Consider the following 56,377-nt stretch of genomic DNA (forward strand, 5'->3'; position numbering starts at 1 on the left):
TCTCAAAGCTAAAGCCAAAGATACCCATCACCCGCACTTGGCCTTCCCTTTGCAACCCCGGCCAGCGCCGGGCAGGCCAAGCGCTGATCGCCTATAGGGGGGTGAATATTGGACGCCGATAAGGGGTCAACATTGCGAGCCGATTGACAGCAAGCACTGCAACTACTTGAGAATGCCGTGACAACACTGCGAGAGAAATGTGTTTCTGGCATCACCGCAAATTCGGATTACTGCCGTCGTCACCTTCAGGCATCCACTGCTTTCGCTACGGCCCTAGCCCCGTTGTTGGGGTACGAACGCGCGGCGGAACTGGCCAAAAAGTCGCTTTCGACAGGCGCGACAATTCAGAGCCTTGTCCTAGCCTCCGGGGATGTAACTGAAGAACAATTGCGCTCCCTGTCCGGCCTTTAAAGGCCAGCGTGACACCCTGGAGAAGCTGTAGAAACGCAAAAACCCACCGCGGTCGTCTCGATCGCCTAAGACGTGGTTGTAGAACAGTTTCCAACCGACTTGGCTGCACGGCGCGGAATGACGCGTGAGGACAACGCGGAGCGTATCGGCACTCCATCGAGAACGAAGGGAGCTTCCGGAAGGGTCAGCTCGCTTCGTCGATCCCTGACTAATTCGGGCATGCAACAACTTGGCGTTGCAGATGTGCTGGAAAGGGCCTGGGGGCAGCGCGGCCGTTGGAGAGGACGTGTCTTTCAACGCTGTCTCCAAGGCCTTTCCGTGTCACGGCCGTCCGGCAATTGCTTGCTGACCCGGTGATCGTGATTGTGCCTAATTGATAGCGCTTTGCCCCAGTAAAGGCAACGGGCGTAACATGCTCATGCCGAAGAAGGTTTGGGCGCCGCCGCCGAACCCATTGTTGCCCTCCGTGCCCGAAATATGGCCTCGACGATCAGGGACAGAGGAAAGCCGATTAAGAAAGGAATGAAGAAGTAAATTGGTCACTCTTTTGCTGTAGTCGACGCGGAACGTTCTGCTTTTCCGGCAGCACCGACGATGAGTTCTTCCTGCCGGGACCGAAACATCGCCCCCACTTTGGCGGCCTGCTCGGCCTCCTGCTCGTCCTCGCGCCACGGCCACACCAATGGAAGGAGCCCGTCAATCGGCCCTTCCGTACCAATGCTGTCAACGACGACGTACCAACGATCGCTTTTGGTTTCGTATTTGTGCCTCCTGCCGATGGCGGCAGCCGCAACGCTGCTGTCCGGAGATAGGTCCAGGGTGACTGCGTAGGTTAGTCCGCCGCTTTCGGTAGGGATGGAAAACGCCTTGAGAGCTTTCCCCGTTCGGGCAATTTCTTCGCGAAGCATCGAGATATTCCTGCTCACCTCTTCGAGTGCCGCGCCTGAAAACTCATAAAGGTCGATCACAACGGCCGCAATCTCAGGGGGAGCCTTCCTCAGCTCGGCAAGCAGTTCCGATATCAATGGTATCTTGATCGTCTCCAGCACGCCCTTCGGCCGCATCGGAGCGAGACCGAGATCGGCAGAGATCATATAGTCGTCAACGACCGTCGCGAAGTCGCGGTCGATCACCATGAAGTCAGCGTCAGGCGGCAGAGCCAGCTTGGCCTTAATGTGGTAGCCCAGATAGTTATACTCGCTGTCGGAGATTATACGATCGAAGACGTCACCGCGCGCTTTCAGATAGAAGAGCATTTCGATTGGCGATGGCAACATTCGCGACGCGCAGTCGAAGACGCCCATGTCCCAGATAACCGGGGCCGGATCGCCTGCCTTTCTATCAAGCATGGACCGCGCCAGCATAGTGGCCGCGGGGAACATATCGCTGAGCAGTACGATCGGGAATATTCGCGGGAACGTGGATAGCTTTATGAGCTTTCCGGATGCATCCACACATTTGGCGCCAGCCCTTATCAGCTCGCCACTCGCCAACGCCTGTTCGAAAGGGTCCTTGATCGCGCCTTTGAAATCCGCTCTCAGCGCCTCCGGGTCGCCAGCCCGCGCCTTCAGGGTAATCCGCTTCGACTTCGCCTGCAGGATCAGAACGAACTCGCCATACCTCACGAGCACGTCGACTTCTTCGCCCTTGCTCCCGACAGCCTCGGGAAAACGGGCATTCATAAACACGTTCCCCTCGCCGAAGATCTTGCGCATGACGTGGGCTGCAGTCTCTTCAAGGAATAGTCCTCGGTGCGCCGCGGCTGTGTTCCGATACGCGTTATCCGCAAACATCCAATAAAACGGGCTCTCGTAAATGGACTCCATCAATCGATACTGGTTGGGCACGTAGAGGCAGTCCCCAAGGTCGATCAGGGGAGCAATGGAAACGCCATTGATTGCGAATGGCGAGTCAAATGCACCGTTTGCACCCGCGACAGGGATTGCGAACTTCGAAAGGAAGGCATCGACCTTGGAGCCAAATTTTTTCCGCAAACAGGCTTTGGATACTAGCAAGCTGTTCGTAAGCTCACCGTTGTGCACTGTTTTGCCCGCCGCACGTTCACGACCGATGAAGTCCATGTTGGCCGTTATCTGTCGAACAATGAAGTTCGCAATCTCGATCATCGGGCGCATGGAAATACCCGTCTTCTGCAACAACCATGTGCCATCGGCTTTGTAACGCTGCCGGGCGAATTTCATGAACTGATGGATGTAGAAGCTGGCTGGGCCGTAGTAGATCGCCTCCCGGGCGAACATCCCAAGGGCCTCAGGCTTTTCGAGAAACGTCCGCGACTCCTGGTCAAACACCGAGGCGGCGTCGGCATTGATCCTGTCGTGCAATTCGCGTAGCAGGCGGTCTGCCTCCGCCGCAAACGCTGAGCCGACGGTGATAGTTGCGTAGGTGCAATCATCCGGAGCCTGAACAAGCAGGCCCAGCAACAGCAGCAACTCGTTGGTGTTCAGCTTCTCTCCCGACCACCTCTCCGAGGGGTCATCAATCACCCGCCCTTTTTTCAAATCAACGTTGAGCACCCAGTCCCGATAGATGAGGCCGGAGATCTCGTGCAACGCGCCTTCGGACTGCGCAAGACGCTGCAAATCCCCAAAAATTGCCTCCATCGATCTAAGCGTTCCATTGGTCATGATCTTCCCCCGCGTTCGCTCAGTTCCAACCGATATCCGCACGGTAGGGCGGTGATCAAGGACCGCCACGCTGCTGCCGTTGATAGATCTCCATTTGTGCGCTAGCAGACGGGCAGGACCGCTTCTTCTGACAAACCTCTCAGTCAGCTGACTGCGAGTTGCTGCCAGCAGACCCGGTAAGGCGCGCCCTCCCCGCTGCCGATTGATGGTCGGTCGACCACCTCCTTAAGCTTTTGCAGGAGGAGCCGGTGTGAACAGGTCCACAGCGCTGCCTGGTCAGGAAGCTGGCCATTTGCGCACTTCTGGCTGACCGAGAATCTGATAGCTTCCGGCCAGCTTACGGAAGGGTGATCTTTTGGTGGATGAAGACGACATTTCCTTGGACAGCGACCAGCTCGGAGAAAAGGGCGAGTTGCTCTTTCAGACAATGTGCGTCGATGCTCAACTGATTTGCAATAAGGCGACACGAGACAGAAGCGGCTGGGATTTTATTGTCGAGTTTCCAATCGACCACGCGAACCAAGGCCAGCTAGACGAGCGAAGCAATCCGATATCCTGCCGTTTCCAGCAAAAGGCGATGTGGGATCATAACGATCGGGTCAAGTTGAGGCTGTCTTCCATCGAAAGACTTGCCAAGGACACCGGGCCTTCGTTCATCTACGTCCTGAAGCTCGCGAAGGATACACGTCTACCAACTTCCGCCTGGTTGATCGAGATGCGCGGAGACGCCCTCGCCAAGGTTCTTGCAAAGCTGCGAGAAGAGCAATCGGCACAACGCTTTCAGGTCAATCAAGCGACGATGTGTCTTTACCCGTCGAAGATTGGACGCGAGGTCGATAGAGATTCTGCAAGCTTTAGAAAGGCCGTCGCCGATGCTGTCGGGTCGGATATAGCCGCATATGAGGCGGCAAAGCGCACTGAACTGAAAACCCTCGGCTACGAGCCGGGCGCCAAAAAGGTCAGCATGACCCTGAAGCTTGAGCCTGGTGCTGAGCTCGCTGACGTGATGCTGGGATTGATCCCCGCCAAGGCAACGAACCTCCGCGCCCGCCATACGAGATTTGGCATCACGCTTGACGCAGAAGAATTTCCGGCTGAGGCAGAGGCTGAGATTAGGATCTCGCCTTTGCCGTTCGATACTTGTGAGGTGAGCGTCCGGCGCAACCGTTTGGCGGAACCTGCGATCTTCAGTGGGCAAATATATTCGCCGCCCGCTCGATCGGTCAAAGATTTCGCTGTCCGGATCGTCACCGAGAGCCTTGAGATAAATTTCAGAGGTCAGGAATTCAAGTTTCGGGCTACGCCCGTTTTCCCGGAAACAACGCTCAAAACGGCAGCCGAATGGCGCAACTATTTCATCATGGCCGACGCACTATCGACCAGCGGGGCCACGATAGAGGTGCGACCGAGCGACGGAAAAATGGGTGTGATCAGCCATCGGATCGAGAATAGCGTCAGCTCTGAAACGGTCGAGTGGGCTCGTGGAGGACTTGCAATATCAGACATCCTTCTGACGCTGATGAGACGTGCAGGAGCTGTGAGCGGGCCATCGTTCACTATGAACGAAATGGTCGAGCAGCAGGATTTGATCAGCTTCGTATTTGAAGTTCTCAACGGGAATGACCTGCCAGAGCCATTCAAGATCGGAGCCGAAAAGAGCGTAGTAGATCACTATGGCGCGATCACCGATGCGGTACATATCAACTATGTGGCGCTCGGGTCTTCGATGCTCGTCATGATTATCGATCTCACGCTCGAGTACGATCACTCCACCTCTCAGTATGTCTCGACACATGTTGAACTTCGGCAACTGATAGTTCTTGCAAATGCCAGCTACCTCGATTTCGTCCGGAAGGAAGCCGGTGACGGTGGAAGTATGATACTGAGCCGCATGTACGAAACATCCGGCAGCTTGGATGACGGACGGGACGAATGACCAAGCTCCTGGAAGACTTCCCTAACCCTGCACCAAACCCGCGTCTCGCCATACTCCGACGAGAGGTCGATCAAACAGTCCTGAAACCGTTGCGGTCGCACGGTTGGAATGCGATCGTCGACCAAGAAGTCGATCGCGGCAGCTACATCGAGATCTCCGCATCAAAAAGCTCGGTAGCGACCAAAATAGCGGTTCTTTACAGCAGCAGCGAGATCGACAACCCGCAATACCTGATGCTTGCTCAACGGGTCGATCATATCTTCTTTAACGGCCAACCCTACAAGTTGGATATCTTCGCGAGGGGGGTGGAAATCCCGGTTGAACCGCTCGATACGTTCTTCCCCTTCCTTGTTCAGCTGAACAAACGCGTAGAACCTGACAGGTCGCCGTCCAAAATGCCCCATAAACCGAGCGGGATCCGACGGCTCACCTCGGAAAACCCGCTTGAGTCAGTCACCGCTCGCTTGCGCCAGTTCACCAGCGTTCGACTTGCACGGAAACTTGTGGAACGTCGCGCCGCCGTCCAAGGAGTGCCTCTCCCCGCAGACATCGCGGCAACCAAGGGCACTGGGATCGCCTATTCGATGCGAAGCGCGCTTGAATACTTGTCTGCAGACCGCGGTGGCCATCTAAATAGGCGGATTCTTGGCCTCTACTACGGCGTGATGGCCTTCGCTCAAGCCGAAATGCTAGCCGCTCCAAACGGACCCAGGGATCTGGATGAGGTGGAGGGTATGACCAAGCAAGGTCATGGGTTGTTCACGCTTCCCGGTCAACTTGGCGGTTTCGCAGACTTGCACGTCGGCGTTCTGGCAACTGGCTTTTTACCCCAGTGGCTGTCGTTTCTTTCGTATGATACCAGCGGATTTCCGACTAGAAAGCCTAAGGCAGCGGCGGATCTCGAGACGCTTCCGGCATCAATGGTATGCACTCTTCGCGATCTGTTTGCGTCAATGCCTGAAATTGATGACCTGTTCGCAGAGGTGTTCGGCGGCCCCCACAGGTGGATCGAAGTTGCCTTCGACAGTTCCACCAACTTCGGCTCGCGGGCGCCGAACGTCAAGGCGGGCAGCACATACGGCCTTTTCATAGACCAATCAGGCGAAATCCCTCTGGCCGAAATCGCAAATGCAGGTTGGCCCGTGACAGAGCTCCAATTGATCACTGATGTCGAAGACGGGCGCTCTGTGTATCGTGGGCGCGTTGACCACAATGGCCATGATGTGTGGTGGAATGTCCTACCGACCCACTCGTCACCGTTCGGAAACCACACCGCCATGCTGCTTCCTACCCTAGGGGGGATGCACCACTACCGGACGATCGCCGCTGCAACTCTTTACGCGCTCTCGATCATGGTCCGCTATATGCCGAGTGCATGGCGGCGCATCGAAGGCGGGGACGAGGATCATTTTCTGGCGCTCGTCACGGAGGCGCTCTCGGTATGGGAGCGGATCTTGCCAGAGCAGTTTCTGGCTTGCATCGCTGACGAGGCCGTGCACACGGCACAGCCGGGAAGTTGGCTGTCCTAAGCACCGATGGGTGACCTCGCAGATGCGATGACTATATGTTCACTGCCGCTGCCGGAGCGGGTTTCGCGGCCGAATGTCTAGGTCGACGGAAATGCAAATGCCAAGATCTTTTCTATGACCGGCCCAAACTGAAGAAGCGTACCTACAAATATCAGTCTCAACCCAGTAAGCGGACGCCATTGCGCGACAGCAGCCCCGAAAGCAGTTGCAGCCAAACCTGCACATGACGCTGCTTCGCCAGTCGTGATAGGGCCAGTGAACCATCCAAGGCCCTTAAACTGCGCTGCCTCAAAAAATGAGGGCGGATTCTGCCACAGCGCAACAAGCGTGAATGCGAGGAAAAAGCTTATATATGCCGCTGGGAACAGAAACTTCAGCCGCATGAAGAAACGCTTCTTTTTCACAGGTGTGATGAGAAACCCTTGTGATCCGGCGAATAGTGTCTTCTCCTCATGCCTGAGGGCGGTCTCGACCGCATCCAGATCCCTTCGCGTCCCCAAATGGATCAACAGAAAGATCAAGCAAACCAGTGCAGCGAACCAGCACATGGCAGACTTGGCGCCGTCCGTAAGATCAAAGTCTTTGGACAAAACTAGGACAAAAGCGTTCGCGAATAGTCCGGTAGCGACCAGAAAGAAGTTGAACATCGAGTTGATGTGCTGAATGTAGAAGCCGTAACAGTCCGTAAGGTAAGAAACTCTCAGATTAAGATTAGATTGGTCGTCAGAACTCAAGGCACACCCCACTGAAAAACAAATGACGGTGTACTATCCAGGGTTTAATGATTGGTTTCGTAACCTCGATATGCTGCGACGTAGGCAGCGCCACAGACCTTCCCGCTCGAACGCCTCAGCCTCGTCCACGCTTGGCGCCATGCTTTCGACGTTCCATGGGATGTGCTCGATTAGCGCTTCCAAAGATGGGCCGCCAAGTGGCTCCGGGTGTTCTCGGTTCACAGGGCTCGACCTCCCATACAATCGCTTCGGCGAGCTGTGGGGCGAGCCGTCCGGACACCACCGCCGCCGAACTCTACAAGGACATGCTTGCCGCCGACCTGAAGCGGATCGCACGCGACGAGAAACTGGAAGAAGCCGAGCGAATGGACATCCTGTTCGGCAAGCTTAGCGGCAACGTGAGAGTCGACGATCCTTCGCAATCCAAGCAGGCTGCGCCGAAGCGGCGTGGCATCATTTCATGGCTGTTGGGACGATGAGATCGGACGGTGCGATCCCCGGAGAGGACGTGTCTTTCAACGCTGTCTCCGGAGCCTGTCCGTTTCACGGCCGTTCAGCACGTTTGCTAACCCGGTGATCGTGATTGTGCATGATTGATAGCGCGTCGCCCCTGCAAAGGCATCGGGCGTACAAGATCATGCCGAAGCAGGTTCGGGCGCCGACGATCCAATCAGGAGCGACACGCATCCCTTCTGATCCAGAAATCTGTTGGCGAAGTATCTGGTCCGCCGGAATTCGAGCGAGCCTGGGTAAATCACCGCAACGTTAGGCAAGGCAAGCAATTCGCCTTGCTTTAACGACTCTTCGTCGCAGACCAACGTGACTTCCGCGCCAGCCTCAACGAATCCTTACTGGACCTTGGACGCTGAATCGCTCATGTCGATGATCATGACTGTCATTCAAGCCAGAAGTTTGTCGAGTTCACTCATCTGGTCTCCGGTTAAATCCTGCAAACGCAATGTTGATAACGCGCGACAGTTTCCGCGCAGTTACGCAACCACCGAAAGATTCGAAACTACACCCGGCACCCGACGAAGAGCTATTTGCGCCGACTGACGGTAGGTCACGCCGCGCTCGCCGTTCCAGTACGCTCCAGTTTCACGGAACCGTGAGCGACAATGTCACCTGCGAGCCCAAGGATTCGCTCCCGATCCTTCATCAACATATTCCTCACGCGTTCCCATTGGTTCTCAAGGATTTGCGCTACCTCGGCTTCCATTTTCTCCGGAAGCGGTTTGTCCCCTAGATCCTTGACGGTGCCCATGAACACTGGGGATTTGCCGAGCCCGTAGCTCCCTACCATTCGTCGCGCAACAGCAGTCGCTCGCTCGATGTCGCTGCCAATGATCCCGCCTGCGCCGATAGATCGATCCCCGAACACAACAAACTCCGCAGCCATCCCCGCCAAGGATACGGCTATTCGATTCAGCAGGGTTGTCTCCGTCGGGAAGTGATCGGGCTCGAGATTGTAGACCGTGCTCCCGCCGATGGATCCTTCGCCGCTCGGGTCGAAACTATCCCTTATCTCGATCATTGCGGCTGTCGAGTGACCCAACGCGAGCGAGACCAATCCATGTCCAACCTCGTGCGCCGCCAACCGCAGCAGCTGCTCGGCGGTATAGGGTACCTTCTCGGGAAGCTGTGCCTCAAGATCGCGCAACTCAAGTTCTCTGTTGTCGTTCCGTGCCGCCCTTTGAGCTCTCTGAACTAAGCGCTCCAGATCCGCTCCCGGCTTTCCCTCAAGCTCGAGGGCAATATCTGTCAAGGATTCGGGCGGCAGGACGCCACCCGCGTGATGGCTCAGGATTTCCGCCCTCGTCTGAGTGTCAGGCAGCGAAAGCACGAAGTGCTCGTCAATCCTTCCGGCCCGTAGGATCGCGGAGTCAATCCAATCTGGAAAGTTCGTGGCACCTACCACAACGACCCCTTCCCCGAGAGTTGACAACAGGGTCAGGAAGTCCGTGACGACGACCTGCCAATAGGTATCGCTGGGGTCTCCTGACGGTTTGGCGAGGCGCTTGCCGATGGCGTCGATCTCGTCGAGGAATAATACCGCCCCCTTTCCATCGTTCACGTCCTCGAACGTCCTACGCATCGCTGCAAGCATGTCGTCTAGGGCACCCGCCGACTGCCAAGCTCCCACCGTAGTAGAGACCAACCTCATTCCCAGCGCGGTGGCAAGCGCAGACGCGAACAGTGTCTTTCCCGTGCCAGGTGGGCCAGAAAGCAACACGCCGGCCCGTACCAGCTTCCACGCAAGCTTCTTGTCACGCCACCGGGATACGTTGTCGACAAGATCCCTCGCCCAGGGTTTCACTTCATCGTAGCCTGGCAGTTCGAAAAGGCTGGGGCCTGTCGCATCCAAACTGTTGAAGCCGTCGATGACCGCAATGCAATCTTCGGTGAAATCTGGTTTTAGGATCGCGGCAAGCATTGCATTTTGAGGGCGCTTGGCAAGCTCGGAAGCGACTTCGATGGAAAATGGCTCCTTGCCGAACAATCGCCTTGCGGCATTGATGTGCTGGGCCGTCGGCGGGTCCACAAAGACCACCGCCGTGGCGGCGAACCGTACGTCTTTCGGCACTTCGTCAATGTTGCCTGCGATCAGGATATCGACCCCCTTGAGGTCAAAGATTGATGCTGGCCTATGAGGTGTACCCTTAACGCGAGGTGGGCTGGCGAGACGAACCCTGACATCCTTATCCACCCAGTCACCCGTCCAACTATTTCGTTTTACGCCAAGTACCGCCAATGCAGCGGCCTCATACTCATCAACCCGATACCCTGGGGGAACGACGAAAACCAAGAATCCATTCACGCGATACCGCAGTCTGCCGACATCTCTGGCGGCGCGCGCAAGGCCGCATCCAGCAAGCAGGACGGCCACATCTTTCAAAAGCGCCTCGGTTCTGGTTCTCGGATCCGCGAACTTCATTTTAGTTTCTCCCGGTCTGCTCGCGATTTTCCAAGCGATACCAACGATTCATCGTCCTTGCGATGCCGCGTTCTGAATCCAAGAAGAACAGCTGACTGGTGACTATCTCCCTGCCCTCCCGCAGACGCGGATGGCCGCTGACGACCCCAGAGAGGGCATAGGCGTGTCCTATGACTGCCTTGTAGCCTTCGAGCAGCGGCGTGTTTGCCATATCGATCATGTCGAAGTCACCTGCATTAGCCCGATGTATGTCTTCAAGCAGGCGCTCGGTCGCCTGGCTGTCTATCCATTGGAACGTGTTCACGCGCTTCCCCTTGTCGGATACGATTCGATTTAACCCTGCTTCGAATTTCTGATTGTCAGCAATTCGAATCTTATCAAGCGCATTTATTTGCGGCGAATCAGCAATTGTCAACTATCGTTTGATTGCCGAAGGATTTGGTGACACTCAATCCTTATGAGACCGCCTTCCCGCCTCCTCACAGCTGCTCGCCTCATCGTCGGTCAGACTCAGATCGAGGTGAGCAACGATTCCGGCGTGAGCTCCAGAACGATCTACATGGCGGAAAACGGAACTGCAGGTATCGCGAGCGTGGAGAAACTCGTCCGGCATTACGCCAGCAAGGGTGTGACCTTTACGCCGCCTTCCGGGTCGAACGGGTGGGTAATCCACACGAAGCATCTTACCCATCAGTACGATGACGAGCATCTGAATTCGGGGCGTTGAGAACGCGACATCTTTGCAGGGGATCGCACTACTGGACTCTTGTCCTAGTGGGACGCAGATTCAAACAAGATATTACTGTGACAGCCCCAAATGCTACCGTATTTGCCTCAAAAACACGCAACGATGGCCGGAGACAGCCACGGTACTATAATAGTTGGATTTCAGTACGGTGCGTGACGGGTAAACTCGATTCTAAAATTGATTTTTACCCGAATTAGATCTGCTTCTTTACCCAAATAGAATTGTCTTTTTCCGGTGCCGATACGTGCAGAGCCCGTCATAGGCCAGCACCGCGACATGGGGTCCATTTGGCATGATCTTTACGTTCATCGTCATCCTGGCCAATTTCGCCAAGCCATAGCATCGGCGATAACAGGCGGCAACCCGAACAGAAGGAACCGCCCATGCCAAGCCACGTCAGCGAAACCCCTGCCGCCTCCCCGGAAGCCACCGCCGCCTACTACGCTCGCAAGCTCGCCTTCGAGACCGATTGCTGGGACGTCCATGCATCGCTCGCCGCCGGCAATACCGATTTCGTGCTGCTCGACGTCCGCTCGCCCGCAATGTTTGCGGCCTCGCACATCCCCGGCGCCATCAACCTGCCGCATGGCAAGATGACGGCGCATCGCATGTCGGAATGGGCGGAGGAGACGCTCTTCGTCGTCTATTGCGCCGGTCCGCATTGCAACGGCACCGACAAGGCAGCGCTCCGCCTCGCGCGTCTCGGCAAGCATGTCAAGGTGATGATCGGCGGCATGACCGGCTGGGCCGACGAAGGCTTCGGCTTCGAGAACGAAGCGGCTGCGGCGTGATGATGGAAGGCTCCCGCGCGATTGCGGGAGCCGGTTTCTCAAAATTCGATGACGAGCTTGCCAAACGGGCCGCGGTCGAGATGCGCCAGCGCCTCCGGCAGTTCCTCGAAAGCGTAGCGATGATCGATGACCGGCTTGATGCCTGAAACATCGACGGCGCGGATGAGATCCTCGAGCGCCCGGCGATGGCCGACGCTGATGCCCTGCACCGTCGGTGATTTCAGAAGCAGCGGCCCGACGGGACCGGACACCTCGAAACCGTCGAGTACGCCGATGACATGGATATGCCCTCCGACGGCAACCGCCTTAAGCGCCTCGCCAAAATTGGCGCCACCGGCAATTTCCAGAATGTGATCCGCACCGTAGTCGGCTGTCAGGCCATAAAGCGTCTCTACCCAGTTCTCCCGTCCGAAGCCGTGATCGGCGCCGATGGAGCGGGCACGATGGAGCTTCTCCGCGCTGCCTGATGTGATGAAGACCTCGGCGCCATGGGCCTTGGCGATCTGCAGGCCGAACAGCGCAACGCCGCCGGTTCCCTGGATCAGCACCTTCTGTCCGGCGTTGAGATGGCCGCGCTCGATCAGCGCGAACCAAGCCGTCAGGCCGGCGCAGGGCAAGGTGCTGGCCTCGGCCGCATCGAGGCTGTCCGGCGCCCTGGCGAACCAGTCTTCGGAAAAGGTCAGATAGTCGGAAAGCACGCCGGGATAGAAGCCGCCGAGCGTGCGGTAGGGCGGGTTGCGCGCATTCCCGGCATTCGTGCCGTCGATCCAGCCGGGAGAGAAGGTCGAGATCACCCGGTCTCCCGGCTTGAAGCGCGTCACACCGGGGCCGACGGCTTCGACGACACCCGCCATATCGGAGGCCGGTACGAAGGGAAATTGCAGCGGCAGCCCCATGCCGGTTTCGAGCACCAGCTTGTCACGATAGTTCAGCGAAACGGCCTCGGTCCGCACCAGAACATCGCGCCCCGAGGGATCGTCCATCCGTCCTTCCGATATCGTCAGGTTCTGCGGACCGATGCCGTCGATCGTCCACTGCCTTATCTTGGTCATCGCACGTGCTCCTTTGCATATTCAGCGAAGAGAGCGATGTTATCGTTGAAAAGATGGCGGCAGTTGCGATATAAATTCCCAAGATAGGTTCCCTTGAGGATACAATTCATGGAAAAGCTTGGCGGCATCTCCGTCTTCGTCGAAGTCGTCGAAGCAGGCGGATTTTCAGCCGCCGCCAGCGGCCTGAACCTGACGCGATCCGCCGTCGGCAAGACGATCGCCAGGCTCGAAGAGCGCCTCGGCGTCCGCCTCTTCCACCGCACCACCCGCTCGCAGAGCCTGACGGAAGAAGGCCGCTTCTTTTACGAGCGCTGCCTGAAGGCTCTGGAAGAGATCAAGATCGGCGAAGCGCTTCTGGAAGCCGGCAAGCAGACCGTGCGCGGCAAACTGCGGGTGTCCATGCCAGTTATCTTCGGTCGGCAATGCATTGCGCCGATCCTGATTTCACTGCTCGACGACCATCCCGAACTGGAACTCGACCTGTCCTTCAACGACCGGATCATCGATCTTCTTGAAGACGGCTACGATCTGGCGATCCGCAACGGGCCGCTCAAGGACGATCAGGACATGATGGCGCGGCTCGTCGCCCACCAGCGGCTGACCGTCTGCGCCTCGCCCGATTACCTCGCCAAACACGGCACGCCGCAGTCGCTGGAAGATATCCCCAAACACGTCGGCATCATCTATGGCCGGCAGGACAAGCACCGCACCTGGGTTTTCCCGACCGACGACGAGCCCTGGCGGCAGGTTCTGCCGAAATCGCGGATGCGGCTCGACGATCTCGCCACCATCTGCGACGTGGCGATCGAAGGCGCCGGCCTCGTTTGGCTGCCCTGCTGGATGGTGCGCGAGCACGTTGCCGCCGGGCGCCTGGTGCGGGTGCTGAAAGACGTGCGTCCCGTCATTTTCCAATCGCACGCGATATGGCCGCGCTCGCCCGTCATGCTGCCGAAAGTCCGCCTCGCCATCGATGCGCTGGTTGCGAGATTGCCCGGCCTGATGGAGTGACGTTTTGAAATTTACCAAGCCGCTGAAGTGGCTGAATTTTTTATTGTATTCACTGGAAATCATGAAATGCTGCCGTATATCGCCATGATGATGCGCCGTACGGGGCGGTGCATCGGCCACCATCAACCGGAATTGCAATAACCATGTCACTTCGAACTGCGCTGCGCGCCGGCACCAGCGATTGCCACGCTGATGTCGATCAAATCTTCGGCAGGTTCGATCTCGGACGTGAAGCAGATTACAGGGCCTTCCTCTCCGCCCACACCCGCGCCGTTCCGGCCGTTGAGATAGCGCTGGAAAAAGCCGGTATCGAGCGGCTGATCCCCGACTGGGCGGAGCGGCGCCGCCGTGATCTGTTGCTCGACGACCTCGCGGCGATGAATGTTCCGCTGCCGCCCGCCCTCGATGTGCCTCCGATGCAAGACGATGCAGCGCTTCTTGGCGCCGTTTATGTGCTTGAAGGCTCGAAGCTCGGCGGCGCGATGCTGGCCAAGGCCGTCGGCGAAGGGCTGCCATCCGCCTATCTCAGCCCCTTCGGCCCCAAGGGTGGCATGAAGGCTTTTATGGACATGCTCGATGTCTCCGGCGCCGACGAGGCGAGAGCCGTCGAGGCTGCCCGCGCCGTCTTCGTCCTGTTCCGCAAGGCTGCTGAGATGGAACTGGAGATGGCCGCCTCGTGAGCGAAACCTTCGACCGCGTCGACCTGACGAACTGCGACCGCGAACCGATCCACCGCCTCGGCGCCATCCAGCCGTTCGGCTTCCTGCTCGTTTCCTCCGCCGACTGGCTGGTTGCCCGCGCCTCGGAAAATCTCGAACAGTTCATCGGCATCAGCTACAAGGACGTGCTCGGCCGACCGCTCTCCGAAGTGATCATGCCGCAGACGCTGCATACGCTGCGCAACCGTCTCGCCGTCATCAGGGGCCCCGATATCGTCGAACGGCTGTTCGGCGTGCAGTTTTCCGAGAACGGTCCTGCCTTCGACGTGGCGCTCCACATCAGCGACGGTCAGGTCATCATCGAGGCCGAGCCCTCGCAGGACGGTGCCCAGGGCGGCGCGACCATGTCGATCCGCAGCATGATGGCCCGTCTCGACCAGGCGCAGACGCTGGAAGCCTTCTACCGCGAAGGCGCCCGCCAGGCCCGCGCGCTGACCGGTTTCGACCGCGTCATGGTCTATCGTTTCGACGAAAAGGGATCTGGCGAAGTCGTCGCCGAAGCGGCCCGCCCCGGCATCGGCTCCTTCCTCGGCCTGCACTATCCGGCCTCCGACATCCCGGTTCAGGCCCGCGCGCTCTATGTCCGCAACCTCTTCCGCGTCATTGCCGATATCGATGCGACGCCTGTCGCCATCCATCCAGAGCTCGACGAGCACAGCCGCCCGCTGGATCTGTCGATGTCGATCCTGCGCTCGGTCTCGCCAATCCACATCGAATACCTGAAGAACATGGGCGTCGGCGCCTCGCTGTCGATCTCGATCATCGTCGACGGCAAGCTCTGGGGCCTGTTTGCCTGCCATCACTATTCCGCCCGCCTGCCCTCCTTCGAGCGGCGTTCGACCTCCGAGCTTTTTGGCCAGATGTTCGCCTCGCGCCTCGAAAGCCGCGAGCGGCGGCTGGCGCTGGAATTCGAAACCAAGGCCCGCCAGATCGCCGACAGACTGCTGACCTCGGTCGCCGACAATGCCAGCCTGCTCGACGACCCGACCTGGCTGATCGACGCGCTCTCGGACGCCATTCCCGCCGATGGCATCGGCGTCTGGATCAACGGCCGCTCGGCGCTGACCGGGCTTTCGCCGACGCAGGAGCAGTTTTCCGGCCTGGTCAAGATCCTCAACCGCACATCCTCCGGCCGGGTTTTCACCACCGACCATCTGCAGGAACTCTGGCCGGACAGCGATATCGACGGCACCGTCGCCGGCCTGATGGCGATCCCGATTTCGCGCTCGCCGCGTGACTATGTGATCCTGTTCCGCCAGGAGATCGTCCGCACCGTCCGCTGGGCTGGCGACCCGCACAAACCGGTCGAATACGGCCCGAACGGCCCGCGCCTGACACCGCGCAAGAGCTTCGAAAGCTGGTCGGAACTGGTCCGGGGGCGCTCGCACCCCTTCACCTCGGCCGAAAAGCGCGTGGCCGATACGATCCGCGTCACGCTGATCGAGGTCATCCTGCGCCTTGCCGACGAGGCGAGCGCCGTGCGCCAGCAGGCCAACGAACGCCAGGAAATCCTGATCGCCGAGCTGAACCACCGTGTCCGCAATATCCTCAGCCTGATCAGTGGCCTGATCCGCCAGTCGCGCACCAGCGATGGCGATATCGGCGAATATGTCGGCCAGCTGGAAGGCCGCGTTCAGGCGCTGTCACGCGCTCACGACCAGATCACCCGGGATCATTGGGCCCCGGCTTCGCTGCGCTCGCTGCTGCAGGCAGAAGCCGCTGCCTATCTCGGCAAGAACGCCGCCCGCGTTGTCATGCGCGGCGAAGAAGTGCTGCTCGGCCCGCAGGCCTTCTCGACGGCGGCCCTTGTCTTCCACGAACTCGTTACCAACAGTGCCAAATACGGCAGCCTCTGCGACAGCGGAACGGTCACCGTCGCCTGGACCGAGGACGACACGGGCAATCTGCTGGTCGAATGGCGCGAGAGCGACGGTCCGCCGGTAAAGGCGCCGAAACGGCAGGGCTTCGGAACCACCATCATCCGCCACTCGATACCGTACGATCTCGGCGGCAAGGCCGAGGTGCGCTATGAGCCCAAGGGGCTGCAGGCGGATTTCACCATCCCGGCGAAATATGTCACCTTTGCCGACGGACCGGTCTCGATCGTCCCGGAAGTGCGCCAGCAACCGGCCGCCAAGACCGCGACGATCATTTCGGAAAAGCCGCTGCAGGGCTGCAGCATCCTGCTGGTCGAGGACAACCTGATCATCGCCATGGACGGCGAGGATATCTTCCTGCAGCTTGGCGCCAAGGATGTGACGCTGGCGCCGAGCGTCTATCAGGCTCTCGAATATGTGGCGGAGAAGCATTTCGATCTTGCCGTGCTCGACGTCAATCTCGGCGACGAGACCAGCTTCCCGGTCGCCGAGAAACTGGTGCAGGCAGGCACGCCGCTTGTCTTTGCAACGGGTTACGGCGAGGCGGTCGCCAAGAACTTCAGCGGGGCCAATATTCTGCAGAAGCCTTATACGATCGAAAGCGTGGCGGCGGCGCTCGACAAGATGATGCCGTTGAAGAAGGTCTGACACTCAGACCGGCTGCACCATCAGCCCGCCGACGAAGAGCTGTTCGAGAAACCGCGCGGCATCCTCGAAGCGCCCGGCGCCGGAATGCTCCTGGCCGAGCACTGCCCGCACCTGCACATCGAAGTCGGCATAATGCTGGGTCGTCGACCAGATCGAGAAGATCAGGTGATAGGGATCGCATTTGGCGATCTTGCCGGCCTTGGCCCAGACGCGGATGACCTCCGCCTTCTCGTCGACCAGGCTCTTCAGCGGCCCTTTCAGCTCGTCCTCGATATGCGGCGCGCCCTGCAGAACCTCGTTGGCGAAGAGGCGGCTTTCGCGCGGAAAATCACGCGCCATTTCCAGCTTGCGCCGGATGTAGCTGCGGATTTCGGATTCCGGATTGCCTTCGGCATTGAAGGCCCTGAGCGGCTCCAGCCAGGTGAAGAGTACCCGGTCGATCAGCGCCCGGTGCATCGCTTCCTTGGTGCGGAAATAATAGAGCAGATTGGGCTTCGACATGCCTGCGGCGGCAGCGATCTGGTCGATGGTCGAGCCGCGGAAGCCGCTGACCGAAAACACATCCAGCGCCGCTTCGAGGATCTGCTCTTCCTTCTCCTCCTGGATTCGCGTCCGGCGCTGGGTCCTCGCTGCTCTCGGAATGGCCATATGGCTCTCGTTTCCCTCACAAATTCAACTGCTTCACTCAAGTTTTCAGAAGCAGTTTCCGGCTCGCAAATTTGTCAGTATTTTTGCTGTTTTACGTCTTGAGCCCGGCGCCGGAAGCTGTAATGTTTACCAATCGGTCAAATTATCCGTCAGATGCAAAATAAAGGCAACGTCGGATTTTCCAGCGCAAAGAAAACAAACAATCGCGCCGGGAATTGACCAAGGGAACAGACCGGACATGCTCAGCGCATGACTGATGAAAACAGGCGAGGACTTCAGATATGGTGGCAGCACCAGGCGAAAACATGCGCGTCAACGGCGACCGTCTGTGGGACAGTCTCATGGACATGGCAAAGATCGGCCCCGGTATCGCCGGCGGCAACAATCGCCAGACGCTGACGGACTCGGACGCAGAAGGCCGCAGCCTCTTCAAGACCTGGTGCGATGCCGCCGGCATGACCATGGGCGTCGACAAGATGGGCACGATGTTCGCAACCCGCCCCGGCACCGATCCTGACGCCTTGCCGGTTTACGTCGGCTCTCACCTGGACACCCAGCCGACCGGCGGCAAATATGACGGCGTTCTCGGCGTGCTCGCCGCGCTCGAGGTCGTTCGCACGATGAACGACCTCGGCATCAAGACCAAGCACCCCATCGTCGTCACCAACTGGGCGAACGAGGAAGGCGCGCGTTTCGCGCCCGCCATGCTCGCTTCCGGCGTCTTCGCCGGTGTCCACAGCATCGATTACGCCTATGGCCGCAAGGACCCCGAGGGCAAGACCTATGGCGACGAGCTGAAACGCATCGGCTGGCTGGGCGACGAGGAAGTCGGCGCCCGCAAGATGCACGCCTATTTCGAATATCACATCGAGCAGGGCCCGATCCTCGAAGCCGAAAACAAGCAGATCGGCGTCGTAACGCACTGTCAGGGCCTGTGGTGGCTGGAATTCACCCTCACCGGCCGCGAGGCCCATACCGGCTCGACGCCGATGAACATGCGCGTCAATGCCGGTCTCGCCATGTCGCGGATCATCGAGATGGTCCAGGGCGTCGCCATGGGCGAACAGCCCGGCGCCGTCGGCGGTGTCGGCCAGGTGTTCTTCTCGCCGAATTCCCGTAACGTGCTGCCCGGCAAGGTGGTCTTCACCGTCGACATCCGGACGCCCGATCAGCCCAAGCTCGACCGCATGCGCGCAAAGATCGAGGGCGAAGCCGCCAAGATCTGTGAAGCGCTCGGCGTCGGCTGTTCGATCGAAGCCGTCGGCCATTTCGACCCCGTTACCTTCGATCCCGTCCTCGTCGGTCGCGTCCGCGATGCCGCTGAAAAGCTGGGTTACTCCCACATGAACGTGATCTCCGGCGCCGGCCACGACGCCTGCTGGGCCGCCAAGGTGGCGCCCTCCACCATGGTCATGTGCCCCTGCGTCGGCGGCCTCAGCCACAACGAGGCGGAAGAGATTTCCAAGGAATGGGCGACGGCGGGTGCGGATGTGCTGTTCCATGCGGTGGTCGAGACGGCGGAGATTGTGGTGTGAAACAATTGCGCCTATATTCCGAAGGAGAATTGCCGCCAACGGAGGCCGGTGAATGTCAACCGACAACCTCATACTTGAGCACTTGCGTGCCATCCGGGGCACCGTCGAACGGCTCGCCGACGACATGCAGGTCGTCAAGCAGCGTCTCGGCATACTCGAACATCAATATGCGACCATTTCGACACGGCTCGACCGCATCGATGAACGCGTCTTGCGGATCGAAAAGCGGCTTGATCTCGTCGAGGCATAGCCCCCTCGAGCATTTACCGAACATCACCCGACTGCTTCGCACGCAACCTCTCCACTAGGGGATGCGATCGGTCACCTGACTCAATAAAAACAGGGAACAGCCATGACCACAGTCATCAAGAATGGAACCATCGTCACCGCCGACCTGACCTACAAGGCCGACGTGAAGATCGAAGGTGGCAAGATCGTCGAGATCGGGTCGAACCTTTCGGGCAACGAGGTGCTGGACGCCACGGGCTGTTATGTCATGCCCGGCGGCATCGATCCGCATGTCCATCTCGAAATGCCCTTCATGGGCACCTATTCCTCCGACGATTTCGAGAGCGGCACGCGCGCTGCTCTTGCCGGCGGCACGACGATGGTCGTCGATTTCTGCCTGCCCGATCCCGGCCAGTCGCTGCTCGACGCGCTGAAACGCTGGGACAACAAGTCGACCCGCGCCAATTGCGACTATTCCTTCCACATGTCGGTGACCTGGTGGGGCGAGCAGGTCTTCAACGACATGAAGACCATCGTGCAGGAAAAGGGCATCAACACCTTCAAGCATTTCATGGCCTATAAGGGCGCGCTGATGGTCAACGACGACGAGATGTTTGCGTCGTTTTCGCGCTGCGCCGAGCTTGGCGCTCTCCCCCTCGTCCATGCCGAGAACGGCGATGTCGTCGCCGCCATGCAGCAGAAGCTGATGGACGAAGGCAATAATGGTCCTGAGGGACACGCCTATTCGCGCCCGGCCTCGGTCGAAGGCGAAGCGACGAACCGCGCCATCATCATCGCCGATATGGCGGGCGTCCCGCTCTATGTGGTCCACACCTCCTGCGAACAGGCCCATGAAGCGATCCGCCGCGCCCGCCAGAACGGCATGCGCGTCTATGGCGAGCCGCTGATCCAGCACCTGACACTCGACGAGACTGAATATTTCAACCGCGACTGGGATCACTCCGCCCGCCGCGTCATGTCCCCGCCGTTCCGCAACAAGCAGCATCAGGACAGTCTCTGGGCCGGCCTTTCCGCCGGTTCGCTGCAGGTCGTGGCGACCGACCACTGCGCCTTTACCACAGACCAGAAGCGCACCGGCCTCGGCGACTTCCGCAAGATCCCGAACGGCACCGGCGGCCTTGAAGACCGCATGCCGATGCTCTGGACCTATGGCGTCGCGACCGGCCGTATCACCATGAACGAGTTCGTCGCGGTCACCTCGACCAATATCGCCAAGATCCTCAACGTCTACCCGAAGAAGGGTGCAATCCTCGTCGGCGCCGATGCCGATATCGTCGTCTGGGATCCGAAGCGCTCCAAGACCATCTCGGCCAAGAGCCAGCAGTCGGCGATCGATTACAACGTCTTCGAAGGCAAGGAAGTCACCGGCCTGCCGCGCTACACGCTGACCCGCGGTGTCGTCGCCATCGAGGAATCGACCATCAAGACCCGCGAGGGCCACGGCGAGTTCGTCAGGCGCGAACCCTTCCAGGCCGTCAACAAGGCGCTCTCGACCTGGAAGGAGCTCACCGCTCCCCGCAAGGTCGAACGCACCGGCATCCCGGCGAGCGGGGTGTGATCCAAATGCGCGGCCAAGTCATTCTGACGATTGTTTCATTGGCCGCGCTCTCCACCGCGGCTTTCGCCGATACGCTGCCGATCACGGGCAGCTACGGCAACAAGGATGGCTGCGCCTATGCCAAATCGGGCGAAAGCACCGGCTCCGACAACTTCTTCCTGCTGACCTCCGAGGCGATCACCACCGCCGCCTCCTATTGCGAGATCAAGAAGGTGCTGAAGACCGAGGGCAAGAATTTTACGGCCACGGTCTCCTGCCAGGCCGAGGGTGAGGAAGGCGAGAGCGAGGACACGGCGAAGATCACCTCCGGCCCCAAGGGCTATACGATCGGCTTCACCTCGGACGCCGCTATCAAGTGGGGGCCGCTGCCGCTATGCAAGTAGCCTCAATCCAGCACGATACTGTCGAGCGCGGGCAAGAGCACGACGCTCTCCTGCTCGTTGGGATCTGTCCGCGCGATGATCGCCGTGCAGGGCGTGCTGCTCAAATTGGCGGGCAGATGCGGAACGCCCGCCGGGATATAGAAAAGCTCGCCGGCATGGACGATGACGTGGTTCTTGAGATTGTCGCCATACCAAGTATGCGCCTCGCCGGAGAGCATGTAGATCGCCGTCTCGTGCGCCTCATGCAGATGCGCCTTGGCCCGCACGCCGGGCGGGATCGTCAGGAGATGCATGCAGATGCCCTTGGCGCCGACCGTTTCCGCGGCAATGCCTTCGAAATAGCTGAGCCCCTGCTTGCCGTCATAGGCGTGGCTGGGGCGAACAATGTGGCAGGTGGGCTTTGACTTAGCGTCCATTCTCATCCTCCATGGACTTTGCCGCGGCGTGTGAAACCGGGCGGCAGCATAACATGCAAACCGCGCAGGCGCGGGGAAAACAGGACTGGTAACATCTCGATGCAAGCAGCCTCCGTCGTATCCGCCAAGGATCTCTGTCTCACCTTCCAGACGAATGACGGGCCGGTGCATGCGCTGAGCAATGTCAATCTCGACGTCAACAAGGGCGACTTCGTCTCCTTCATCGGCCCATCCGGCTGCGGCAAGACGACGTTCCTGCGCGTCATCGCCGATCTGGAGAAAACGACCTCAGGCGAGATTAGCGTCAACGGCATGACGCCGGAAGAAGCCCGCAAGGCCCGCGCCTACGGCTATGTCTTCCAGGCGGCCGCGCTCTACCCCTGGCGGACGATCGAGAAGAACATCGCCCTTCCCCTTGAAATCATGGGCTATTCGAAAGCCGACCAGAAGAAGCGCATCTCTGAGGCTCTCGAGCTCGTCGAGCTTGCCGGCTTCGACAAGAAATTCCCCTGGCAGCTGTCAGGCGGCATGCAGCAGCGCGCCTCGATCGCCCGCGCACTCGCCTTCGACGCCGACCTGCTGCTGATGGACGAGCCCTTCGGCGCGCTGGACGAAATCGTCCGTGACCATCTGAACGCCGCTCTGCTGAAGCTCTGGTCGCGCACCAACAAGACGATCTGCTTCGTCACCCACTCCATTCCGGAAGCGGTCTACCTCTCCACCAAGATCGTCGTCATGTCCCCCCGCCCCGGCCGCGTCACCGATATCATCGACTCGACGCTGCCGAAGGAACGGCCGCTCGGCATCCGCGAGACGCCGGAATTCCTGGAGATTGCGCATCGGGTGCGTGAGGGTTTGAGAGCGGGGCATAGTTATGAATGATCTGATGTTTGAGGCCGTGGTCGCCCCCCTCTGCCCTGCCGGGCATCTCCCCCACAGGTGGGGAGATTGGCTGGGCGCACCCGCTCATTCCAACATTGATGTCTGGCAGGAAGCCCGCCGCGAGTCGATCTCCCCCCTTGAGGGGGAGATGTCCGGCAGGACAGAGGGGGGTAACCCCACCCTCCCAATCAAGAGGATGTCCGCATGAAACCCGACACCCTCAAGGACAAGATCGTCCCGGTCCTCACCATCCTCGCCGCCTTCGTCGTCATCTGGTACATCGCCGCCGTGTTCATGAACGCGCCGTTCCAGCGCGACATGGACCAGCGCAACAACGTGACGCCGACGGCATCCGAATTCATCTCCGCAACGCTCTCCCAGCCGAAGCCGATCCTGCCGGCCCCGCATCAGGTGGCGCAGAACGTCTTCGAGAACACCTTCCTCAGAAAGCTCTCCAGCAACCGCAGCCTCGTCTATCACGCCGGCGTGACGCTCTCCTCGACGGCGCTCGGTTTTGCGCTCGGCACCATGCTCGGCATCCTGATCGCGGTCGGCATCGTCCATATCAGGGCGCTGGACCGCAGCCTAATGCCGTGGATCATTGCCTCGCAGACCGTGCCGATCCTGGCGATCGCGCCGATGGTCATCGTCGTGCTCGGATCGATCAACATCACCGGACTGATCCCGAAAGCGCTGATCTCGACTTATCTCTCCTTCTTCCCTGTCGCCGTCGGCATGGTGAAGGGGCTGCGTTCGCCCGAAGTCATGTATCTCGATCTGATGCGCACCTATAATGCCAGTGCTGCGCAGACCTTCTGGAAGCTGCGGGTGCCGGCCTCGGTTCCCTTCCTCTTCACCTCGATGAAGGTGGCGATTGCCGCAAGCCTCGTCGGTGCCATCGTCGGCGAACTGCCGACCGGTGCCGTCGCCGGTATCGGCTCGAAGCTGCTCGCCGGCTCCTATTACAGCCAGACCATCGACATTTGGGCGGCACTGGTGGCCGGTTCCGTGCTGGCGGCACTGCTCGTGGCGATCGTCGGATTGGCCGCCAAGATCGTCGATCGCGCCATGGGCGGGAGGCCGGCATGAAATATCTGACGCTTTCCTGGCAAAGCGCTCTGGCGCTGCTCTTCTGTCTCGGTGCGCTGGCCTCGCTGCCGCTGCTGGCGGACGGCGCCCCCGCCCCGTTCAGCAGCCAGACCACGACGCTTGTCGTGATCATAATCGCTGCCGCGGCGCTGATTTCGTTGACGGCGCTGCCACCGCTCTATTCGGCGACCGTGCTGCTGCTGGCCTCCTTCGATGCCGCCTGGCTGCTGCTGTCCGGCATCACCGGCAACGAGGGCATGGCGACCCGGGCTTTCCTGCTGCTGATCGCTGCCGCCTGGCTGCTCGCCTGGCGCTGCGTCACGCTGCTGTCGGACCTGCAGCCGCTGTCGAATACCGGCAAATCCTTCCTGCGGCTGTTGATCCCGGCAATCTTCGGCGCCTGGATCCTGATCCTCTGGGAGGCGGCAACGCGCGGCGGCGGCATCCCCTTCGTCATCCTGCCGCCGCCGAGCACCATCGGTGTGCGGATCGCCAATTCTCTGCCGATCCTCGGCGAGGACGTGCGCCAGACGATCTTCAAGGCCGTGCTGTTCGGGTATGTGGTCGGCTGCGCCTCCGGCTTTATCGTCGCGATCCTCGCCGACCGCGTCGCCTTCCTGCGCCGCGGGCTGCTGCCGATCGGCAACATGGTCTCGGCCCTGCCGATCATCGGCGTGGCGCCGATCATGGTCATGTGGTTCGGCTTCGACTGGCCGTCGAAGGCCGCCGTCGTCATCATCATGACCTTCTTCCCGATGCTGGTGAACACGGTGGCGGGCCTTTCCGCATCCGGCGCCATGGAGCGGGACCTGATGCGCACCTACGCATCCGACTACTGGCAGACGCTGCTGAAGCTCCGGCTTCCGGCGGCCATGCCGTTCATTTTCAACGCCCTGAAGATCAACTCGACGCTGGCGCTGATCGGTGCCATCGTTGCGGAATTCTTCGGAACCCCTATCGTCGGCATGGGCTTCCGCATCTCCACAGAGATCGGCCGCATGAATGTCGACATGGTCTGGGCCGAGATCGCCGTCGCGGCGGTGGCTGGCTCGGTTTTCTACGGCGTCGTCGCCCTTGCCGAACGGGCGGTGACTTTCTGGCATCCGTCTATCCGTGGTGGCTAGGCGTCGCTTTGTTCCCGCAAATGGGATTGGGGCATAACTTCAGAGGGAAAAAAGAAAATGAAGAAGTTGATGGTTGCAATGATGGCGAGCGCCATGTCGCTCGCCGCCGCTAACGCGATGGCGGCCGACAAGGTGACGCTGCAGCTGAAGTGGGTCGCGCAGAGCCAGTTCGCCGGCTATTACGTCGCCAAGGACAAGGGCTATTACGAAGAAGAAGGCCTTGACGTCGATATCAAGCCGGGCGGTCCTGACATCGCCCCGGAACAGGTGATCGCCGGCGGTGGCGCCGATGTCATCGTCGACTGGATGGGCGGCGCGCTGGTGGCCCGCGAAAAGGGCGTTCCGCTCGTCAACATCGCCCAGCCCTACCAGAAGTCGGGCATGGAAATGATCTGCCGCAAGGATGGTCCGATCAAGACCGAAGCCGATTTCAAGGGCCATACGCTCGGCGTCTGGTTCTTCGGCAATGAGTATCCGTTCTTCGCCTGGATGAACAAGCTCGGCCTGAAGACCGAAGGCGGCGCCGATGGCGTGACCGTGCTGAAGCAGAGCTTCGACGTCCAGCCGCTGCTGCAGAAGCAGGCCGACTGCATTTCCGTCATGACCTACAATGAATACTGGCAGGCAATCGATGCCGGCCTTAAGCCCGAAGATCTTATCGTCTTCAACTACAGCGCCATGGGCAACGATCTCCTGGAAGACGGCCTCTACGCCAACGAAGACAAGCTCAAGGATCCGGCTTTCAAGGAAAAGATGGTCAAGTTCGTCAAGGCCTCGATGAAGGGCTGGAAATACGCCACTGAAAATCCGGATGAAGCAGCGGAGATCGTCGTCGATGCCGGCGGCCAGGACGAAAACCACCAGAAGCGGATGATGGGCGAAGTCGCCAAGCTGATCGGCGACGGCAGCGGCAAGCTCGACACGACGCTCTACGACCGTACCGCCAAGGCTCTTCTCGACCAGAAGATCATCACCAAGGAGCCATCCGGCGCCTGGACGCACGACATTACCGACGCCGCTTCCAAGTAAGCGACCGGGCAAACACGGCGAACGCGCGGAGAGATCCGCGCGTTTTCTGCTTTTTTAACGCCGATTGAAATTATTTGGCGTGCGCGTGTCGCACCTGCCATTTCTCGATCGTCTTCAGATTATACGCTGCGATCAATCATCGGAATGCAAACATAACCTGACGGTGATTGATCTAAACGTAAACGGTAATTAATGTGCCGCTCATGGGGAATTGTTTTCTAGCGGTCTTGTACGTCGCGCAAACCGATACCACGTACAAAACCAGATTTGCCGGACCGGGGACTTCTCTGTATGAGAGACGGCAAATGCGGGAATACCTCTGAGTAGTTAAACAGAGACGGGAATGGCCTGTTCGCAAGCTGCAGCATCGCTGCGCCGATTTTGGCCGGACATTTTGACATAATTGGATGACGACGCATGGCACGCACGCTTGAAATACTACGCGCCTCCACCCTTTTGATCGCCATCATGGCGGTATCGCCGGTCTTTGCCCAGGAGGCCGAAACGGCCACCACAAAGCCGAAGCAGAACCTTCCGGCGATCGTCGTCACCACGGCGAAGACCCGCGCGCTCGTCGATCGCGTCGTCGCCACAGGCACGGTCAAGGCCGTCGAGGAAGTCTATATCCAGCCGCAGGTCGAGGGCCTGTCGATCAGCTCGCTGAATGTCGATGTCGGCGACAAGGTTGCTGCCAACAGCACGATCGCCAGGCTGAACCCCGATTCCCTTCTGCTGCAGAAGAGCCAGATGCAGGCGACCAAGGCCAAGGGCGAGGCATCGCTTGCTCAGCTTCGCGCCCAGCTGGTCGAAGCCCAGGCCAATGCCTCCCAGGCACGCCAGCAGCAGGACCGCGCCCAGGAAATGGTCAAGAAGGGCACCGTCTCGACCGCAACGGTCGAACAGGCCGATGCGGCTGCCGCCTCCGCCAATGCCCGCGTCAGCTCCGCAGAGCAGGCAATCGAGGTCGCCCAGGCCGATCTGAAGGTCACCGACAGTCAGATCGCCGATGCCGACCTGAAGCTCGCTCGCACCGACGTGAAGACCCCGGTTGCAGGAACGGTGGCTGCCAAGAACGCCAATGTCGGCGCCATCGCATCCGGCAACGGCGATCCGATGTTCACCATCATTCGTGACAACGATATCGAGCTCGTCGCCGAAGTCGGCGAAAACGACATCATGAAGATCCAGCACGGCCAGAAGGCGACGATTTCGCTTGCCGGCAGCCGCGAGAAGCTCGCAGGCTCTGTGCGCCTGGTCTCCCCGACCGTCGATCCGACCACCCGCCTCGGCCTGGTGCATATCCTGATCGACGACGACAACAAGGCGCGCTCTGGCATGTATGGCAGCGCCGAAATCATCGTCAACACGGCTGAGAACGTGGCGCTGCCGCTGTCTGCCGTGCTGACGACGAACGAGGGCTCGTCTGCCCGCAAGGTCGAGAATGGCGTGGTGAAATTCGCCGCCGTCGAGACCGGCATCCAGGACGGTGCCTTTGTCGAAATCACGAAGGGCCTGAAGGACGGCGAGGAAGTCGTTGCCAAGGCCGGTGCCTATGTTCGCGACGGTGATCACATCACCCCTGTCCGCGAACAGCCTGCTGCTTCCAACTGAGAGACGGCCCGATGAACTTTTCAGCCTGGTCCATCCGAAACCCCGTAGCGCCGCTGCTGCTCTTCGGCCTGCTGCTTTTTGTCGGCATCCAGTCGTTCAACAAGCTGCCGATCACCCGTTTCCCGAATATCGACGTGCCGCTGGTCTCGATCGTCGTGACCCAGAGCGGCGCTTCGCCCGCCGAACTCGAAATGCAGGTGACCAAGGAGATCGAAGACGCGGTCGCCTCGATCACCGGCATCGATGAAATCCAGTCGACGGTGACGGACGGCCAGTCGCAGACCGTTGTCATGTTCCGCATGGAAGTGCCGACCGAACAGGCCGTGCAGGATACCAAGGACGCGATCGACCGCATCCGTAGCGATCTTCCCGCCAATGTCGAAGAGCCGATCGTCTCCAAGGTCGATGTCGAGGGACAGGCGATCCAGACCTTCGCCGTCTCCTCGCCCGACATGACGCTCGAGGAACTCTCCTGGTTCGTCGACGACACGATCAAGCGCTCGCTGCAGGGCCAGAGTGGCATCGGCCGCGTCGACCGTTACGGCGGCGCCGAGCGCGAAGTGCGCATCGAGCTCAACCCCGACAAGCTGAACGCCTATGGCATTACCGCGGCCAGCGTGAACCAGCAGCTGCGCGGCACCAACGTCGACCTCGGCTCCGGCCGCGGCCAGGTGGCGGGCAGCGAGCAGGCGATCCGCGTCCTCGGCGACGCCCGCAATGTCGCGGAGCTTGCCAACACCACGATCGCGCTGCCGAACGGCCGCTTCGTCAAGCTGACCGATCTCGGTGCCATCAAGGACACCTATCAGGAGCCGAAATCCTTCTCGCGCTTCGACGATACGCCTGTCGTCACCTTCGGCGTCTTCCGCTCCAAGGGCGCCAGCGAAGTCAGCGTCGCCGAAACGGTGGCGCAAAGCCTCGACAAGGTGCGGGCGGAAAATCCGAATGTCGGCATCGAGCTGATCAACGATTCCGTCTATTTCACCTATGGCAACTACGAAGCCGCCATCCACACGCTGCTCGAAGGCGCGCTGCTGGCCGTCATCGTCGTCTTCCTGTTCCTGCGGAACTGGCGCGCAACGCTGATCTCGGCGATCGCGCTGCCGCTGTCGGCGATCCCGACTTTCTGGATCATGGACCTGATGGGCTTCTCGCTGAACCTCGTCAGCTTCCTGGCCTTGACGCTGGCGACGGGTATTCTCGTCGACGATGCGATCGTCGAAATCGAAAACATCGCCCGCCATATCAAGATGGGCAAGACGCCGTATAGGGCGGCCATCGAGGCGGCCGACGAAATCGGCCTCGCCGTCATCGCCACGACGTTTACGATCATCGCGGTCTTCGTGCCGGTGTCGTTCATGCCCGGCATTCCCGGCCAGTACTTCATCCAGTTCGGCCTGACCGTCGCCTTCTCGGTATTCTTCTCCCTTGTCGTCGCGCGTCTCATCACGCCGATGATGGCCGCCTATCTGATGCGCGCCGAAGATGGCCAGGAAGATCATCACGATAACGATGGCGCCTTCTTCCGCGGCTATACCCGGCTGATCCGCGCCACCACCGGCCACTGGTGGAGCCGGTATGCGACGCTGATCGCCGCCATTGGCTTCCTCATCGGATCGGTCTTCCTGCTGTCGCAGGTACCGGGCAGCTTCCTGCCGCCGGAAGACGCCTCGCGCATCGTGCTCTCCGTCGAGCTGCCGCCGAATGCGACACTCGATGATACCGACAAGACCAGCAACGCGATCTATGAGCGCGTCAAGGATATCGACGGCGTCGAAAGCGTCTTCGTTCTCGGTGGCGCTTCGCCGAAGGGCGACCTCGAGCTGCGCCGCGCGACGATCACCCTGTCGCTCCATAAGCTCGACCAGTCGCTGGTCAAGAAGCTCGTCAACGACGTGCTCGGCTCCATCCCGGTCATCGGCCCGCATCTGCCGAAGGTCGAGGTTCATGGCCGCGTGCGACCGCAGTGGGATATCGAAAAGGAAGTCTTCGCCAAGGTGAAGGACATTCCTGACGTCCGCATCCTGAAGCTCAACGACCGCGGCGAACGGGACCTGTCGTTCAACTTCCTCTCCAAGAACGATCAGGACCTCAACGAGGCCGTCGGTCTTCTGGAATCGAAGCTGCGCGCCGATCCGCTGCTCGCCAATGTCAGCGCCGATGGCGCTCTGCCCCGTCCCGAACTGCAGGTCCGCCCGCGCAAGGATCAGGCCGCCCGCCTCGGCATCACGCCGCAGCAGATCTCCGAGACCATCCGCGTCGCCACCATCGGTGATGTCGATGCCGCACTCGCCAAGATCTCGCTCGACGACCGGCAGATCCCGATCCGCGTCCAGGCATCACTCGACATGCGCCGCGATCTCCAGGCCATCCGCGCCCTGAAGATCCAGACCGCCAGCGGCGGCAGCGTTCCGCTCTCGACGGTCGCCGACATCGACTATTCGGAAGGTGTCAGCTCGATCAAGCGCAACAACCGCTACCGCGTCGTGGCGATCGGCTCCGACCTGCCGCAGGGCGTGGCGCTGGATACGGCCTCGGCCCGCTTCCTTGAGATCGTCAAGGATACCAAGATCCCGTCCACGGTGCAGCTGGTCGAAAGCGGCGACACCAAGGTGCAGAAGGAAATGCAGCAGAGCTTCGTCAACGCCATGTTGATGGGCCTGATGCTGGTGCTTGCGGTGCTGATCCTGCTCTTCAAGAACGTGATCCAGCCCTTCACCATCCTGTTCTCGCTGCCGCTGGCAATCGGCGGCGTGGCGGTCGGTCTACTGGTCACCAACAATCCGCTGTCGATGCCGGTTCTGATCGGCATCCTGATGCTGATGGGCATCGTCACCAAGAACGCCATCTTGCTCGTCGATTTCGCCATCGAGATGCGCCGTCACGGCCTGTCACGCGTCGAAGCCATGGTGGAGGCCGGCCGCAAGCGCGCCCGCCCGATCATCATGACCTCGATCGCCATGTCGGCCGGCATGCTGCCGTCAGCCATGGGCGTCGGCGAAGGCGGCTCGTTCCGCGCGCCGATGGCCATCGCCGTCATCGGCGGCATCATCGTCTCGACAGTGCTGTCGCTCGTCGTCGTTCCCTCCTTCTTCCTGATCATGGACGATCTCTCCCGCCTGCTCGGCTGGATGTTCGGCCGCCTCGTGGGCAAGAAGGATGTGGAAGAGCCCACCTTGTCCCGCGAGGAACTGACCGAAGCCGTCGGTTCGCTGAAGGACCGGGTGAACGCGATCGAAAACCCGGAAGCCAAGCAGAAGAACGCCAACAGCAACGGCAAGAACGTCTTGCGGCTCCCGCCCTTCGCGGCGGAGTAACGGGGACGTCTCTTACAAAAAGGCCGGGCTCAATGCTCGGCCTTCTTGTTTGTGGGATGGCGCACAGACCACCACGTTTCCCTCATCCCTGTGCTTGTCACAGGGATCCAGCCGGCCCAAGTCCTTGGGCCGAAAAGACTCTTCCCGCCACGCAGACGCGCGGCGACTGGATTCCTGTGACAAGCACAGGAATGAGGGCGTTATGGTTGCCGCCCCTCACACCTCTTCCTCCACCCTCAACTGCGCCACCTGCTGCTCCCCACCGTTGAAATAAGACGCGATGAGATGCCCCACCGAAACAGCCGCGACGCAAAGCACCACCGAGGCGGCGATATTCACCCCTGCCCGCGTCATGGCGCCCACACGGATCAGATCGAGTGTCTGCAGGCTGAAGGACGAGAAGGTGGTGTAGCCGCCGCAGAGGCCGATCATCACGAAGAGCCGCATGTTCTCCGACACCGGAAAACGGCCATGCACCAGCGTTAGCGTGCCGAACAGGCCGATGATGAAGGAGCCGGTGATGTTGATGATGATCGTGCCCCAAGGCAGGTTGCCGCTAATCGGCACCGCCAGGACCGAGATCAGATAGCGCGCCAGGGTGCCGAGAGCGCCGCCGGCCATGATGATCAAGCAGGTATAGAGTGACATGCACGCCTCATTGTATCGGCGGGCAGTAGACACACTCCCACCGTCGATTGAAATCGCGGTAGGAGTCATCAGCCATCACGGCGGTTATCGGGGGCACTCCATCCCCATCGCGAATACGCTAATCGCGGCAGGCCGGAGATGCAACAGGCTCAGGCCGCGTCATTTTGCATCGCTTTGGCCGCGTCTGGCCACAGCGTCGATATCACCTGCCGGAACGCATCAGGCCGAAAAGCCGCCATCGGCGACAATCTCGGCGCCGGTGACGAAGGCGGCGCCAGGGCTTGCGAGATAGGCGACGACGCTGGCGATCTCGTGATCCTTGCCGTAGCGGCCAACGGCAATGCCGGGACCGACGATCTGCGAAATCGGTCCGCCATTCGGGTTCATGTCGGTATCGGTCGGGCCGGGATGGACGGTGTTGACGGTGATCCCCTTCGGACCGAGATCGCGAACCAGACTGCGATTGAACCCGGCGACGGCGCCCTTGGTCAGCGTATAGAGCGAAGCGGTCGGAAAAGCCGCGTAACGCACCATCGACGAGCCGATGTGAATGATGCGGCCGCCGGGCTTCATCCGGCGCACGGCCTCCTGTGTCGCCACGAACATGCCGGTGACGTTGACGGCAATCATTCGCTCGTAATCCGAAAATGTCGTCTCCTCGATGGCGCCGCCGAGCGCGATGCCGGCATTGTTGACGAGAATGTCGATCGCGCCGAAGGCTTCTCCGGTCTTTGCCACCGCGGCCCGCACGGCAGCGGGATCGCCGGCATCGGCCTGGATTGCGATGGCTCGTCCGCCACCAGCCTCGATATCCTTGACGACAAGCGCGGCGCGGTCGGGCGAGGCATGGTAGGTGATGGCAACCGCGGCCCCGTCCGCCGCGAGCCGCCTGGCGATGGCAGCGCCGATCGAGCGCGAACCGCCGGTGACGAGTGCTGCCTTGCCTGACAGGGGTTTCGATAGATCGGTCATTTCCTTAACTCCAGTTTCGTTTCGATGGAGCGGAATATGGCCAGTCTATTCCATTGCGATTAGCGGGTAACGGATTTAATAACTTTCAAACAATCGTTGAAAGTGAAGTGATGGAATCTCTGATCAATCTGGAATCATTCGTCAGGACGGCGGAGCTCGGCAGCTTTTCCGCCGCGGCGCGACGGCTGGCGATGACGCCCGCTGCCGTCAGCCGCAACGTCGCCGTGCTCGAGGCAAATCTCGGCATCCGGCTCTTCCAGCGCAGCACCCGCAGCCTGACGCTGACCGAAGAGGGCGAGCGCTTTCTGCGGGCGATCGGCGACAATCTCGCCGGACTGCAAAACGCCATCGCCTCGGCGGCATCAGACGAAGCGGCGCCTTCGGGCACGTTGAGAGTGAGCATGAGCCCGACGCTCGGCATCGGTTATATCCTGCCGTTACTGCCGGATTTCCTCGCGCGCTATCCGCTGATCCGGCCGGAATGGATGTTCGAGAACAGGCAGGTCGACTTGATCGCCGAGGGCTATGATGCGGCGATCGGCGGCGGCTTCGAGCTGGCGCCGGGCGTGATCGCCCGCACCCTTGCCCCTGCCCACATCATCGCCGTCGCCTCCCCCGCCTACATGCGTGGGAGATCACCACCCGAGGAACCATCGGATATGGCCAGTCTCGACGGCATCGTCATGCGTGCCAACCGCACCGGCAAGATCCGCCTGTGGCAGATGCGCAATGTCGCCGGCGACGAGCAGACGGCGGTGCCCAGAGAGCGGGTCGTGGTCGATGATCCGGCAGCCATGCGCGAGGCGGCCCTGATGGGCATCGGCGTGGCGATGATCGCCAAGCCGGACGCGCTGCCGCATCTGGAACGTGGCGACCTCATCCGTGTTGTGCCGCAATGGTATGTCGATGCCGGGCCGGTCTCGATATACCATTCGGGCAGGAAACTTCTGCCGCTGAAGACCCGCGTCTTCATCGATTTCGTTCTCGAAGCCTCGCGGCGGGAAAACTGGGCAGAGCGCTTCACCGGAAGCCTCGGCGAGCACGGCCCCTGACGCTTCCGCGTCAGAGCCCGCCATGCTCCTTGAGGAAACTGACGATCGAGCCGATACCATCGCCGCGCTTCATGTCGGAGAAGACGTAGGGACGGGTTGCCCGCATGCGTGTCGCGTCCCGGTCCATCACATCCAGATCGGCACCGACATAGGGTGCCAGATCCTTCTTGTTGATGACGAGAAGGTCCGACTTGGTGATCCCCGGCCCGCCCTTGCGGGGGATTTCCTCGCCCTGGCAAACGGAGATCACATAGATGGTGATATCGGCGAGGTCAGGAGAAAAGGTCGCCGCCAGATTGTCGCCGCCGGACTCGATGAAGACGACGTCGAGATCGGGGATACGCTGGTTCAGCCCGGCAATCGCCTGCAGATTGATTGTCGCATCCTCGCGGATGGCCGTGTGCGGGCAGCCGCCGGTCTCGACGCCGACGATGCGGTCCGACGGCAGCGCCTGCATGCGCATCAGCGCTTCGGCATCCTCGGTCGTGTAGATGTCGTTGGTGACGACGGCGACGGAATAGTCGTCGCGCATCGCCTTGCAGAGCTTCTCCGTCAGCGCCGTCTTGCCGGAGCCGACAGGCCCGCCGATGCCGACGCGGAGAGGTCCGTTTCTCGATTTCATAGATGTCACTCCAATTCACCCGATGATAGCGCCCGGCCATCACGCCTGCCACCGGCAAATGACGCAGATGCCTGCCTTACGAGCGGAAAAGTCTGCTGCTCTGGGTCTCGTGCCGCAGCGTCGAGATATCGGCCTGAACGGCCGCTGCACCGAGATCGTCGGTCGTCGCAGCCGAGGCGTTTCTGGCGATCTCGGCAATAACAGGTTCGAGCTTGGCCAGTATGCCGACACCATCCTTCTGACCGCCGACACCGAGGCGGATACCGGCCGAGACGGCCTGCGAGACATAGGCATGCAGGAAAGCGGCCAGCGCCTTGTCGAGCGCAACATCATGGGCGCCCGCGATGGCGCCGACGGCAACGGGATAGGCCACCTGCTGCGGCAGCCGCTCAAAAACAGGGTCCGGCCAAGCTCGCGCTGCGGTGAGGAAGGCATCGCCTAGCAGCATCGTTTCCTGATGCCGTTCCCGAGAGCCGGCGAGCGCTTCGGCAAGTGCGGCGAGATCGCCGATCGCAGTCGCATCGCCCTGCCCGCGCCACGCCGCGGCAAAGATCACCGCGTCGTTCCAGACATTGCCATGCGTCAGCAACGTCGAAATCCACGTCTCGAGTCCTGCGGCATCGGTGACGAGGCCGTCATGAACCGCGCGTTCCAACCCGCCGGAATAGGCGAATGAGCCGACCGGGAAGGCCGGCGACAGCCACGCCATCAGGCGCAGCAGCGCCTGGAGATCATCCGCTTGCGTCATCGCCGCTCAGTCGTGAGAGTGATGGTGTCCGTCACCATGCTTGTGGTCGTGATCATGATGGTCATGATCGTGGCCATGCTTATGGTCATGGTCGTGACCATGATGATCGCCGTGATCGTGGCCATGGTGATCGTGCCCATGGCTGTGATAGGCGCCGCGGGCAGGCTGGAAGGGCTCGGTGACTTCGAGAACCAGCGCGCCAAGACCCTGCAGCATGGTGCGGATCACGTGGTCGCGGAGGATCAGGATGCGGTCTTCCTCGATCTGCGCGGCCAGATGCCGGTTACCGAGATGCCAGGCAAGCTCGATCAGGTGGACGCCGTTCTTGCCGCGGATTTCGAACAGCTTCTCATCCGCCGCCAGGATTTCGATCAGCTCGCCGTCGTCGCGCACCAGAAGGTCGCCATTGGCGAACAGCACCGGATCCTTGAGGTCGAGCATAACCATGCCGCCGCTTTCCAGATGCAGCAGCTTGCGGCGGAGATGGCGCAGATCATGCGGCAGCTTCACCTGCTCGATCGGGTGAGAGGACGGTGTACCGGCGGGAAGATAGGATGTAACGCGTTGCATGGGACTTATCCATTTTGCAGAGACCGTGACCTTGCAAAATAGCGTGCGGCGGCGCAAGCGCCAATCCCGCCCAGGGAGTGGCTAAATGCCGTAGGCGCGCTGCGCGCCGTCATAGCCGGTATCGTCGTCGCCCTGAACGGCAAGACCGTTCTCCACCAGGCGGCTGTGCCAGGCGTGGTGCAGACCTTCGCTCTCGTGGACGACACGGTTTCGCCCGAGCGCCTTGGCGAGATAGAGCGCCTTGTCCGCCGAGGCATAGACCGCCTCCTTGTTCCGTCCCGGTTCGAGATCGGCGATCCCGGCCGAGATGGTGATCGGCACGGTGCAGCCGTCGGCGGTGATCGGCTGGCAGGCGATCTGTGTCTTCACCTGCTCGACGCGCTCGAGCCGCGCCGCCAGCGGAAAGCCGGTGACGATGACGCCGAACTCCTCTCCGCCGAGGCGGGCGACCACCGAGCTGTCGTTGAAGGCCGTCGCCAGGATTGCCGAGATGGCGATGATCACGGCGTCGCCACAGGCATGGCCGAAGCGGTCGTTGATGGCCTTGAAGCGATCGACGTCGAAGATGACCAGCGACGCATCGGCTTCAACCGTTGCCAGCGCCTCGGTAAAGGCGCGGCGGTTCAGCAGGCCTGAGAGCATGTCGGTGCGGCTGAGCTTTTCGAATTCCGCCCGCGAGATCGTCAGGTGGTGCAGCGCAAAGCCGGCGATCAACGACAGGAGACCACAGGCCGCCCCGCCGAACAGCCATGAAAACACGATCCCGAGGCTCAGCGAATGGGCAAGCGACAGCGGCAGCAAATCGAAGAAGGAAAGCGGCGGCAGCACGATCAGCATGATGACGGCGGAGAGGATGATGGCGGAAAAGCTCATCTTCAGCGCGAAGCTGAAAATGGTGCCGCGGTGCTGAAAATTGCCGAGCCCCATCTGGAGCATCATCCAGTTTTTCATGCGAATCGACCTCCAGCCCCGGCACCCCATGGCATTTGATTAGAATGCATTTGCTGCCGGGTTCTTAAGCCGATCGTTAAGATTTGAGTGAGTTCGGCCGAATTAATGAAGTTGCATTTTCATGGGCAGGCTGCATCCGCCCTCAACCTGAATCAGAACTGCTGAACGCCTGATTAAACCTCTGATATCACGCGCATTTCAGTCCACACCGATGCGCTGATGAAAGCCACGTTTCGAGCACGAAGATTTCCCGGAATTTCTGCAACCGGGCAGAGAATGCCGTTAACGAAACGCTTTCGGCAGCCCTCCGTGCCTCAGAACAGGAAGTAGCGCTGTGCCATCGGGAGAACGGTCGCCGGTTCGCAGGTCAGCAACTCGCCATCGGCCCTGACTTCATAGGTCTCGGGATCGACCTCGATATGCGGCGTCAGGCTGTTGTGGATCATCGACGCCTTGGAAATTCCGCCGCGCGTGTTCTTCACGGCGACGAGACTCTTGGCAACACCGAGCCGTCCCTTGAGGCCTGCATCCAGCGACGCCTGCGACACGAAGGTGACCGACGAGGTGGTGCGTAGCTTGCCATAGGCGGCAAACATCGGCCGGTAATGCATCGGCTGCGGGGTCGGGATCGAGGCGTTCGGATCCCCCATCGGCGCCGCCGCGATCGAGCCGCCGAGCAGCACCATCTCCGGCTTGACGCCGAAGAAGGCGGGGTTCCACAAAACCAGGTCGGCGCGCTTGCCGACCTCCACCGAGCCGATCTCGTGGCTGAGGCCCTGAGCGATCGCCGGATTGATCGTGTATTTTGCGATATAGCGGCGCACACGGAAATTGTCGTTCTCGCCCTTTTCTTCCGGCAGGCGGCCACGCTGACGCTTCATCTTGTCGGCCGTCTGCCAGGTGCGGATCGCCACTTCGCCGACCCGGCCCATGGCCTGGCTGTCGGAGGAGATGATCGAGAAGGCACCGATATCATGGAGGATATCTTCCGCGGCGATCGTCTCCTTGCGGATACGGCTTTCGGCGAAGGCGATATCTTCGGGGATCGACGGCGACAGATGATGGCAGACCATCAGCATATCGAGATGCTCGGAGATCGTGTTGACCGTGTAGGGCCGCGTCGGGTTGGTGGATGACGGGATGACGTTCGACTGGCCGCAGATCTTGATGATATCGGGCGCATGGCCGCCACCGGCACCCTCGGTATGGAAGGCATGGATGGTGCGGCCCTTGAGCGCCCCGATCGTGTCTTCCACGAAGCCGCTCTCGTTCAGCGTATCTGTGTGGATCATCACCTGGATGTCATATTCGTCGGCCACCGAAAGGCAGCAGTCGATCGCCGCCGGCGTCGTACCCCAATCCTCATGCAGCTTCAGCGACGAGGCCCCTGCCAGCACCATTTCTTCGAGTGCAGCAGGAAGAGACGCGTTGCCCTTCCCCGCCAGCGCCAGGTTCATCGGAAATCCGTCGAAGCTCTCGATCATCCGCTCGATATGCCAGGCGCCGGTGCAGGTCGTTGCAAGCGTGCCATGCGCCGGGCCGGAGCCGCCGCCCAGCATGCATGTGATGCCGGACATCAGCGCTTCCTCGATCTGCTGCGGGCAGATATAATGGATATGCGCATCCATGCCCCCGGCCGTGACGATCTTGCCCTCGCCGGCAATAGCCTCCGTCGATGGGCCGACGATGATGTTGACGCCCGGCTGCGTATCCGGATTACCGGCCTTGCCGATCGCCACGATGCGCCCGTCCTTCAGCCCGATATCGGCTTTCACGATCCCCGTGTGATCGATGATCACCGCATTGGTAATCACGGTATCGACCGCGCCCTGCGCCCGCGTCGCCTGGCTCTGCCCCATGCCGTCGCGGATCACCTTGCCGCCGCCGAACTTCACTTCCTCGCCATAGGTCGTGAAGTCCTTTTCGATCTCGATGAACAGCTCGGTATCAGCCAGCCGGACCTTATCGCCGACGGTCGGTCCGAACATGCTGGCATAGGCGGCGCGGGAGATCTTGTGGGGCATATGTCAGGCTCCTTGGGAGGAAGAATGAGGTGGTTCGGCGGCGTATCGTTTCAGCCGCCCGGCAGCGATATATCCATCGACAAGCTGCCGCTCGGCAGCAAATGGGTGGCCGTCCCAGCCTGCATGACCGAACCCCGCAAGCCCGATACCGGCGCCGGGGAACCGGCGGAAGGCTTGAGCTATCGCGATCAAGCCGGTGCTCGGCACGACATAAGGCTCGGGGCTGAAGGCGGCGAGCGCTTCGTCCACCGCCTCATGAATCACTTTCTCAACGACCACATGCCGTTTGCCAGCTTCCTTGCAGAAGGCCTTGAACTGACTCGTGTAATCGTCGCAGAAGTCGTCGAGCTCGGGACGAGAGATAGCGAGCGGCGCCCGCATCTCCGCAAACTTTTCCGGGTCGCGCACGCACCAAATCTCGGACGCTTCGATCACGCCGGCTAGTGTCCGCCAGCCGGTGTCGCCGGTCATCGCCTTGCCCGGACGGCCGGTATTGCAGACGGCGACGGCATCGGTACGGCCGGGGCTTGCAGCATAGGAGCGGCACTCGTTGAAGCGGACGACGAAATCGGCCGCAGCGATCGCCGCGCGCCCTTCGTCTCCCACCTCTCCGTTGCCGACGATCATGATCTTCTGTCCCACGTCAGTTGCCGCCTAATGCGTCGGCAAGCGCCTTCAGTTCCTTGGTCCTGGTGTCGCTGAGATTGGCGAGGCACCCAGCCACCAGCATCGGCTCCATCGTTCCGCCGCGGGCCTGAAAGCCTTCGGCCTCGCATTGCGCGTCGCGATAGGAGATCCAGGCGCGCTGCGCTGTGAGCAGCGCCTTCTCGGCGCCGCGATCGTTCTCGTCCAGATCCTCGTCGGTCGCAGCCGCCGCAGTGCGCGTTTCCTTCCACTGGGCATTCAGCGCCTTGTCCGCCTCGCCATAGCGATCCTGTTCGCAGCTCGTCATCTCCGCCTGCGTCTCAGGGTTCTTGCAGTCGGTCTCCTCCTGCGCGAATGCGCCCGAAGCCATTATTACGCCGCCCGCCAATGCAAGCAGGCCAATCACCAAACGCATCATTTCCTCCCGTCTTCTGTTATTTTTCGTGCTTCAAAGCTTGCCCATGACGAGCTGGCGGAAGCCATAGACTTCGCGTTTGCCCGCGAGCGGGATCAGCGTCACCTCGCGCGTCTGGCCCGGCTCGAAACGGACAGCGGTGCCGGCGGGAATGTCCAGCCGCATGCCGTGCGCCTTCTCGCGTTCGAAGGAAAGACCGGCATTGGTTTCGGCAAAATGATAATGGCTGCCAACCTGCACCGGGCGATCGCCGGTGTTCGACACCACAATCGTCAGGGTCGGTGCGCCGGCATTGAGTTCGATGTCGCCGCTTGCGGCAATGATTTCGCCTGGGATCATGTCTTTCTCCTCACGCAGCCTTCTGGGGCGCGCAGCCTTCGGCCTTCAATACACGTTTGGTCGACGCCGGATTGTTGTCGAGCTTCCCGGCCGGGCGGACCGGGCGGCGCGTAAATTCGCCGCCGCAGTTCGGGCATTTGCCGCCGAGCACGTCTTCGGCGCAAGCAGCGCAGAAGGTGCATTCGAAGCTGCAGATCATCGCCTCACGGCTTTCGGGCGGCAGGTTCTTGTCGCAGCATTCGCAGTTCGGACGCAGTTCCAGCATCGCGGCCTCCTTAGCGGATCGGTTCGTGGACGGTGACGAGCTTGGTACCGTCAGGAAATGTCGCCTCGACCTGCACGTCATGGATCATCTCGGCGATGCCTTCCATCACCTGGTCGCGGCCGACGACATGGGCGCCGGCCTCCATCAGCTCGGCGACGGATCGCCCGTCACGCGCGCCTTCGACCACGAAATCGGTGATCAACGCGATCGCTTCCGGATGGTTGAGCTTGACGCCGCGCTCCAATCGACGGCGCGCCACCATTGCCGCCATGGAGATCAACAGCTTGTCTTTTTCTCTCGGAGTGAGGTTCATCGTTCATCCATTCCAGCTGAATTACAGGTTCCAGACTTTCGGCACCGGCGCGCCGTTGCGCAAGGCGGATATGACCGGAATCAGGATTTTTCTAAGCGCAAAACCATCCGTTGCCGCGACCCGCACGACAAGCTTTCCATTCCACGAACTGACGCCCGCCATATGCCCTTCGAGCAGCGGCCGCACCTTGGCGAGATAGCTGTCGGCCAGCGGACCGGCATAGAGCATCGTCGCAAACGCCACCTGCCCGCCGAGAACCGGCTGCAGCGCTGTCAGCGCGCCGACCGCGCCATCGAGCCGGAGTTCTTCGGCATGAATAAGCTTTCCGGCGCGGCGGATGCGCCAGCGGTCGCGAAAGAGACCCGTGACCATCGCTTCGCCCATCGCCTTGCGGCCAAGCAGGATGGCCTCGACGGCCAGAAACTCGGCGGTCTCGTCGAGATCGACGTCGAGGCGGCGAAACAGCGAGGCGCGGTCGAAGAGAATGGTTTCCTGCGGCAGCCAGTCGACCCGCGATCCGGCACCGGCGCTGATCGTGGTCGTGACTTCGGCAGTGCCCGCCGATGCCTTGTAGATCTTCTCGCAGGCCTGCGTGGTGACGTCGATGCGCGTGCCGGGACCGGCAACGACGCTCCAGTTCATCCGGTCGCCGCCCGTCAAGCCGCCGGCGGTGTTGATGATGACGGCTTCCATCGAGGCATCGAAGGTGTCAGGCAGGCGGATCTTGGCGGCACCTTCCTGATAGAGCTCGCGAAGCCGCGTGCGCCCATCCAGCGCCTTGGCGGCCAGATGCCCGCATCCCTCGGCTCTTTGCGGTCTGGTACTTGCCGCAGCGATTGTCATTCCATCCCCTTGAACATCCGCCGTTCATCCGGCTGTTCTCATTCAATGCGCTAAACAAGTGAAAGCAAGCAATTCCCGTGCCGCCCGCGATCGCCTTCGCCGCAAAGCCGGACGGCTCGACCAGAAAAGCAGACTGCCGAAGAAAGCGGCAATTGCCGCTCAGACGGTCAGGTGGCGGCGGGCCTCAGGCGTATCCAGCGTTTCCGCCAGCCCTTCATGCACGATCTCGCCGCGGTCCATGATGTAGACGTAATCGGCAAGCTCGCGGCAGAAATCGAGATATTGCTCGACCAGCAGGATCGCCATGCCGGTGGAATCCCGGAGGTAGCGGATCGCCCGGCCGATATCCTTGATGATCGACGGCTGGATGCCTTCGGTCGGCTCGTCGAGCACCAGGATCTTCGGCCGCGTCACCATGGCCCGGCCGATCGCCAGCTGCTGCTGCTGCCCGCCGGAAAGATCGCCGCCGCGACGGGACAACATCGACTTCAACACCGGGAAGAGGCTGAAGATATCATCGGGGATGTTGCGGTCGCGGCGGCCAAGCGGAGCAAAGCCGGTCTCGAGGTTTTCCTTCACCGTCAACAGCGGGAAGATTTCCCGCCCCTGCGGCACGTAACCGATGCCCTGTTTGGCTCGGGCAAAGGGCGGCAGGCCGTTGAGCGCGGTATCGTTGAAGGTGACGCTTCCGGCCGAGAGTGGATGCTGGCCGGTGACGGCGCGCAGCAGCGAGCTCTTGCCCACGCCGTTGCGGCCGAGCACGCAGGTGATCTTGCCCATCTCGGCCTTGATCGAGATGCCGCGCAGGGCTTGTGCCGCGCCGTAGTGGAGGTTTGCGTTTTCGACTGTCAGCATGATGCCACTTCCATAGATTTGTAAGGCTTTACTCGCTCGATGCGTGCTGTGAAGCTGCCCATCGAACAACCCCTTCGGTCATCCTCGGGCTTGACCCGAGGATCCATCATTCGGCGATTGTCATGAGCGGCTACGTCTACATCATGGCCAGCAGGAAGAACGGCACACTCTATATCGGCGTGACGTCCGATCTCGAACGGCGCGTCTACGAACATAGGAAAGGCCTGACCAAAGGCTTTACCAGCCAATATGGATGCACTCGTCTGGTCTGGTACGAAGAACACCTCTCCATCAGCACGGCGATCCAACGGGAGAAGTCGCTGAAGCGATGGTATCGCGCCTGGAAAATCACCCTCATAGAGCAGCTCAATCCCGGCTGGCGCGACCTCTATGAAGAATTCGGGTGAGACGGTGGATCCTCGGGTCAAGCCCGAGGATGACGGAGGAAAGGTTTTGCCAAGGCAATCCGACGGAAACACCGCGCGCATGCGATGGTCGCTTTCGTCTGCGACGCCCACATCCCTCTCGTCATCCTCGGGCTTGACCCGAGGATCCAGGCGCCGTTGCTGCAGAGCAGAGGGGGATATCACGCCCACGACGTTCACGACGACCATCCTCACCGCCCCAGATAATTCTCGATCACCTTCGGATCGGAACTGACAAAATCGATCGACCCCTCGGCCAGCACCGAGCCCTCGGCCAGACACGTCACCTTGACCCCGAGATCGCGAATAAAGCCCATGTCATGCTCCACAACGACAACCGAACGGGTCTTGGCGATTTCCTTCAGCAGGATCGCCGTCTCAGCCGTCTCGGCATCGGTCATCCCGGCCACCGGCTCGTCGACAAGCAGCAGCTTGGGCTCCTGCGCCAGCAGCATGCCGATCTCCAGCCACTGTTTCTGGCCATGCGAAAGATTGGCGGCGAACTCGTCGCGGCGATGCGTCAGGCGCACCGTTTCGAGGATCTCCTCGATGCGTGCCTTGTTCTCGCCAGAGAGACGGTAGAACAGCGTCGGGAACACCCCGCGCTTGCGGTTGAGCGCCAGCTCCAGATTGTCCCAGACCGTATGGCTTTCGAACACCGTCGGCTTCTGGAACTTGCGGCCGATGCCGAGCTGGGCGATGTCGGCTTCGTCGAGTTTCGTCAGGTCCGTCTGGCCGTTGAAGAACACCTCCCCTTCGTCGGGCCGGGTCTTGCCGGTGATGATGTCCATCATCGTCGTCTTGCCGGCGCCGTTCGGGCCGATGATGGCGCGAAGCTCACCGGGCTCGATGACGATCGACAGCGAGTTCAGCGCCTTAAAGCCGTCGAACGAAACCGAGACGCCGTTCAGGTAAAGCACGCTGTTAGGTTTGATATCGGGGATCATGCGCGCCTACTCCGCTGCCTGGATTTTTGCATCGACGCCGTCCTCGAGCGACGGAGGCGTGGCTTCCGTCCGCGGCTTGCGCTTGCCGATATACTGCGCGGCCGTGCCGACAATGCCCTTCGGCAGGAACAGCGTGACGGCAACGAAGAGGCCGCCGAGCGCAAACAGCCAGAACTCGGGGAAGAGACCGGTGAAGATGGTCTTGCCGCCATTGACGAGGATGGCGCCGATAATCGGGCCGATCAGCGTCGCCCGGCCGCCGACCGCCGTCCAGATGACAACTTCGATCGAGTTGGCAGGGGCAAATTCGCCCGGATTGATGATGCCCACCTGCGGCACGTAGAGAGCGCCGGCGATGCCCGCCATCATCGCCGAGACGACGAAGGTGAACAGCTTGAAATGCTCGACGCGGTAGCCGAGGAAGCGCGTGCGGCTTTCGGCATCACGCACGCCGACCAGCACCTTGCCGAACTTCGAGCGGACGATCGCCGAGGCAATCATCAGCGACAGCGCCAGGAAGATCGCCGTGGCAGCAAAGAGCGAGGCGCGGGTGCCGTCGGCCTGGACGTTGTAGCCGATGATTTCCTTGAAGTCGGTCATGCCGTTATTGCCGCCGAAGCCCATGTCGTTGCGGAAGAAGGCCAAGAGCAGCGCGTAAGTCATCGCCTGGGTGATGATCGAGAGGTAGACGCCGTTGACGCGCGAGCGGAAGGCGAACCAGCCGAAGATGAAGGCCAGCAGCCCGGGCACGGCGACGACCATGATCGCCGCGAACCAGAAGTGATCGAAGCCGTACCAGAACCAGGGCAGTTCCTTCCAGTTCAGGAACACCATGAAGTCGGGCAGGATCGGATCGCCATAGACGCCGCGCGAGCCGATCTGGCGCATCAGATACATGCCCATCGCATAGCCGCCGAGCGCGAAGAAGGCGCCGTGGCCGAGCGAGAGGATGCCGCAGAAGCCCCAGACGAGATCGAGCGCCAGCGCCAGCAGCGCATAGGTCAGATACTTGCCGAACAGCGCCATGATATAGGTCGGGACATGCAGCGGATTGTCCGGGCCGGTGAGCAGGTTGAGCACCGGAACGAGGATCGCGACCAGAAGCAGAATGGCGATGGCTATCGAGATCTTGCGATCGAGAGACCGAAAAAGGAAAGCCGTAATCATGCTTCCACCGCCCTTCCTTTGAGTGCGAAGAGCCCGCGGGGACGCTTCTGGATGAAGAGAATGATGAGGACGAGCACCAGGATCTTGCCGAGCACCGCGCCGGCGAAGGGTTCCAGGAATTTGTTGACTACGCCGAGCGACAAGGCGCCGACCAGCGTGCCCCAGAGATTGCCGACGCCGCCGAAGACCACGACCATGAAACTGTCGATGATGTAGCTCTGTCCGAGGTTCGGCGAGACGTTGTCGATCTGGCTGAGCGCCACGCCGGCAATCCCGGCAATGCCGGACCCGAGCCCGAAGGTGAAGGCATCGACCCAGCCGGTACGGATGCCCATCGACGACGCCATGCGGCGGTTCTGGGTGACGGCGCGCATCTGTAGCCCGAAAGCCGAGCGCTTCAGGAGCATCAGCAGCGTCACGAACACCGCCATCGAGAAGACGATGATCCACATGCGGTTCCAGGTGATCGACAAACCGCCGAATTCGAAGGCGCCGGACATCCAGCTCGGATTGCGCACCTCACGGTTTGTCGGACCGAAGATCGAGCGCACCGCCTGCTGCAGGATGAGCGACACGCCCCAGGTGGCGAGCAGTGTTTCCAGCGGGCGGCCATAGAGATAGCGGATGACGACCCGCTCGATGACGAGGCCGACGAAGCCGGTGGAAAGGAAGGCTGCAGGCACGGAGAAGGCCAGCGAATAGGTCGCCATGCCCGGGAAATTCGAGGTAATGTACTCCTGCACCACATAGGTCGTGTAGGCGCCGATCATCACCATCTCACCATGCGCCATGTTGATGACGCCCATGACGCCGAAGGTGATGGCAAGGCCGATGGCGGCGAGCAGCAGCACCGAGCCGAGCGACAGGCCGTACCAGACGTTCTGGACCACATCCCAGACAGCCAGGCTGCGCTTGATGCCGTCGATATCCGACTGGATCGCCGGTTTCAGGTCGTCAGGCGCGGTTTCCATCGCCGCCGTCAGGATCGTCATGGCGTTGCGGTCGCCGCGGGCGGCGATCGTGTCGATGGCGGCCTTCTTGTCCTCGGCGCTGACGTCGCTCTTCAGCATCATCACCGCGCGGGCGGCTTCCATCGTGTTCTTGACCTCGCCGTCCTTCTCAGTAGCAAGCGCTGAATTCAAGAGATCGAGATTGGAGGGGTCGGCGTCCTTGAGCAGCCCCTGAGCGGCGGCGAGCCGCGCGGAACGATCCGGGCTCAGCAGCGTCAGCGTGCTCATGCTGGTGGCGATGATACCGCGCAGCGAATTGTTGATCTTGACCTTGGACATGTAGTCCGGATCGATATCGGCGACGGCTTCGCCGCTGATCGGATCGGAGAATGTCGGCTCGTCATCCGTGCCGCCCTGCAGCAGGACCGGGCCGCCCTCTTCCGAATTCACATAAAGTTGGCCATCGCTGAGCTGCTGCAGGATCTGGCCGACATGCGAATCCTTGGAAGCGACGAACGCCTTGATGGCCGCCTCGCGGGCATCGAAATCACCGGCGCCGAGCGCATTGACGAGGGCGTGGATATCTTCCTGCGCCTTCGGTGCCGAGGAGAAGACCGGCAGGGCGAGGAGGAGTGTGAAAAGAACGATCTTGATGGCGCGATACATCGGCTTTCTCGCCTGGATTATCGTTGGCCTCTGGGGCACCAACCGTTTGGGACGGAGCTTCCGCCCGGAACATGGGGGTCCGGACGGAAGGCATCAGGCAGGTATCGGATCGGCTAACTCAAGACCCCTTGCCGCCGCACTTGCCGGTCGCAACGTTGAAGTTGCCGCAGTTCATCGGCTTGCGCCAATCGGAGATCAGGTCCTTGGAGTCAGGCAGGTAATCGGACCATTCGTCGCCGACGACCGCAGGTGTCTGCTTGACGATTTCGAACTGGCCGTCGCCCTGGATTTCGCCGATGAGAACAGGCTTGGTGATGTGGTGGTTCGGCATCACGGTGGCATAGCCACCCGAGAGGTTCGGAACGGAGACGCCGATGATGGTGTCGAGAACCTTGTCGGTGTCGGTGGTGCCGGCAGCCTCGACAGCCTTAACCCAGGCGTTGAAGCCGATATAGGCCGCTTCCATCGGGTCGTTGGTCACGCGCTTGTCGTTCTTGGTGTAGGCGTGCCATTCCTTGATGAACTTCTTGTTGGCCGGGCTTTCGACCGACTCGAAGTAGTTCCAAGCAGCCAGGTGGCCGACGAGCGGCTTGGTGTCGAGACCGGCAAGCTCTTCTTCGCCGACCGAGAAGGCGACGACAGGAATGTCGGTTGCCTTGATGCCCTGGTTGCCGAGTTCCTTGTAGAACGGAACGTTGGCGTCACCGTTGATCGTCGAGACGACCGCGGTCTTCTTGCCGGCGGAACCGAATTCCTTGATCTTGGAAACTTCGGTCTGCCAGTCGGAGAAGCCGAACGGCGTGTAGTTGATGATGATGTCTTCCTTCGGAATGCCCTTGGATTCGAGATAGGCTTCCAGGATCTTGTTGGTCGTGCGCGGATAGACGTAGTCGGTACCTTCGAGAACGAAGCGCTTCACGCCTTCCTTCTCCATCAGGTAATCGACGGCCGGGATCGCCTGCTGGTTCGGAGCAGCACCGGTGTAGAAGATGTTGCGCGAGGATTCTTCGCCCTCGTACTGGACCGGGTAGAAGAGGATCGAGTTCAGCTCTTCGAAAACCGGCAGAACCGACTTGCGCGACGAGGACGTCCAGCAGCCGAATACGGCCGCGACCTTGTCCTTTTCGATCAGCTCGCGTGCCTTTTCGGCAAACAGCGGCCAGTCGGACGCCGGGTCGACGACGACGGCTTCGAGCTTCTTGCCGAGAAGGCCGCCCTTCTTGTTCTGCTCGTCGATGAGCATCAGCATGGCGTCCTTGAGCGTCGTCTCGGAGATGGCCATGGTGCCGGAGAGCGAGTGCAGAACGCCGACCTTGATCGTGTCGTCGGCAGCGACTGCCCCATGGAATGCGGCCGTGGCCGACATGACGGCGCCGAGCACGGCACCTGAAACATATGATCGCAGATTCATCTTGTGATCCCCTCTTCTTGTTCGACAACAGGCCGAAACCGGCGGTTAACTGTTGCTTAAGGTACTATCCGGTGCTGCACTGCGAAAACACATACGTAATATGACGTAGGCACCGGGGCTAAATCTGCACGCTTATGCTGCGCCGCACCCTTAAGCGTCGCGCCCATCCATGTTACGGAAGAATGACAAACGGAACGAAGGGACCGGCACACACGCATGGCAGCGCGGCAACGCATCATTCCGGTCAGGCGCGAATATAACCGCTGGGTCGCCAACCAGACGCTGGAAGACTACGCGCTGCGCTTCACCGCAAAGAGCGCCCGGCAGTTCTCTTCGCAACGCATCTCGCAGACGGCGATCGGCGCCATCTCCTTCCTGGCGCTGGAGGCGATCGGTGGCGCCATCACGCTGTCCTACGGCACCACCAACGCCTTCTACGCCATCATCGTCGCCTCGATCGCCATGCTCGCCATCGGCCTGCCGATCAGCCGCTATGCCATCCGCCATGGCGTCGATATCGACCTGCTGACCCGCGGCGCCAGCTTCGGCTATATCGGCTCGACGATCACCTCGCTGATCTATGCGAGCTTCACCTTCATGCTCTTCGCCATCGAGGCGTCGATCATGTCCGGGGCGCTGGAGCTGACGCTCGGCATACCGCTGTGGATCGGCTACATCATCAGCGCCGTGATGGTGATCCCGCTGGTCACCCACGGCGTCAAGCTGATCAGCCGCTTCCAGCTGATGACCCAGCCCTTCTGGATTGTGCTGAACATCCTGCCCTTCATCTTCATCGCCTTTCTCGACTGGGAGAAATTCGATGTCTGGCGGGCCTTCGCCGGCATCCGCCATGCCTCGGGACCGCCGGGCACTATCGCCGATTTCAACCTCGTCGAGTTCGGCGCCGCCTCGGCGGTCATCCTGGCGCTGATGTCGCAGATCGGCGAACAGGCCGACTTCCTGCGCTTCCTGCCACCAGATGGTCAACGCAAGTGGCGCCATCGCCTCGCCGTCTTCCTCGCCGGTCCCGGCTGGGTGATCATCGGCGCGCCGAAGCTGCTGGCCGGCTCCTTCCTCGTCGTCCTGACCTTCACGGCGGGCGTCCCCGTCGACCGCGCCGCCGATCCGGCGCAGATGTATCTCACCGCCTTCGGCTACATGATCCCCTGGCACAATGCCGCTCTTCTGCTGATGGCCGCCTTCGTCGTCGTCTCGCAGCTGAAGATCAACGTGATGAACGCCTATGCCGGCTCGCTCGCCTGGTCGAACTTCTTCTCGCGCCTGACGCACAGTCATCCTGGCCGCGTCATCTGGCTGATCTTCAACGTCGCCATCGCCCTGCTGCTGATGGAGCTCGGCATCTACAAGCTGCTGGAAGAAACGCTCGGCATCTTCTCGATCATCGCCATGGCCTGGCTCTGCACCATCTCGGCCGATCTCTTCATCAACAAGCCCCTCGGCCTTGCTCCTCCCGGCATCGAGTTCAAGCGCGCCCATCTCTACGACATCAACCCTGTCGGCCTCGGCGCCATGACGCTGTCGGCGACCGTGGCACTCATCGCCCATTTCGGCGCTTTCGGCCCGATCGCAGCCTCGCTGGCGCCCTATATCACGCTTGTCATCTCGCTTATCGCCTCGCCGCTGATCGCCTGGGGCACAAAGGGCAAATACTACCTGGCCCGCAAGCCGCGCCACAGCTGGAAGAACCTGACCAGCATCACCTGCTCCGTCTGCGAACACCCCTTCGAGCCCGAGGACATGGCCTGGTGCCCGGCCTATGCCGCGCCGATCTGCTCGCTCTGCTGTTCGCTCGACAGCCGCTGCCACGACATGTGCAAACCGAATGCACGGCTGAACGCACAGATCGGCACCGTCGCCAAGGCGCTGCTGCCCGAAACGGTGATCGAAAAGCTCACCACCCGCCTGGGACGCTACGGCATCGCCGTCGTGCTGGCACTGACCGCCGTCGGCGCAATCCTGGCGATGATCGCCCATCAGGTGGCCTCAGCCTCGCCGGAGACCGCCGAGGTCGTCAACCGCACGATCCTGATCGTCTTCTTCGTCTTCGCCGTCATCGCCGGCGTCGTCTGCTGGTTCTATGTGCTCGCCCATGACAGCCGCGTCGTCGCCGAGGAAGAATCCTCGCGCCAAAACACGCTGCTGCTCAAGGAAATCGCCGCCCACAAGAAGACCGACGCAGCCCTGCAGAATGCCAAGGAAACCGCCGAAGCCGCCAACCGCGCCAAGAGCCGCTATGTCGTCGGCCTCAGCCACGAGCTGCGGACGCCGCTGAATGCCGTGCTCGGTTACGCCCAGATCCTCGAGCGCGACGAAACCATCCCGGCGCCGCGTCAATCCTCGATCAAGGTGATCCGCCGCTCGGCCGAGCATCTCTCCGGCCTGATCGACGGCCTGCTGGATATCTCCAAGATCGAGGCCGGGCGCCTGCAGGTCTATTCCAACGAGATCAACATCCAGGATTTCCTCGACCAGATCGTCAACATGTTCCGCCCGCAGGCCCAGGCGAAGGGTCTCACCTTCCATCACTATCGCTCGCCCTCGCTGCCGCAATTCGTGCGCACCGACGAGAAGCGACTGCGCCAGATCCTCGTCAACCTGCTGTCGAACGCCATCAAGTTCACCGACGAGGGCACGGTAACCTTCGACATCGGCTATCGCAGCCAGGTCGCGACCTTCACGGTTTCCGATACCGGCCGGGGCATTGCGGAAAACGACTTGAGCCGCATCTACGAACCGTTCCAACGCGGCGAAGCCGAAAGCATCCGGCCGATGCCGGGGCTCGGCCTCGGGCTGACCATCACCCGGCTCCTGACCAACACGCTCGGCGGCGAGATCTCGGTCGAGAGCGAGAAGGACAAGGGCTCGACCTTCCGCGTCCGTCTGATGCTCTCGGCCGTCACCCGCGAAATCCTCGCCCCGCCGCAGGAAAAGAAGATCGTCAGTTATGACGGCCCGCGCCGCACCATCGTCGTCGTCGACGACAACGAGGATCACCGCGAGATGATGCGGGAAATCCTGGCGCCGCTCGATTTCGTCGTGCTGACGGCAGCCAGCGGCCCGGACTGCCTGACACTGATCGAGGGCATCAAGCCCGACCTCTTCCTCGTCGACATCTCCATGCCCGGCATGAGCGGCTGGCAGCTTGCGTCGCGCCTGCGCGAAAGCGGCCAGACGTCACCGATCCTGATGCTCTCGGCCAATATCGGCGATGCCGCGGCGACAGCCGAAAGCGACGACAGCCATAACGACGCGATCGGCAAGCCCGTCGATATCAAGCAGCTGCGCGACAAGCTTGCTTTGCATCTCGGCCTCAAATGGACCTATGCCGACAGCGCCCCGCCGCCTGCAGTGCCCGCCAGGTCGCCGCTCGTCAGCCCGGGTGCGGCCCATATCGAAGAACTGATGCGCCTTTGCGAAATCGGCTACATCAGGGGGATCGAAGCCAAGCTCAATGACCTTGCCAAGGACGAAGCAAATCAGCCATTTACCGATGAACTGCGAGCCTATGTCGGCGCCTTCGATCTCGACGGCTTCATGACCTTCCTGCACGGCTTCGACGAAAAGGTAGAGACCATTGGCTGACACGGCCCACCCCCGCGATATCGTCCTGCTCGTCGACGACTCCCCGGAAGCGCTGGGCTTCCTGACCGATGCGCTCGAACAGTCCGGCTTTTCCGTGCTGATCGCCACGTCAGGAACGGCGGCACTCAACATCGTCGAGCGCATCACCCCCGACCTCATCCTGCTCGACGCCGTCATGCCCGTCATGGATGGCTTCGAGACCTGCCGCAAATTGAAGGCCAACGCCGCCGTCGGCCAGGTGCCGGTCATCTTCATGACCGGGCTGACGGAGACCGAACACGTCGTCCATGCACTGGAATCGGGCGGCGTCGACTATCTCACCAAGCCGATCAATATCGACGAACTGCGCGCCCGCATCCGCGTCCATCTGCGCAACGCCCGCTCGGCCCAGAGCGCCCGCGTCGCCCTCGATGCCGCCGGCCGCCATCTGCTGGCGGTCAAGGGCAATGGCAACATCCACTGGTCCACCCCGCAGGCCACCCGCCTTGTCAACGCCGCCATGGGCAGCGACGACGGCATGGAGGTGGTAACGGCGCATATCGCTGCCTGGATGCAGGACCGCATGGGAAGCGGCCGCGACACAGCCTTCTCCGTCACCCACGCGGGCCAACCCGTGCTGCAGCTCGCCTTCCTCGGCACGATCGGCCCCGACGAATACCTCTTCCGCCTCACCGCCGTCAGCCAGCGCAGCGACGACGCGGTGCTACGTCAGCATTTTTCGCTGACCCAGCGGGAGTCGGAAGTGCTGCTGTGGATCGCCAAGGGCAAGGCCAACAGGGATATCGGCGAGATCCTGGGGCTATCGGCGCGCACTGTGAACAAGCATCTCGAGCAGATCTATGTGAAGCTTGGGGTGGAGAACCGGGCGTCGGCTGCGGTGAAGGCGGCGCATGTATTGCATGAGGGGTGATGTCGCATTGCGATTGGCTTGAGCCGCTGGCTTCGAGCAAGCTCGCCCCCCTCTGCCCTGCCGGGCATCTCCCCCACAGGTGGGGAGATTACAATTGGCGAGCTCCCCACATTCATTGAAGGAACGCATCCTCAGCCCGCGACACTAGATAGCTGGGCGAGCGGTTGCGCCCAGCCAATCTCCCCACCCGTGGGGGAGATGCCCGGCAGGGCAGAGGGGGCGTACTCGCTCAACCCTTAAGGAAGGATCTCACACCACCCGGTCCGCAGGCTCCCGGCCCTCGAAGAACGCCGCGACATTCTCCACCACCTTCATCCCCATCGCCGTGCGCGTCTCCTCGGTCGCACTGCCGAGATGCGGCAGCAACACCACATTCTCCATCGCCTTCAGCGCCTCCGGCACCTGCGGCTCCGCCTCGTAGACATCGAGCCCGGCCCCGCGGATCGTCCCGTCGCGCAAGGCCGCGATCAGCGCCGCCTCGTCCACCACGTCGCCGCGCGCCGTATTGATCAGAAACGCACCCTTCTTCATCGCCGCGAAGCGCGCCGCGTTCATCAAGTGCCGGTTCTCGGCTCCACCCGGGCAATGCAGCGAGACGAAGTCGGCGGCCGCAAGCACGTCCTCGACGGTGGCGAGCTGGCGGGCGCCGTATCGGGCGGCTTCGGCCTCATCGACCTTCGAGCGATTGTAGAACACCACGTCCATGCCGAAACCGAAATGGCAGCGCTGGGCGAAGGCCTTGCCGATGCGGCCGAAGCCGATGATGCCGACGGTCTTGCCGGAGACCTTGGTGCCGATCATGTGGGTCGGGCACCAGCCCTTCCATTCGTTGGCGCGCACCTGCCGGTCGCCTTCACCGCCACGGCGGGCAACATCGAGCAGCAGCAGCATGGCGATATCGGCGGTGCAGTCGGTCAGAACGCCGGGCGTATTGGTGACGGCAATGCCTTTGGCCTTGGCCGACGCGATATCGATGTGATTGTAGCCGACGCCGAAATTGCCGAGGATTTTCGTACGGATCTCGCCCTCGAAGACGGATGCCGGCAGCTTGTCGGAGACGGTCGGCAGCACCGCGTCGTAGTCGGCCAGCGCCTGGCGCAGCTGATCGGCGGTCATCGGCACGTCAGCTTCGTTGAGGGTAACCTCGAAACGTTCGGCGAGTGCCGCCTCGGCGGCAGCGGGCCAGCGGCGGGTGACGAGAATGCGCGGTCGGGACATGATGAGCTTCCGTTCTAGATCCAGGCGAGGCTCAAGACCTAGCCCATCACACCTGGATTGAAAACGTCACTCCGCCGCGAAACCGTCGCCAAAAACAAAGAAGCCCGGTCGAAACCGGGCTTCCTCTAAACGGTCGGAACCGTGCAAGCGATGCTTACTTCGCAGCCTGCGGGAAGTAGCTGTACTTGCCGTCCGGGCCCTTCTTCCATTCGTACATGATGTAACCCGGAAGCTTCGGGTCGCCCTTTTCATCGAAGGACATGTCGCCGAGAACGGTCGGGAACGGACCCTTTTCCTTCATCGCCTTTGCAACGGCTTCCGGATCGTTAGAACCAGCGGCCTTTGCAGCGCCTGCGATCGACTGCATCGCAGCGTAGGAGTAGAGGGTGTACGCTTCCGGGTTGAAGCCGGCAGCCTTGAACTTCTCGACGAGGTCCTTGTTGGCCGGGTTCAGCGTCGGATCCGGGCCGAAGGTGTTCAGCGTGCCTTCGACAGCGTCGCCAGCGATCGAGGCCAGTTCGTTCGAAACGATACCGTCACCCGATACGAGCGTTGCCTTCAGGCCCTGGTCCTTTGCCTGGCGGATGATGAGACCAGCTTCGGTGTGGAGACCACCCCAATAGATGATCGAAACGCCGGCTTCCTTCATCTTGGCGATGAGGGCCGAGAAGTCCTTGTCGCCAACGTTGATGCCTTCATAGATGGCTTCGGTGATACCAGCGGCGTTCATAGCCTTCTTGGTTTCGTCAGCGAGACCCTGGCCGTAAGGCGTCTTGTCGTGAACGACAGCGATCTTGGCGTCCTTGAAGTGGTCGGCAAGATACTTGCCGGCAATCGCGCCCTGCTGGTCGTCACGGCCGCAAGTACGGAACGTGTTCCAGAGACCACGCTCGGTGAACTGCGGGTTCGTAGCAGCCGGGGTGATTTCGAGGATACCGTTTTCAGCGTAAACTTCAGAAGCCGGGATGGAAACGCCCGAGTTGAAGTGACCGACAACGAACTTGACGCCGTCAGCAACGAACTTGTTGGCGACCGAGATGCCCTGCTTCGGGTCGGAGACGTCGTCGCCGAGCTCGACCTTGATCTGCTCGCCGTTGATGCCGCCAGCAGCGTTGATATCAGCGGCTGCCTGTTCGGCACCCTTCTGAAGCTGTGCACCGAACGCAGCGTTCGGGCCCGTCAGCGGACCACCAACACCAACAAGCAGGTCAGCCCGCGCAGCGCCGCTGAAAGCAACCATCGCGGAAAGAGCTACTGCTGACAGAAGATACTTCTTCATGTTTTTACTCCCAATTTTTGGGCGGGTTCCGGTCCTAGACCCAGCGCATTACCCACCATCGTTTGCGCCGGGAAAGCTGTTCCTCTCTGGGGGCATGAACCGGTGGCGTTGTGCCTTGCCGGCCATGAGCCATGCCCTTCGATTTCTTATCAGTGGCGGATTTCCGTTTTAAGTCCAAGACTTCCGGGTACCGCCGCTGAGGCAATTCATGCCTAGTTTCAACGGGCTGTCAATGTTTGTTCTTCCACGAGAAGGCGGAAGTTTTTTCGTACAGCCAGTAATAGTTGTTGACCATCTGATTGGTGCGGCGGAAGCGGAAGCCGGCCGTCGAGAAGACGAGCAGCAGCACGAAATCGATGATGTAGAAGAAGGCGCTCAGCATCGGGCCGTTGAACAGCGCGTGATGCAGGAACTGCATCACCCAGGCAAGCAGGAAGGTATAGGCGATCACCAGCGGGTAATCGCTCCAGCCTTCGGCCGCGGCCTTGCCGGCGCGCCACGCGGTCCAGAAACCGATGAGCATGACGAGCGCGCGGATAACCGTCCTGACGCCCATATCCGGTTCGAAGAAAAGTCCCTGCATATCAAAGTCTCCCTTCTGCCCGGATCAATGCCGCCCGCCTTCGAGATAGGCGGCACGGACTTCGGGATTGGCAAGCAGTTCCTTGCCGGAACCGCTCATCGTCACCTTGCCGTTCACCATCACGTAGGCGCGATGCGAAAGCTTGAGGGCAGCAAATGCGTTCTGCTCGACGAGGAAGACCGTCAGGCCTTCGGTTTCGTTGAGCTTCTTGATCGCCTCGAAAATCCCCTTGACGATCAGCGGCGCCAGGCCGAGCGACGGCTCGTCGAGAAGCAGAAGCTTCGGACGAGCCATCAGCGCGCGGCCGATCGACAGCATCTGCTGCTCACCGCCCGAAAGCGTGCCGCCGCGCTGCGTCTGGCGCTCCTTGAGGCGCGGGAACATCACGAAGATCTTTTCGAGGTCCTCATGAAAATATTTCAGGTTATCCAGACCCGCGCCCATCTGGAGGTTTTCCAGAACGGTCATGCGCGGGAAAATCCGGCGTCCCTCAGGCGACTGGGCGATACGCAGACGCGCGATCTCGTGGGTCGGCATCTTGGTGATGTCGCGGCCCTCGAAAATGATCGAGCCGGTGCGTGCCTGCGGGCTGCCGCAGATCGTCATCATCAGCGTCGACTTGCCGGCGCCGTTGGCGCCGATCAGGCTGACGATTTCACCCTTCTTGACTTCGACATCGATGCCGGCGAGAGCGCGGATATTGCCGTAATAGGTCTCGACACCCTGAACACTAAGAAGCTGTTCCCCAGCCATCAGAATGCGCCCCCTTCTACGGTCGCGATGACCTCTTCAACTTCTTCGTCTTCGACACCGAGATAGGCCGCAATGACCTTCGGGTCGTTCTTCACATGATCGGGCGTACCGTCGGAGATCTTCTGGCCGTATTCGAGAACGACGACGTGGTCGGAAATTTCCATGACCACCGACATGTCGTGCTCGATGAGCAGGATCGAGGTTCCGGTATCGGCGCGGATGCTGCGCAGCAGCTCGTTGAGTGCCAGCGATTCGCGCGGGTTGAGACCCGCCGCCGGTTCGTCGAGGCAGAGCAGTTCCGGACCGGTGCACATGGCGCGGGCGATTTC

52 protein-coding genes, 1 pseudogene and 1 riboswitch (1 of these 54 cut by a window edge) are annotated in these 56,377 nt (G+C 61.0%); of the genes and pseudogenes, 22 read left to right on the forward strand and 31 right to left on the reverse strand.

The window, feature by feature from the left end:
* The first annotated feature begins 177 nt into the window (after positions 1–177).
* A complete protein-coding gene (locus AB4Z25_RS27240) occupies positions 178–411 on the forward strand; it encodes a hypothetical protein (protein WP_442210199.1) in 234 nt (77 codons plus the stop codon).
* A 539-nt stretch (positions 412–950) separates the two neighbouring features.
* On the opposite strand, the gene AB4Z25_RS27245 is transcribed toward AB4Z25_RS27240, so the two are convergent.
* Positions 951–3,056 (reverse strand): nuclease-related domain-containing protein, encoded by a 2,106-nt coding sequence (locus AB4Z25_RS27245; RefSeq protein ID WP_442210202.1) that lies wholly within the window; start codon positions 3,054–3,056, stop codon positions 951–953.
* A 358-nt stretch (positions 3,057–3,414) separates the two neighbouring features.
* Between AB4Z25_RS27245 and AB4Z25_RS27250 the strand changes: the two genes are divergently transcribed.
* Both AB4Z25_RS27250 and AB4Z25_RS27255 read left to right on the forward strand, forming a co-directional pair.
* Complete coding sequence (locus tag AB4Z25_RS27250; RefSeq protein ID WP_442210204.1) at positions 3,415–4,992, forward strand: hypothetical protein; 1,578 nt, start codon at positions 3,415–3,417, stop codon at positions 4,990–4,992.
* The gene (locus AB4Z25_RS27255; RefSeq protein WP_442210207.1) at positions 4,989–6,521 is read left to right on the forward strand and encodes a YaaC family protein; all 1,533 of its coding nucleotides are present in this window, start codon (positions 4,989–4,991) and stop codon (positions 6,519–6,521) included. Before AB4Z25_RS27250 ends, AB4Z25_RS27255 begins: the two co-directional genes overlap by 4 nt.
* Before the next feature lie 77 nt (positions 6,522–6,598).
* Here the strand turns inward: AB4Z25_RS27255 and AB4Z25_RS27260 are convergent, their stop codons facing one another.
* Positions 6,599–7,255, reverse strand: a complete 657-nt coding sequence (locus AB4Z25_RS27260; RefSeq protein WP_442210210.1) for a hypothetical protein — start codon at positions 7,253–7,255, stop codon at positions 6,599–6,601.
* A 185-nt stretch (positions 7,256–7,440) separates the two neighbouring features.
* Here AB4Z25_RS27260 and AB4Z25_RS27265 point away from each other — a divergent pair, with 185 nt between their 5' ends.
* A complete protein-coding gene (locus tag AB4Z25_RS27265) occupies positions 7,441–7,734 on the forward strand; it encodes a hypothetical protein (protein ID WP_442210213.1) in 294 nt (97 codons plus the stop codon).
* Between the two features lie 584 nt (positions 7,735–8,318).
* On the opposite strand, the gene AB4Z25_RS27270 is transcribed toward AB4Z25_RS27265, so the two are convergent.
* From AB4Z25_RS27270 to ftrA, 3 genes and pseudogenes are all read right to left on the reverse strand, one after another.
* Positions 8,319–10,190, reverse strand: a complete 1,872-nt coding sequence (locus AB4Z25_RS27270; RefSeq protein ID WP_442210216.1) for an AAA family ATPase — start codon at positions 10,188–10,190, stop codon at positions 8,319–8,321.
* 1 nt (position 10,191) lies between these two features.
* Positions 10,192–10,605, reverse strand: a complete 414-nt coding sequence (locus AB4Z25_RS27275; protein WP_442210219.1) for a DUF6634 family protein — start codon at positions 10,603–10,605, stop codon at positions 10,192–10,194.
* Between the two features lie 543 nt (positions 10,606–11,148).
* Positions 11,149–11,253 (reverse strand): annotated as a pseudogene (gene ftrA, locus AB4Z25_RS27280) (transcriptional regulator FtrA); the annotation flags it as partial.
* A 68-nt stretch (positions 11,254–11,321) separates the two neighbouring features.
* Between ftrA and AB4Z25_RS27285 the strand changes: the two are divergent.
* Complete coding sequence (locus AB4Z25_RS27285; RefSeq protein ID WP_112538949.1) at positions 11,322–11,729, forward strand: rhodanese-like domain-containing protein; 408 nt, start codon at positions 11,322–11,324, stop codon at positions 11,727–11,729.
* A 38-nt stretch (positions 11,730–11,767) separates the two neighbouring features.
* On the opposite strand, the gene AB4Z25_RS27290 is transcribed toward AB4Z25_RS27285, so the two are convergent.
* Positions 11,768–12,781 (reverse strand): zinc-dependent alcohol dehydrogenase family protein, encoded by a 1,014-nt coding sequence (locus AB4Z25_RS27290; RefSeq protein ID WP_112538948.1) that lies wholly within the window; start codon positions 12,779–12,781, stop codon positions 11,768–11,770.
* 108 nt (positions 12,782–12,889) lie between these two features.
* Between AB4Z25_RS27290 and AB4Z25_RS27295 the strand changes: the two genes are divergently transcribed.
* From AB4Z25_RS27295 to AB4Z25_RS27305, 3 genes are all read left to right on the forward strand, one after another.
* A complete protein-coding gene (locus tag AB4Z25_RS27295; protein WP_112538947.1) occupies positions 12,890–13,789 on the forward strand; it encodes a LysR family transcriptional regulator in 900 nt (299 codons plus the stop codon).
* A 143-nt stretch (positions 13,790–13,932) separates the two neighbouring features.
* Complete coding sequence (locus AB4Z25_RS27300) at positions 13,933–14,469, forward strand: biliverdin-producing heme oxygenase (protein ID WP_112538946.1); 537 nt, start codon at positions 13,933–13,935, stop codon at positions 14,467–14,469.
* Complete coding sequence (locus AB4Z25_RS27305; protein ID WP_112538945.1) at positions 14,466–17,033, forward strand: HWE histidine kinase domain-containing protein; 2,568 nt, start codon at positions 14,466–14,468, stop codon at positions 17,031–17,033. The genes AB4Z25_RS27300 and AB4Z25_RS27305 overlap by 4 nt, the downstream gene beginning before the upstream one ends.
* Before the next feature lie 3 nt (positions 17,034–17,036).
* Here the strand turns inward: AB4Z25_RS27305 and AB4Z25_RS27310 are convergent, their stop codons facing one another.
* Positions 17,037–17,681: a TetR/AcrR family transcriptional regulator gene (locus AB4Z25_RS27310; RefSeq protein WP_112390446.1), complete on the reverse strand. Its 645-nt coding sequence runs from the start codon at positions 17,679–17,681 to the stop codon at positions 17,037–17,039.
* A gap of 281 nt (positions 17,682–17,962) precedes the next feature.
* Between AB4Z25_RS27310 and AB4Z25_RS27315 the strand changes: the two genes are divergently transcribed.
* The 4 genes from AB4Z25_RS27315 (at position 17,963) to AB4Z25_RS27330 (ending at position 21,406) form a co-directional block, all read left to right on the forward strand.
* A complete protein-coding gene (locus AB4Z25_RS27315; protein ID WP_112538944.1) occupies positions 17,963–19,216 on the forward strand; it encodes a Zn-dependent hydrolase in 1,254 nt (417 codons plus the stop codon).
* Positions 19,217–19,268: 52 nt separating this feature from the next.
* On the forward strand, positions 19,269–19,466 hold the full coding sequence (locus AB4Z25_RS27320; protein WP_112390444.1) for a hypothetical protein: 198 nt from the start codon (positions 19,269–19,271) through the stop codon (positions 19,464–19,466).
* A 102-nt stretch (positions 19,467–19,568) separates the two neighbouring features.
* Positions 19,569–21,023, forward strand: coding sequence for a dihydropyrimidinase (hydA, locus tag AB4Z25_RS27325; RefSeq protein ID WP_112538943.1), 1,455 nt, complete (start codon positions 19,569–19,571; stop codon positions 21,021–21,023).
* A 5-nt stretch (positions 21,024–21,028) separates the two neighbouring features.
* Complete coding sequence (locus tag AB4Z25_RS27330; RefSeq protein ID WP_112538942.1) at positions 21,029–21,406, forward strand: hypothetical protein; 378 nt, start codon at positions 21,029–21,031, stop codon at positions 21,404–21,406.
* Positions 21,407–21,408: 2 nt separating this feature from the next.
* On the opposite strand, the gene AB4Z25_RS27335 is transcribed toward AB4Z25_RS27330, so the two are convergent.
* Positions 21,409–21,822 (reverse strand): cupin domain-containing protein, encoded by a 414-nt coding sequence (locus AB4Z25_RS27335; RefSeq protein WP_112538941.1) that lies wholly within the window; start codon positions 21,820–21,822, stop codon positions 21,409–21,411.
* A 99-nt stretch (positions 21,823–21,921) separates the two neighbouring features.
* On the opposite strand from AB4Z25_RS27335, the gene AB4Z25_RS27340 reads away from it, so the two are divergent.
* The 6 genes from AB4Z25_RS27340 (at position 21,922) to AB4Z25_RS27365 (ending at position 30,874) form a co-directional block, all read left to right on the forward strand.
* The gene (locus AB4Z25_RS27340) at positions 21,922–22,704 is read left to right on the forward strand and encodes an ABC transporter ATP-binding protein (RefSeq protein WP_112538940.1); all 783 of its coding nucleotides are present in this window, start codon (positions 21,922–21,924) and stop codon (positions 22,702–22,704) included.
* Between the two features lie 204 nt (positions 22,705–22,908).
* A complete protein-coding gene (locus tag AB4Z25_RS27345; protein WP_112538939.1) occupies positions 22,909–23,793 on the forward strand; it encodes an ABC transporter permease in 885 nt (294 codons plus the stop codon).
* The gene (locus tag AB4Z25_RS27350; protein WP_112538938.1) at positions 23,790–24,917 is read left to right on the forward strand and encodes an ABC transporter permease; all 1,128 of its coding nucleotides are present in this window, start codon (positions 23,790–23,792) and stop codon (positions 24,915–24,917) included. The genes AB4Z25_RS27345 and AB4Z25_RS27350 overlap by 4 nt, the downstream gene beginning before the upstream one ends.
* A 57-nt stretch (positions 24,918–24,974) precedes the next feature.
* Positions 24,975–25,946: an ABC transporter substrate-binding protein gene (locus tag AB4Z25_RS27355; protein ID WP_112538937.1), complete on the forward strand. Its 972-nt coding sequence runs from the start codon at positions 24,975–24,977 to the stop codon at positions 25,944–25,946.
* A gap of 417 nt (positions 25,947–26,363) precedes the next feature.
* Positions 26,364–27,557 (forward strand): efflux RND transporter periplasmic adaptor subunit, encoded by a 1,194-nt coding sequence (locus AB4Z25_RS27360; RefSeq protein ID WP_112538936.1) that lies wholly within the window; start codon positions 26,364–26,366, stop codon positions 27,555–27,557.
* A gap of 11 nt (positions 27,558–27,568) precedes the next feature.
* Entirely contained in the window at positions 27,569–30,874 is a 3,306-nt protein-coding gene (locus tag AB4Z25_RS27365) for an efflux RND transporter permease subunit (RefSeq protein WP_112538935.1), read from the forward strand.
* A 216-nt stretch (positions 30,875–31,090) separates the two neighbouring features.
* On the opposite strand, the gene crcB is transcribed toward AB4Z25_RS27365, so the two are convergent.
* Positions 31,091–31,522 (reverse strand): fluoride efflux transporter CrcB, encoded by a 432-nt coding sequence (crcB, locus tag AB4Z25_RS27370; RefSeq protein WP_112538934.1) that lies wholly within the window; start codon positions 31,520–31,522, stop codon positions 31,091–31,093.
* Positions 31,523–31,574: 52 nt separating this feature from the next.
* Positions 31,575–31,637: riboswitch (Fluoride riboswitch) on the reverse strand.
* A gap of 104 nt (positions 31,638–31,741) precedes the next feature.
* Positions 31,742–32,494, reverse strand: coding sequence for an SDR family oxidoreductase (locus AB4Z25_RS27375; RefSeq protein ID WP_112538933.1), 753 nt, complete (start codon positions 32,492–32,494; stop codon positions 31,742–31,744).
* 110 nt (positions 32,495–32,604) lie between these two features.
* Here AB4Z25_RS27375 and AB4Z25_RS27380 point away from each other — a divergent pair, with 110 nt between their 5' ends.
* Positions 32,605–33,546, forward strand: coding sequence for a LysR family transcriptional regulator (locus tag AB4Z25_RS27380; RefSeq protein ID WP_112538932.1), 942 nt, complete (start codon positions 32,605–32,607; stop codon positions 33,544–33,546).
* A gap of 10 nt (positions 33,547–33,556) precedes the next feature.
* Here AB4Z25_RS27380 and ureG read toward each other — a convergent pair whose 3' ends face one another.
* From ureG to urtE, 12 genes are all read right to left on the reverse strand, one after another.
* Positions 33,557–34,168: an urease accessory protein UreG gene (gene ureG, locus AB4Z25_RS27385; RefSeq protein ID WP_112390432.1), complete on the reverse strand. Its 612-nt coding sequence runs from the start codon at positions 34,166–34,168 to the stop codon at positions 33,557–33,559.
* Between the two features lie 76 nt (positions 34,169–34,244).
* Positions 34,245–34,916 (reverse strand): urease accessory protein UreF, encoded by a 672-nt coding sequence (locus AB4Z25_RS27390; protein ID WP_112538931.1) that lies wholly within the window; start codon positions 34,914–34,916, stop codon positions 34,245–34,247.
* A 6-nt stretch (positions 34,917–34,922) separates the two neighbouring features.
* Complete coding sequence (locus AB4Z25_RS27395) at positions 34,923–35,486, reverse strand: urease accessory protein UreE (RefSeq protein WP_112538930.1); 564 nt, start codon at positions 35,484–35,486, stop codon at positions 34,923–34,925.
* 81 nt (positions 35,487–35,567) lie between these two features.
* Positions 35,568–36,437: a GGDEF domain-containing protein gene (locus tag AB4Z25_RS27400; RefSeq protein ID WP_112538929.1), complete on the reverse strand. Its 870-nt coding sequence runs from the start codon at positions 36,435–36,437 to the stop codon at positions 35,568–35,570.
* 314 nt (positions 36,438–36,751) lie between these two features.
* On the reverse strand, positions 36,752–38,461 hold the full coding sequence (gene ureC / locus AB4Z25_RS27405; RefSeq protein WP_112538928.1) for an urease subunit alpha: 1,710 nt from the start codon (positions 38,459–38,461) through the stop codon (positions 36,752–36,754).
* 3 nt (positions 38,462–38,464) lie between these two features.
* The gene (locus AB4Z25_RS27410) at positions 38,465–39,088 is read right to left on the reverse strand and encodes a Urease operon accessory protein (RefSeq protein WP_112538989.1); all 624 of its coding nucleotides are present in this window, start codon (positions 39,086–39,088) and stop codon (positions 38,465–38,467) included.
* Between the two features lie 16 nt (positions 39,089–39,104).
* Complete coding sequence (locus AB4Z25_RS27415) at positions 39,105–39,521, reverse strand: lysozyme inhibitor LprI family protein (RefSeq protein WP_112390427.1); 417 nt, start codon at positions 39,519–39,521, stop codon at positions 39,105–39,107.
* A gap of 33 nt (positions 39,522–39,554) precedes the next feature.
* Entirely contained in the window at positions 39,555–39,860 is a 306-nt protein-coding gene (locus AB4Z25_RS27420) for an urease subunit beta (RefSeq protein WP_112390426.1), read from the reverse strand.
* 10 nt (positions 39,861–39,870) lie between these two features.
* The gene (locus AB4Z25_RS27425; protein WP_112538927.1) at positions 39,871–40,125 is read right to left on the reverse strand and encodes a DUF1272 domain-containing protein; all 255 of its coding nucleotides are present in this window, start codon (positions 40,123–40,125) and stop codon (positions 39,871–39,873) included.
* Between the two features lie 10 nt (positions 40,126–40,135).
* Positions 40,136–40,438 carry an urease subunit gamma gene (locus AB4Z25_RS27430; RefSeq protein WP_112538926.1) on the reverse strand — a complete coding sequence of 101 codons (303 nt, stop codon included), beginning with the start codon at positions 40,436–40,438 and terminating at the stop codon, positions 40,136–40,138.
* Between the two features lie 21 nt (positions 40,439–40,459).
* Positions 40,460–41,281, reverse strand: coding sequence for an urease accessory protein UreD (locus AB4Z25_RS27435; protein WP_112538925.1), 822 nt, complete (start codon positions 41,279–41,281; stop codon positions 40,460–40,462).
* A gap of 159 nt (positions 41,282–41,440) precedes the next feature.
* Complete coding sequence (gene urtE, locus AB4Z25_RS27440; protein WP_112390422.1) at positions 41,441–42,136, reverse strand: urea ABC transporter ATP-binding subunit UrtE; 696 nt, start codon at positions 42,134–42,136, stop codon at positions 41,441–41,443.
* A gap of 122 nt (positions 42,137–42,258) precedes the next feature.
* On the opposite strand from urtE, the gene AB4Z25_RS27445 reads away from it, so the two are divergent.
* Positions 42,259–42,543 carry a GIY-YIG nuclease family protein gene (locus tag AB4Z25_RS27445; protein ID WP_112538924.1) on the forward strand — a complete coding sequence of 95 codons (285 nt, stop codon included), beginning with the start codon at positions 42,259–42,261 and terminating at the stop codon, positions 42,541–42,543.
* Positions 42,544–42,752: 209 nt separating this feature from the next.
* Here AB4Z25_RS27445 and urtD read toward each other — a convergent pair whose 3' ends face one another.
* The 4 genes from urtD to urtA form a co-directional block, all read right to left on the reverse strand.
* Entirely contained in the window at positions 42,753–43,508 is a 756-nt protein-coding gene (gene urtD / locus AB4Z25_RS27450; RefSeq protein WP_112538923.1) for an urea ABC transporter ATP-binding protein UrtD, read from the reverse strand.
* 6 nt (positions 43,509–43,514) lie between these two features.
* Positions 43,515–44,675: an urea ABC transporter permease subunit UrtC gene (gene urtC, locus AB4Z25_RS27455; RefSeq protein WP_112538922.1), complete on the reverse strand. Its 1,161-nt coding sequence runs from the start codon at positions 44,673–44,675 to the stop codon at positions 43,515–43,517.
* Positions 44,672–46,291: an urea ABC transporter permease subunit UrtB gene (gene urtB / locus AB4Z25_RS27460; RefSeq protein WP_112538921.1), complete on the reverse strand. Its 1,620-nt coding sequence runs from the start codon at positions 46,289–46,291 to the stop codon at positions 44,672–44,674. The genes urtC and urtB overlap by 4 nt, the downstream gene beginning before the upstream one ends.
* Before the next feature lie 118 nt (positions 46,292–46,409).
* Entirely contained in the window at positions 46,410–47,702 is a 1,293-nt protein-coding gene (urtA, locus tag AB4Z25_RS27465) for an urea ABC transporter substrate-binding protein (protein ID WP_112538920.1), read from the reverse strand.
* A gap of 216 nt (positions 47,703–47,918) precedes the next feature.
* Between urtA and AB4Z25_RS27470 the strand changes: the two genes are divergently transcribed.
* The gene (locus AB4Z25_RS27470) at positions 47,919–51,305 is read left to right on the forward strand and encodes a hybrid sensor histidine kinase/response regulator (RefSeq protein WP_442210240.1); all 3,387 of its coding nucleotides are present in this window, start codon (positions 47,919–47,921) and stop codon (positions 51,303–51,305) included.
* Positions 51,298–52,215, forward strand: a complete 918-nt coding sequence (locus AB4Z25_RS27475; protein ID WP_112538918.1) for a response regulator transcription factor — start codon at positions 51,298–51,300, stop codon at positions 52,213–52,215. The genes AB4Z25_RS27470 and AB4Z25_RS27475 overlap by 8 nt, the downstream gene beginning before the upstream one ends.
* Positions 52,216–52,464: 249 nt before the next feature.
* Here the strand turns inward: AB4Z25_RS27475 and AB4Z25_RS27480 are convergent, their stop codons facing one another.
* The 5 genes from AB4Z25_RS27480 to AB4Z25_RS27500 form a co-directional block, all read right to left on the reverse strand.
* On the reverse strand, positions 52,465–53,433 hold the full coding sequence (locus AB4Z25_RS27480) for a 2-hydroxyacid dehydrogenase (RefSeq protein ID WP_112538916.1): 969 nt from the start codon (positions 53,431–53,433) through the stop codon (positions 52,465–52,467).
* A 154-nt stretch (positions 53,434–53,587) separates the two neighbouring features.
* Positions 53,588–54,712 carry a branched-chain amino acid ABC transporter substrate-binding protein gene (locus tag AB4Z25_RS27485; RefSeq protein ID WP_112538915.1) on the reverse strand — a complete coding sequence of 375 codons (1,125 nt, stop codon included), beginning with the start codon at positions 54,710–54,712 and terminating at the stop codon, positions 53,588–53,590.
* A 229-nt stretch (positions 54,713–54,941) separates the two neighbouring features.
* Positions 54,942–55,295, reverse strand: a complete 354-nt coding sequence (locus tag AB4Z25_RS27490; protein ID WP_112390414.1) for a DUF6867 family protein — start codon at positions 55,293–55,295, stop codon at positions 54,942–54,944.
* Between the two features lie 24 nt (positions 55,296–55,319).
* A complete protein-coding gene (locus tag AB4Z25_RS27495; protein ID WP_112390413.1) occupies positions 55,320–56,048 on the reverse strand; it encodes an ABC transporter ATP-binding protein in 729 nt (242 codons plus the stop codon).
* Positions 56,048–56,377: the final stretch of an ABC transporter ATP-binding protein gene (locus tag AB4Z25_RS27500; RefSeq protein ID WP_112390412.1), read on the reverse strand. It continues 534 nt past the right edge of the window; only the last 330 of its 864 coding nucleotides appear in the window; its start codon lies beyond the right edge, outside the window; the stop codon is at positions 56,048–56,050. The genes AB4Z25_RS27495 and AB4Z25_RS27500 overlap by 1 nt, the downstream gene beginning before the upstream one ends.

The sequence above is a fragment of the Rhizobium sp. RAF36 genome (assembly GCF_052114105.1).
Lineage (GTDB): Bacteria > Pseudomonadota > Alphaproteobacteria > Rhizobiales > Rhizobiaceae > Rhizobium.

Excerpts from the sequence above, each read along its gene's own strand:
- AB4Z25_RS27390 (WP_112538931.1), bottom strand. The coding sequence starts at position 34,916 with ATGACGCAAGCGGATGATCTCCAGGCGCTGCTGCGCCTGATGGCGTGG.
- AB4Z25_RS27415 (WP_112390427.1), bottom strand. The coding sequence starts at position 39,521 with ATGCGTTTGGTGATTGGCCTGCTTGCATTGGCGGGCGGCGTAATAATG.
- AB4Z25_RS27300 (WP_112538946.1), top strand. The coding sequence starts at position 13,933 with ATGTCACTTCGAACTGCGCTGCGCGCCGGCACCAGCGATTGCCACGCT.
- AB4Z25_RS27290 (WP_112538948.1), bottom strand. The coding sequence starts at position 12,781 with ATGACCAAGATAAGGCAGTGGACGATCGACGGCATCGGTCCGCAGAAC.
- AB4Z25_RS27485 (WP_112538915.1), bottom strand. The coding sequence starts at position 54,712 with ATGAAGAAGTATCTTCTGTCAGCAGTAGCTCTTTCCGCGATGGTTGCT.
- AB4Z25_RS27320 (WP_112390444.1), top strand. The coding sequence starts at position 19,269 with ATGTCAACCGACAACCTCATACTTGAGCACTTGCGTGCCATCCGGGGC.
- AB4Z25_RS27245 (WP_442210202.1), bottom strand. The coding sequence starts at position 3,056 with ATGACCAATGGAACGCTTAGATCGATGGAGGCAATTTTTGGGGATTTG.
- AB4Z25_RS27310 (WP_112390446.1), bottom strand. The coding sequence starts at position 17,681 with ATGGCCATTCCGAGAGCAGCGAGGACCCAGCGCCGGACGCGAATCCAG.
- AB4Z25_RS27285 (WP_112538949.1), top strand. The coding sequence starts at position 11,322 with ATGCCAAGCCACGTCAGCGAAACCCCTGCCGCCTCCCCGGAAGCCACC.
- AB4Z25_RS27295 (WP_112538947.1), top strand. The coding sequence starts at position 12,890 with ATGGAAAAGCTTGGCGGCATCTCCGTCTTCGTCGAAGTCGTCGAAGCA.
- AB4Z25_RS27315 (WP_112538944.1), top strand. The coding sequence starts at position 17,963 with ATGGTGGCAGCACCAGGCGAAAACATGCGCGTCAACGGCGACCGTCTG.
- urtE (WP_112390422.1), bottom strand. The coding sequence starts at position 42,136 with ATGCTGACAGTCGAAAACGCAAACCTCCACTACGGCGCGGCACAAGCC.
- AB4Z25_RS27410 (WP_112538989.1), bottom strand. The coding sequence starts at position 39,088 with ATGATCGTCGGCAACGGAGAGGTGGGAGACGAAGGGCGCGCGGCGATC.
- AB4Z25_RS27380 (WP_112538932.1), top strand. The coding sequence starts at position 32,605 with ATGGAATCTCTGATCAATCTGGAATCATTCGTCAGGACGGCGGAGCTC.
- AB4Z25_RS27335 (WP_112538941.1), bottom strand. The coding sequence starts at position 21,822 with ATGGACGCTAAGTCAAAGCCCACCTGCCACATTGTTCGCCCCAGCCAC.
- AB4Z25_RS27255 (WP_442210207.1), top strand. The coding sequence starts at position 4,989 with ATGACCAAGCTCCTGGAAGACTTCCCTAACCCTGCACCAAACCCGCGT.
- AB4Z25_RS27265 (WP_442210213.1), top strand. The coding sequence starts at position 7,441 with ATGGGCCGCCAAGTGGCTCCGGGTGTTCTCGGTTCACAGGGCTCGACC.
- AB4Z25_RS27355 (WP_112538937.1), top strand. The coding sequence starts at position 24,975 with ATGAAGAAGTTGATGGTTGCAATGATGGCGAGCGCCATGTCGCTCGCC.
- urtB (WP_112538921.1), bottom strand. The coding sequence starts at position 46,291 with ATGTATCGCGCCATCAAGATCGTTCTTTTCACACTCCTCCTCGCCCTG.
- AB4Z25_RS27345 (WP_112538939.1), top strand. The coding sequence starts at position 22,909 with ATGAAACCCGACACCCTCAAGGACAAGATCGTCCCGGTCCTCACCATC.
- ureG (WP_112390432.1), bottom strand. The coding sequence starts at position 34,168 with ATGAAATCGAGAAACGGACCTCTCCGCGTCGGCATCGGCGGGCCTGTC.
- AB4Z25_RS27400 (WP_112538929.1), bottom strand. The coding sequence starts at position 36,437 with ATGAAAAACTGGATGATGCTCCAGATGGGGCTCGGCAATTTTCAGCAC.
- AB4Z25_RS27435 (WP_112538925.1), bottom strand. The coding sequence starts at position 41,281 with ATGACAATCGCTGCGGCAAGTACCAGACCGCAAAGAGCCGAGGGATGC.
- AB4Z25_RS27270 (WP_442210216.1), bottom strand. The coding sequence starts at position 10,190 with ATGAAGTTCGCGGATCCGAGAACCAGAACCGAGGCGCTTTTGAAAGAT.
- AB4Z25_RS27445 (WP_112538924.1), top strand. The coding sequence starts at position 42,259 with ATGAGCGGCTACGTCTACATCATGGCCAGCAGGAAGAACGGCACACTC.
- AB4Z25_RS27330 (WP_112538942.1), top strand. The coding sequence starts at position 21,029 with ATGCGCGGCCAAGTCATTCTGACGATTGTTTCATTGGCCGCGCTCTCC.
- AB4Z25_RS27490 (WP_112390414.1), bottom strand. The coding sequence starts at position 55,295 with ATGCAGGGACTTTTCTTCGAACCGGATATGGGCGTCAGGACGGTTATC.
- ureC (WP_112538928.1), bottom strand. The coding sequence starts at position 38,461 with ATGCCCCACAAGATCTCCCGCGCCGCCTATGCCAGCATGTTCGGACCG.
- AB4Z25_RS27395 (WP_112538930.1), bottom strand. The coding sequence starts at position 35,486 with ATGCAACGCGTTACATCCTATCTTCCCGCCGGTACACCGTCCTCTCAC.
- AB4Z25_RS27365 (WP_112538935.1), top strand. The coding sequence starts at position 27,569 with ATGAACTTTTCAGCCTGGTCCATCCGAAACCCCGTAGCGCCGCTGCTG.
- AB4Z25_RS27430 (WP_112538926.1), bottom strand. The coding sequence starts at position 40,438 with ATGAACCTCACTCCGAGAGAAAAAGACAAGCTGTTGATCTCCATGGCG.
- AB4Z25_RS27425 (WP_112538927.1), bottom strand. The coding sequence starts at position 40,125 with ATGCTGGAACTGCGTCCGAACTGCGAATGCTGCGACAAGAACCTGCCG.
- AB4Z25_RS27480 (WP_112538916.1), bottom strand. The coding sequence starts at position 53,433 with ATGTCCCGACCGCGCATTCTCGTCACCCGCCGCTGGCCCGCTGCCGCC.
- AB4Z25_RS27350 (WP_112538938.1), top strand. The coding sequence starts at position 23,790 with ATGAAATATCTGACGCTTTCCTGGCAAAGCGCTCTGGCGCTGCTCTTC.
- AB4Z25_RS27420 (WP_112390426.1), bottom strand. The coding sequence starts at position 39,860 with ATGATCCCAGGCGAAATCATTGCCGCAAGCGGCGACATCGAACTCAAT.
- hydA (WP_112538943.1), top strand. The coding sequence starts at position 19,569 with ATGACCACAGTCATCAAGAATGGAACCATCGTCACCGCCGACCTGACC.
- urtC (WP_112538922.1), bottom strand. The coding sequence starts at position 44,675 with ATGATTACGGCTTTCCTTTTTCGGTCTCTCGATCGCAAGATCTCGATA.
- AB4Z25_RS27340 (WP_112538940.1), top strand. The coding sequence starts at position 21,922 with ATGCAAGCAGCCTCCGTCGTATCCGCCAAGGATCTCTGTCTCACCTTC.
- urtA (WP_112538920.1), bottom strand. The coding sequence starts at position 47,702 with ATGAATCTGCGATCATATGTTTCAGGTGCCGTGCTCGGCGCCGTCATG.
- AB4Z25_RS27470 (WP_442210240.1), top strand. The coding sequence starts at position 47,919 with ATGGCAGCGCGGCAACGCATCATTCCGGTCAGGCGCGAATATAACCGC.
- AB4Z25_RS27495 (WP_112390413.1), bottom strand. The coding sequence starts at position 56,048 with ATGGCTGGGGAACAGCTTCTTAGTGTTCAGGGTGTCGAGACCTATTAC.
- AB4Z25_RS27375 (WP_112538933.1), bottom strand. The coding sequence starts at position 32,494 with ATGACCGATCTATCGAAACCCCTGTCAGGCAAGGCAGCACTCGTCACC.
- AB4Z25_RS27360 (WP_112538936.1), top strand. The coding sequence starts at position 26,364 with ATGGCACGCACGCTTGAAATACTACGCGCCTCCACCCTTTTGATCGCC.
- urtD (WP_112538923.1), bottom strand. The coding sequence starts at position 43,508 with ATGATCCCCGATATCAAACCTAACAGCGTGCTTTACCTGAACGGCGTC.
- crcB (WP_112538934.1), bottom strand. The coding sequence starts at position 31,522 with ATGTCACTCTATACCTGCTTGATCATCATGGCCGGCGGCGCTCTCGGC.